The following is a 57671-nucleotide window of genomic DNA, read 5'->3' on the forward strand; positions in this document are numbered from 1 at the left end:
GCGTCACCCAGGTTCGCGAGGTCGCCTCGGCGGTCATCCAGCGCTCCAAGCGCGACGACATCGCCACCTTGCTGGTCGGTCACGTCACCAAGGACGGCACCGTCGCCGGACCCCGCGTGCTGGAGCACCTGGTCGACGTCGTCCTGCAGTTCGAGGGCGACCGCGCCTCACGGCTGCGACTGCTGCGTGCGGTCAAGAACCGCTTCGGTCCGGTCGACGAGATCGGGTGCTTCGACCTGGTCGACGACGGCATCGTCGAGGTCCCCGATCCCACCGGCCTGTTCGTGTCGCGCCACGACTCCCCCGTCACCGGAACCTGCGTCACCGTCACCATGGAGGGCCGCCGACCGCTGCTCGCCGAGGTGCAGGCCCTCAGCGTCGAGACCAAGAACCCATCGCCGCGCCGCACCTCCAGCGGGCTCGACTCCTCACGCATGGCCATGGTGCAGGCCGTGCTCACCAAGCACTGCAAGCTCGACCTGTCGCACCACGACACCTACACGGCCACCGTCGGCGGAGCGCGACTGTCCGAGCCGTCGGTCGACCTCGCGGCCGCGGTCGCCCTGGTCTCGGCGCACTCCGACCGGCTCGCACCCCCCGACCTCGTCGCCATCGGCGAGGTCGGCCTCGCCGGCGAGGTCAGACCGGTCACCCACCTCACGGCCAGGCTGCGCGAGGCCGAGCGCATCGGCTTCGCCCGGGCGCTGGTGCCGGCCGGCTCCGAGGGCCTGGAGTCGTTCACCGGCACCATCGCCGTCACCGCCGTGCGCAACGTCGCCGAGGCCATGGACGTTCTGGCTGGACCAGCACCCTTCTGAACGCCCTACACTGATCCAGCCGACCTGAGAAGAGGACCTGTCACGTGCCCGCACCCGAGCCGACTGCGGTCGACCCCGAGCAGCTGCGCCAAGCGCTCGGCTCCGTCGCGCCCGGCACCGCGTTGCGCGAGGGCCTGGAGCGGATCCTGCGTGGCCGCACCGGCGCACTGGTCGTCGTGGGGCTGGACAAGGTCGTCGAGCAGATGTCGACCGGCGGATTCGCCCTCGACGTCCCCTTCACCGCCACCGCGCTGCGCGAGCTGGCCAAGATGGACGGCGCGATCATCCTCGACCGCGATGCCACCCGCATCCTGCGTGCGGGCGTGCACCTGATGCCCGACCCCACCATCGTCACCGCCGAGACCGGCACCCGCCACCGCACCGCCGACCGGGTCGCGCGGCAGACGGGGCTCCCCGTGATGTCGGTGTCGGCCTCGATGCACATCATCGCGCTCTACCTCGGCCCCACCCGCCACGTCCTCGAGGACACCGCGGCCGTGCTCGGCCGCGCCAACCAGGCGCTGCAGACCCTCGAGCGCTACCGCAGCCGGCTCGACGAGGTCTCCGACGCTCTGTCGGCGCTGGAGATCGAGGACCTCGTCACGGTGCGCGACGTCGCCGCCGTCGCGCAGCGCCTCGAGATGGTCAGCCGGATCGCCGGCGAGATCAACTCCTACGTGCTCGAGCTCGGCACCGACGGGCGCCTGCTGTCGCTGCAGCTCGACGAGCTCATCGGTGGCGTCGACGCCGAACGCCAGCTGATCGTGCGCGACTACATGCCCACCGGCCGACGGGCCCGCCCGACCGAGCAGGTCCTCGAGGAGATCGGCACGCTCGACTCCCCCGCGCTGGTCGACCTCGGCCAGGTGGCCGCGGCGCTGCGCATCGGTTCGGCCGACGCGCTCGACAGTCCCCTCACTCCCCGCGGCTACCGGTTGCTGGCTCGCGTCCCGCGGCTGCCGCTCAGCGTGATCGAGCGTCTGGTGGAGCACTTCGGGTCGCTGCAGAAGCTGCTCGCGGCCAGCGTCGAGGACCTGCAGGCGGTCGACGGCGTCGGCGACCTGCGGGCCCGGGGCGTGCGCGAGGGCCTCTCGCGCCTGGCCGAGTCCAGCATCCTCGAGCGCTACGTCTAGGGCTTCTTCGTCGGTGACGGACTCGCACTCGGCGAGGGCGTGGCGCTCGGCGAGGGCGTCGGTCGCGGCTTCAGGTCGAAGGTCGCCTTGCCCGGCTCACCGCCGAGGGTCCCGACCTGCAGCGTGTAGCGCCCCGGCGTCGCGAAGTCCTCGGAGGCGGCGCACGACTTCCCTGAGCCACGACCCGTCCACGACGTCGGGGTGAGCGTCGACCATCCACCCCCGGCCAGCTGCACCGGGCCGGTCAACAGCGACGTCGCGCACAGCGTGGAGTCCCAGATCGGGGTGCCGTTGGCGCTGATGACGGCGATCAGGTCGGCGTCGTCGGGCTGCAAGGTGCACGGCGCCTTCTCCGTGGTGCTGACGATCAGGTTGATGGTGACGGCCGAACCGGCCGCCTGGCCGACCGGAACCGTGGGCGTGACCCGCACCCGCTGCGGGTCGCACGCGGCGGGCGCCGCCGCGAGCGCCACCTCGAAGGCGCCGTTGGCGGGCACGACGGCCGGTGGCGGGGTGGGCGATGCCGTGGCCGCCGGAACCGATGGGGAGTCGTCACCGCCCAGCAGCCGGGTGGCCACCCAGACCAGGCCGATGAGCACCGCCACCAGCACCAGGCGACGACGCCAGTAGATGGCAGCGGGTACCGGTGCTGGGCTCACACCGCCACGCTAACCGCGCGTCGCGGCGTGCGAAGATCGACGCGCCATGACGTCCGTGCCGATCGCCGACCGCGCCGTGCTGCACGAACGTCTGCTCGCGTGGTTCGACGCAAACGCCCGCGAGCTGCCCTGGCGGACGCGACCCGAGCCGTGGGCCGTGATGGTCTCGGAGTTCATGCTCCAACAGACGCCGGTCGTGCGGGTGCTGCCGGTGTTCGAGGCATGGATGGCGCGCTGGCCGACGCCGGCCGCGCTGGCCGACGACTCCACCGGAGAGGCCGTGCGCATGTGGGGCCGCCTGGGCTATCCGCGGCGGGCCCTGCGACTGCACGCGGCGGCCACGGCCATCGTGCAGCGGCACGACGGCGAGGTTCCCGCAGAACGCGAGTCGCTGCTCGCGCTGCCCGGCGTGGGCGACTACACCGCCGGCGCGATCGCCTCGTTCGCGTTCGGCGACCGACAGGTGGTGCTGGACACCAACGTGCGCCGGGTGTTCGCGCGGCTGGTCCGCGGGGTGCAGTTCCCGGCGGCAGCGGTCACCGCCGCAGAGCGGTCGCTGGCGCAGGACCTGCTGCCGGTCACCGACGCCCACCGGTGGGCCGCCGCCACGATGGAGCTGGGCGCACTCGTGTGCACCGCGCGGTCACCACGCTGTGCCGAGTGCCCCGTCGCCGACCTGTGCGCCTGGCGTGCCGCCGGCCACCCCGAGCACGACGGTCCTCCGCGGCGCGGTCAGGCGTGGACGGGCACCGACCGGCAGTGTCGCGGACGACTCATGGCCGTGCTGCGCGACAGCCCGAGCCCGGTGCCCAAGAGCGCCCTCGACGCCGCGTGGGCCGACGACGTCCAACGCGAGCGATGCCTCGACGGTCTCCTCCACGACGGTCTGGTGCACCTGAGCCCGGACGGGGCGTTCGGCCTCTGACACGACGAAGCCCCCGCAGCGACGTTGCGGGGGCTTCGATCGGTCTGCTGACGCTACTCGGCGCTGGTGCTTCCGGCGCCGGCCTCGACGGCCGCCGTGGCCACCTCCTCGAGCTCGAGGGTGGCCTTGTCGCGACCTTCGAAGGTGAACGTCGCGTCGGCGCCCTCACCCTCGACCCCGACCAGCACCAGCTGGCCGGCGCGAAGCTTCTCCGTAGAGCAGCTTCTCGGCCATGACGTCCTCGATCTCGCGCTGCACCGTGCGACGCAGGGGACGCGCACCGAGCACCGGGTCGAAGCCACGCTTGGACAACAGGTCCTTGGCCTCCATGGTGAGCTCGATGTTCATGTCCTTCTCGGCCAGACGCTTCTCCAGCGAGGCGATCATCATGTCGACCATCTGCAGGATCTCGTCCTGAGTCAAGGGCGGGAACACGATGACCTCGTCGACGCGGTTGAGGAACTCGGGCCGGAAGTGCTGCTTGAGCTCGATCGACACGCGCTCCTTCATCTTGTTGTACGACCCCGCGGTGTCACCGGACTGGCTGAAGCCCAGGTTGACGCCCTTGGAGATCTCACGCGCACCGAGGTTGGTGGTCATGATGATCACGGCGTTCTTGAAGTTGACGACGCGACCCTGACCGTCGGTGAGGTGACCCTCCTCGAGGATCTGCAGCAACGAGTTGAAGATGTCCGGGTGGGCCTTCTCGATCTCGTCGAACAGGACCACGCTGAACGGCTTGCGGCGCACCTTCTCGGTGAGCTGGCCGCCCTCTTCGTACCCGACGTAGCCGGGAGGCGAGCCGAACAGGCGCGAGACGGTGTGCTTCTCGCTGTACTCGCTCATGTCGAGCTGGATCAGCGCGTCGTCGTCACCGAACAGGAAGTTCGCCAGCGCCTTGGACAGCCACGTCTTGCCGACTCCCGAGGGCCCGGCGAAGATGAACGATCCGCCCGGACGCTTGGGGTCCTTCAGACCTGCACGGGTGCGTCGGATGGCACGGGACAGCGCCTTGATGGCCTCGTCCTGACCGATGACACGCTCGTGCAGCTCGGCCTCCATGTTGAGCAGGCGGCTGGACTCCTCCTCGCTGAGCTGACCGACCGGGATGCCGGTGGCCTTGGCGAGGACCTCGGCGATCAGGTGCTCGTCGACGACCGCGACGGTGTCGAGGTCGCCGGACTTCCACGCCTTCTCGCGCTCGCCCTTGGCGTTGATGAGCTTCTTCTCCTCGTCACGCAGGGAGGCCGCGGCCTCGAAGTCCTGCGCGTCGATGGCGCCCTCCTTGCGCATGCGGACGTCGGAGATCTTCTCGTCGAACTCCTTGAGCTCCGGCGGCGCGGCCATGCGGCGGATGCGCAGTCGGGCGCCGGCCTCGTCGATCAGGTCGATCGCCTTGTCCGGCAGGAAGCGGTCCGAGATGTAGCGGTCGCCCATCGTGGCGGCGGCCGACAGGGCGTCGTCGGTGATCGAGACCCGGTGGTGCGCCTCGTACCGGTCGCGCAGGCCCTTGAGGATCTCGACGGTGTCGACCACCGAGGGCTCGTCGACCAGGATCGGCTGGAAGCGACGGTTCAGGGCCGCGTCCTTCTCGAAGTGCTTGCGGTACTCGTCGAGGGTCGTGGCGCCGATGGTCTGCAGCTCGCCGCGGGCCAGCATGGGCTTGAGGATGCTGGCGGCGTCGATGGCGCCCTCGGCGGCACCCGCACCCACGAGGGTGTGGATCTCGTCGATGAACAAGATGATGTCGCCGCGCGTGCGGATCTCCTTGAGCACCTTCTTCAGGCGCTCCTCGAAGTCACCGCGGTAGCGCGAGCCGGCCACCAGCGCGCCGAGGTCGAGCGTGTAGATGTGCTTGTCCTTGAGCGTCTCGGGCACGTCGCCGCGGACGATGTCCTGGGCGAGGCTCTCCACGACGGCGGTCTTGCCGACGCCGGGCTCACCCACGAGCACCGGGTTGTTCTTGGTGCGGCGCGACAGCGTCTGCATGACGCGCTCGGCCTCGTCGTCGCGACCGATGACCGGGTCGAGCTTGTTCTCCCGGGCGGCCTGCGTGAGGTTGCGACCGAACTGGTCGAGCACGGCCGAGGAGCCGGTGGGGCCCTCGCTGGCGCTGGAGCTGGCAGCCTCGGACTCCTTGCCCTGGAAGCCGCTGACCAGCGTGATGACCTGCTGGCGCACGCGGTTCAGGTCGGCGCCGAGCTTGACCAGCACCTGGGCGGCGACGCCCTCACCCTCGCGGATCAGCCCGAGCAGGATGTGCTCGGTGCCGATGTAGTTGTGACCGAGCTGCAGCGCCTCGCGCAGGCTCAGCTCGAGCACCTTCTTGGCACGCGGCGTGAACGGGATGTGCCCGCTCGGTGCCTGCTGACCCTGGCCGATGATGTCCTCGACCTGGCCGCGGACGGCCTCCAGCGAGATGTCGAGGCTCTCGAGCGCCTTGGCGGCTACGCCTTCGCCCTCGTGGATCAGCCCGAGCAGGATGTGCTCGGTGCCGATGTAGTTGTGGCTGAGCATGCGCGCCTCTTCCTGGGCGAGCACGACGACACGACGGGCGCGGTCAGTAAATCTTTCGAACATTCGTCCCCCTCAGCGGGTCTGTTCTCTTCAGTCTAGGTGTGCTGGGAAATCCGCGAGACGGATGTCCGCATGTGTAACCCAACCGTCACCCGGACCGGACTGTTCCGCCGTTCGCTGTGGGCAGAACAGCGGAGCCGACAGCGCTTCTACTCCGCGCGCTGCGTCGGGAAGAGGATGGCCTCGCGGATGCCGATGCCCTGCAGGAGCATGACCAGGCGATCGACGCCCAGACCCAGGCCACCGGCCGGGGGCATGCCGAACTCCAGGGCCCGCAGGAAGTCCTCGTCGACGTCGTTGGCCTCGGGATTTCCGGCCGCGGCCTGGCGGGCCTGCTCCTCGAGGCGCTCACGCTGGATGACGGGGTCGTTGAGCTCGGAGTACGCCGGGGCGAAGCTCGACGCCGTTGATGATCAGGTCCCACGCCTCGACGAGCCCCGGCTTGCTGCGGTGCTTCTTGGCCAGCGGCCGCACCGACTCGGGGTAGTCGCGCACGAACGTCGGCTGGATCAGCGTGTGCTCGACCAGCTTCTCGTACAGCTCGAGCACGATCTCGCCGGCGTCCCACCCCTCGCGCAGCTCGACCTCGTGACGGGCCGCGAGGGCCACCAGGTCCTCGACCGACGTCTCGGTGTCGACCGGCTGCCCGACCGCGTCGCTGACGAGGTCGTGCACCGTGGCGTGACGCCATTCGGCCTCGAGGTCGATGGCGGTGCCGTCGCGTCCTGTGACGACGGTGCGGCCGACCGCGCGGGCGGCGTCGAGCACCAGCTCACGCGTCAGTGCGGCCATCGTGTCGTAGGAGCCGTAGGCCTCGTACACCTCGAGCATCAGGAACTCGACGTTGTGCGTGTTGTCGACGCCCTCGTTGCGGAAGGTCTTGGCCATCTCGTAGACCTTGTCGATGCCGCCGACCAGGGCCCGCTTGAGGTGCAGCTCCAGCGCGATGCGCAGCAGGACGGGCTCGTCGAAGGCGTTGAGATGGGTGCGGAACGGGCGGGCCGCTGCGCCGCCGTTGGTGTGCTGCAGCACCGGGGTCTCGATCTCGACGAAGCCGGCCCGATCGAGCGTGCTGCGCAACGACTGCATGACCTTGGCCTTGACGCGCACGTTCTCGCGGGCCTCGGGCCGCACGATCAGGTCGACGTACCGCAGGCGCGCCCGGGCCTCGTCCGACAACGGCGTGTGCTCGTTGGGCAGCGGCCGCATGGTCTTGGCCGCCAGGGACCAGGAGGTGGCCTGCACGCTGAGCTCGCCGCGCCGCGACGTGATGACCTCGCCGGTGACCTGGAGGTGGTCCCCGATGTCGACCAGCTGCTTGTAGGCCGCCAGCCGATCCTCGCCCACCAGGTCCAGCGACAGCATGGCCTGCAGCTCGGTGCCATCGCCCTCCCGCAGCCGCGCGAAGCACAGCTTGCCGGTGTTGCGCTGGAAGATGACTCGGCCGGTGATCGAGACGACGTCGCCGGTCATGGTGTCGGCGCCCAGCTGTTCGGCGTCGTAGCTCTCGACGATCTGGCGCAGCGTGTGCGTGCGGTCGACGACCACGGGGTAGGGCTCGACGCCCGTGTCGATCAGCTGCTGGCGCTTGTCGCGGCGCACCCGCATCTGTTCGGGGAGGTCGTCCTCGGACTCGGCTGGCTGCGTGGCGTCGTTCACGAGGGTCAAGCCTAGTCCGGCGATCAGCCGGTCCGTGCAGCGACGGGGACTGTGCTGCGGGCCCGATCGATCGCCTTGTCGATCACCGGCCCCAGGTACGGGGTCAGGGTGCGCGCGTACGTGGCGGTCAGGTGCGAGCCGTCGAAGTACGTGATGACTCCGCCGTTGACGCCGTCGCACGTGGTCGCGGAGCAGAAGTGGTCGTTGAGGTCGACGACGGCGATGCCGGAGATCCCCTTGGCCGCCTCGACCAGCGGATCGGGCGTGACCCAGGCGTCGCGGTCGCCCGAGCACACCGTCTGGTCCTTGGGGTGCTCGACGACGCACTCGGGGATGTTGGCGACGGTGGCGGCGGGATACGGGGTGTCCCGGATGATCAGCACCGGCGTGTCGGTGCTGGCCCACGCGTCGAGGAAGCGCCGCATGCCGTCGACCAGCGGCCGGAAGGTGGTCTTCTCGGTGTAGCCCTGCACCGGGTGGACGCTGCGCTGCGAGGTGATGACCAGGTCGAAGGCGTCGCCGGACGTGGCGGCGAGGGTGGCGTCGCGCCAGCGCTCGCACCCCTCGGTGCGCTCCGGCTTGGCGTAGTCGAGCGGCTCGTCGGTGGTGGTGCAGGCCGTGACCAGGAAGGTGGTGATCGTCAGGTCGTGGGTCCGGGCGAGGTCCTTGAGCGCGGGCAGCCAGTGCGCGGCGTGCGAGTTGCCCACCAGCGCCACCCGCGTGCTGCCCGTGCCGAACGTGCAGCTGCGCGGGTTGGTGTAGGGCGGGCGGGCCATGCATCCGTCGTCGAACGGCGTGGCTCGATCGGCCGATGCCGTGACCGGCGCGGGGATCACGTCGGCATCCGGCACGACGGGGCAGGAGCCCGGGTTGGACAGCGCCGCGGCGCCGTAGCAGTTGTCGGCCGTGACGTTCCCGATCCTGGCCTCGATGTTGCGCTCGGTCAGCTGAACGCCGACGATCTGGGCGGCCGCGATGACGATGACGCCGAACGCACCGACCGCTGCCATCTGGAACGGGCGCTTGGCGGGAGTGGCGGGGTGCGGGATGCGCCAGCGGTTCTCGACGTACTCCACCGTCAGCCAGGACAGCGCGAGCGTGAGCACCACGATGCCGATCTTGTCGGCCAGCAGCAGCGGCTCGCGATTCAACGCGAGCGGGGCCAGCACGAGCAACGGCCAGTGCCACAGGTACACCGAGTACGACGCGTCACCGAGCCACTGGGCGCCGCGCGTGCCGAGCACGACACCTGGTGAGAATCGCTCGCCGCAGGCCGACCAGATGAACAGCATCGACCCGGCGATCGGGAGCAGCGCAGCCGTGCCGGGCCACGCCGTGGAGGCGTTGAACGTCACCGCGGACGCACCGATCATGGCCAGGCCTCCCCAGGCGCCGACGGTGCGGGTCAACGGCATGCGCACCGGGGGGATCCAGGTCGCCAGCAGCCCGCCGGCGGCGAGCTCCCAGATGCGCGTGGTGGTCATGAAGTAGGCGCTGGACGGATCGGCCGCCGTCTGGTGGATGCTGTACGCCAGCGACAGGCCCAGGACGATCGCGATGATGGTGCGGGCCGCGGACCGCACCATCAGCCGGCGACCTGCCAGCACGGTGGCGGCGACGAGCAGCAGCGGCCAGACCAGGTAGAACTGCTCCTCCACGGCCAGCGACCAGTAGTGCTGGACGGGGGTGGGCGAGTTGACCGGCGCCAGGTAGTCGGTGGCCTGCTGGACCAGCAACCAGTTCTCGACGTAGAAGGCCGAGGCGACCGCCTCGTGTGCCGTGCGGATCCAGTCGGTCTGCGGTGCCAGGTAGCGCGAGCCGAACAGCGTCACGCCGAGGACGAGGAAGGCGGCCGGCAGCAGCCGTCGGATGCGACGGCCCCAGAAGGCCACGACGTCGGTGCGGCCTCTGGGCGGGGACGCGAGCAGGTTGCGGGTGATCAGGAATCCGGAGATCACGAAGAAGACGTCGACGCCGACGTAGCCGCCGGGCAGCTGCTCGGGCCACAGGTGATAGGCCACGACCAGGGCGACGGCGACGGCGCGCAGGCCCTGGATGTCGTCGCGACGGTCGTGCATCGGCAGCGCCCGCGAGCTGGCCGTCATGCGCCTGGCCTCGTGCGGGCGTGCCGCACTCGTCCGCACGATCGAACCGAGGCCAGCACGACGCTGATTTTAGAGGTGGGGACGGGGCGAACCTCGGATTGAGACTGCTTCAGTGGTTCTTGTCGTGGACCAGCCGCAGCCCGGTCAGGGTCAGCCACGGGTCTCGCACGGTGATGCGGGTGCACTGGTCGACCACCGCCTCCGGGAACGACCCCGTGACGATCACCGAGACGTGCTCCGGATCGGCGCCGATCGAGTCGACGATGCGGGCGACCATGCCGTCGACCAGACCGGCGAACCCGAACACCGCCCCGGACTGGATCGCCTCGACGGTGTTCTTGCCGACGACGTCACGGGGGGTGGCCAGCTCGACGCTCCGCAGCTGGGCGCCGCGGCGCGACAGCGACTCCAGGGACAGCTCGACGCCGGGGGCGATGGCGCCGCCGACGTAGCGGTTCTGCTCGTCGACGACGTCGAAGATCGTGGCCGTGCCGTTGAGGTCGACCACGATCGCCGGGCCGCCGTAGAGCTCGGCGGCAGCGAGCGCGTTGACGATGCGATCGGCACCGACCTCGCGGGGGTTGTCGGTGTGGATCGGCACGCCGGTGCGCACACCCGGTCCGACGATGGAGACGGGCACGTCGTCGAGGTAGCGGTCCTGCATGGCCCGCAGCTCGATCAGCACCGAGGGGACGGTGCAGCAGACCGCGGCGGCCTCGACACCGCGCAGACCTGACTGGCGCACCAGTCCGGTCAGCAGCAGCCACCACTCGTCGGCCGTGCGTCGGGCGTCGGTGGACACCTGCCAGTGGTCGACCAGCCGATCGCCCACGAACGCCCCGATCGTGGTGTGACTGTTGCTGACGTCGAGGGCGAGCAGGACCCGGTCGGTCACGACCGGGAGACCATGGGGTTCTGCGTGACGTCACCGCGCGTGAGGCCCGAGCCGGGCAGCGCCTCCGCCGGATCGGAGCCGGTGCCGATGATGTGGTTCTCCGAGTCGACGAACACGACGTGCGGCTTGAACGAGCGCGCTTCGGCATCGTCCATCTGGCCGTAGGCGATCAGGATGACCAGGTCACCGGGATGCACCAGCCGGGCGGCCGCGCCGTTGATGCCGATGACACCGGAACCGCGCTCGCCGGCGATCGTGTAGGTCTGGATGCGGGCACCGTTGTCGATGTCGACGATGTGCACGAGCTCGCCGGCCAGCAGGTCGGCGGCGTCGAGCAGGTCCTCGTCGACCGTGACGGATCCGACGTAGTGCAGATCGGCCTGGGTGACGGTGGCTCGGTGGATCTTGGACGTCATCATCGTGCGCATCATGGTCGGGCTCCTGAGTCGGTCGGGACGGCCGCGGCGGGGGCGCCGAGGTCCACGTGGATGTTGTCGATCAGTCGTGGGGTGCCCACCCGCGCCGCCACCAGCAGGCGCGCGGCTCGGCCGGCGACGGGCTCGCCGAGGTCGCCGTCGGTGAGCGCGACGTAGTCGGGCGAGACCTGCTCGTCGTCGAGGACCTCGCGGGCGGCCGCCAGCACGGCGTCGGCTCCGTTGGGTCCGGCGGCAGCGCCGGCCTGCAGGGCGCGGTGCAGCGCCGGCGCACGGCGCCGGTCGTCCGAGCTGAGGTAGACGTTGCGCGAGCTGCGTGCGAGCCCGTCCGGCTCGCGCACCGTGGGGCACCCCACGACCTCGACGCCCATGGCCAGCTCGGCGGCCATCTGTCGGATCAGCACCAGCTGCTGGTAGTCCTTCTCGCCGAACACCGCCACGTCCGGCCGCACCAGGCCGAACAGCTTGGCCACGACCGTCAGCACGCCGCGGAAGTGGGTGGGCCGTGACGCTCCTTCGAGGATCGAGCCCAGCGGTCCCGGGTCGACCGTGACGGTCTCGACCAGGCCGTGCGGATACATCGCGTCGACCTCGGGCGCTAACACGACGTCGACCCCGGCCGCCTCGCACGCCTCGAGGTCGGCGTCGAAGGTGCGCGGGTAGGAGTCGAAGTCCTCGCCCGGCGCGAACTGCGTGGGGTTGACGAAGATCGAGGTGACCAACGTGTCGCCGAGGGGACGAGCGTGCTCCATCAGCTGTCGGTGTCCGTCGTGCAGCGCACCCATGGTGGGCACGAACGCGACGGTGTCACGCTCGGCGCCGGAGCGGCCGACGGCGTCGACCAGCTCGGCCCGGGTGCGGGCGACGGTGGGTGCGGCCATGCTCAGATGCCCGCCGCGATCTCGGCCAGGGTGTCCCAGTCGGCCTCGGCCAGCACCTGACGGATCGAGCCGGCCGACTCCGCGGAGAGGCGGCCGTCGGCAGAGGCGCGTCCGGCCGTGGCCCGCGCCAGCTCCAGGTAGGTGTCGACGGTGGCGTCGGGGACGGCCGCCTCGGCGAAGGCGTCGATGTGGGCTCGCACGGTGGTGACGTCACCCCGGACGACCGGCCCGGTCAGTGCCGCGTCGCCGTAGGCGAGCACGTTGTCGAGCGCGGCGGTGAGCAGCGGGCGCAGCACCGCGGCGGGGTTCTCGGCACCGGCGGCGCGCAGCAGGTCCATCGACTGCGCCACCAGCGTGATGAGGTGGTTGGCGCCGTGCGCCAGACCTGCGTGGTACAGCGCCCGATCGGACTCGGCGACCCACATCGGGGTACCTCCGAACGCGGCGACGAGCTGCTCGGCGAAGGCACGCTCGGACTCGGCCGCCGTGATGCCGAAGACCGGGGTGCGATCGAGGTCGACCGGCGTGCCGGTGAAGGTCATGGCCGGGTGCAGGGCGATGGGCCGAGCGCCGACGCGGGTGAGCGCGGCCAGCGCATCGAGGCCGTGTCGGCCGCTGGTGTGCAGCACGATCTGCCCTGCACGCACCGCACCGGTGGCGGCGAGCTCCTCGGCCACGCGGATCAGGCTGTCGTCGGGCACGGCGAGGAAGACCGCGTCGGCACGCTCGACGACCTGCACGGGCTCGAGCACGTCGACGCCCGGCAGCATCGTCTCGATGCGCAGCCGGGAGGCGGGCGACGCTCCGCTGACTCCGACCAGCTCGTAGCCGGACGCACTGAGCTTGGCGGCCAGGACGGCGCCGACGCGACCGGCCCCGACCACTCCGACGGAGGGGCGAGCAGGCGTGCGGGCAGCAGGCACAGACGTCATGCGATGGCCTTTCAGTTCCAGTCCCGCGAACGGGTACCAGACGTATGAGACGCCACCAGTGTAGACCGCGAGCATCTCGCCGCCAGAGGTTGTCGCTGTGCACTGAGTCACAGCCCGCAGTCGCGACATCGGGGCGTGGAACACTCATCCCATGCCGCGCTTGCTGATCCGGTCGGGCAAGGATCCCTTCACGTCGGTCTCCGCCGAGACCACGCTCACCCAGGACGTGTTCAACAGCAACAGCGGGAACTACCTGTTCCAGCACGCTGTCTGGAAGGCCCTCGCGATCGACGGCACCGAGCTGGTCTCCAACGGCACCCTGTCCGAACGTGCCGTGCCCGCGCGCGGTGACGCTGCGCGCATCAACGACGGGTTCGACCACTTCGTCGTCCCGTTGGCCAACGCCTTCCGTCCTGAGTTCATCGGTCGTCTCGACCGGCTCGGCGACCTGATCGAGCAGCTGACCATCCCGGTGACCGTGACGGGCGTCGGCGCGCAGGCGGCGCATGGTCAGGGCGTGGAGTCGCTCGCCCCGATCGCCGACCAGGTCAAGCGGTTCGTGTCGTTGGTGCTCGACCGGTCCGCGTCGATCGGCGTCCGCGGCCTGTTCACCCGCGACTACCTGGTGCAGCTGGGGTTCCCCGCGGACTCCATCGACGTCATCGGGTGCCCGTCGCTGTTCCTGCACGGCCGCGACTTCACCGTCGAGCGCCGCGTCAACGCCGTCGGGCCGGAGAGCAGGCTCGCGGTCAACCTCACTCCCGAGGTCCCCGGCATCGGCGCGTTCGCCACCGCGCACGCCCAGCGCTACCCCCTCCTGACCTACGTCCCGCAGGACGCCCACGACCTGCGGCTGATGCTGTGGGGGGTGCCGTTCCCCCACGTGCACGACCGCACCGTGCCCGTGCACCTGGACCACCCGCTGTACACCGCCGACCGGATGCGCCTGTTCCTCGACACCTGGACCTGGTACGACTTCCTCGGCGAGCACGAGTTCGCCTACGGCACCCGGTTCCACGGCAACGTCGCAGCGCTGCTGGGTGGCACGCCGGCGATGCTGCTGGCGCACGACTCCCGCACCCTCGAGCTGGCCGAGCACCACCGCATGCCGCATCGCATCATGCCCGAGCTCACCGCCGACATCACCGCCGAAGAGCTCTACGCCGCCACGGACATGACCGACTTCAACGAGGCGATGCCGGGCAACTTCGATCGCTACACCGCCTTCCTCGAGCGCAACGGGCTCGACCACATCTGGTCAGCCGGACGCAGCACCACCGAGTTCGACACCCGGCTCGCCGCGGCGACCTTCCCGCCTCCCGTCCACACCCTGGCCGGCGGGATCGGTGAGGTCGCCAGCAGGCTGCAGTGGCTGCGCGACCTGATGGTGCAGGACATCACCCGCCACCCCGGGCGCTACGAGTACCCGTTCGAGCACCCCCGGTGGAACGGCGGCGGCAGTCGGCACGCCCGGCTGCAGCGCCAGGCCGACGAGGCCCGCGAGGTCCAGAAGCGCAAGATGGACGAGGTCTACGAACGTCTGGAACGCCTGGAGAGGTTCGAGCGCACCACCACGCGAGGCCTCCTGCGCCGGGTGCTCGGCCGCGTCCGCCGCCGCCTCAGTCGTTCCTGAGCACGCCACGGTCGCGCAGAACGGCCTCCACCCGGTCGGCGATGCGTGAGGTGGCGTGCCCGTCGTCGCGGGACGCGAAGCGGGCCACGAACTCCCGGTAGCGTCCGGCCTGCTCGGCCGACAGCGCCTCGAGGTCGCCCAGGTGGTCCGCCACCTCGTCGGTGCTGACGACGACCGGACCGGGTGCGATCCGTTCCAGGTCCAGGTACATGCCGCGGGTCGAGTCCCGGTACTGGGCGAGGTCGGGCGCGAGGAAGATCATCGGCTTGCCCGTCACGCAGAAGTCGAACATCACCGACGAGTAGTCGGTCACCAGCACGTCGGCGGCCAGCATCAGGCCGGGCAGGTCCGGGTGGTCGGTGACGTCGACAGCGTGGGCCACGGCGGAGCGGCCACGCGCCGTGTTGCTGTGACCACGCAGCAGGACCACCGCGTCGTGCACGCGCGCAGCCAGACGCTCCGGGTCGAGGTGGGTGACCAATGCAGCCTGCTTCCTGGCCGTGAGCGCTTCGTCTCGCCACGTGGGGGCGTACAGGACCGCGCGCTGGTGATCGGCGATCCCGAGACTCCTGCGGATCTCGGCGCGACGGTCGGCAGCGTCAGGAGCAACGAGCGCGTCGTCGCGCGGGTAGCCCTCCACCAGCACCTCGCCCTCGAAGCCGAACGCCGCCGGGAAGACCTCGGCCGCGAACGGGTTCTGCGCGAGCAGGAGGTCCCATGCACCGGCCTCGGTGGCCATCAGCGCCCGGTACGACAGCGACAGCGCATCGCCGGGCACGTCGCGCCCGATCCGCTTCAACGGGGTGCCGTGCCAGGTCTGCACGTAGACCTGGCCGGCGCGCTTGGCGAAGTACGCCGGAAAGTGCGCGTTGTTGACCAGCAGCCGTGAACCGGCCAGCGCCTCGTGCCAGGCGCGCGAGTGGATGAGCAGGGGTTCGGCACCGGGCGGCACGGCGACGGCGTGGTCGGTGACGCCCCAGCGCAGCGGCCAGCCGAGGCGGCGGGCCAGCTCGACCGCCAGCGGCTCGACGGAGTCGCCCGCGCCGCGACCGCTGAAGCACAGCGCCAGCACGGCCGGTTCGATCGGACGGTCGCTCACGTGCACCTGCTCGACCAGCGCTCGCTGGTGCAGACGCCCGCGCTCGGCGACCGGCAGCGGCGATCGCACCACCAGCTCGACCTGGCCGTCCCGGACGCCGAGGCGCCACGCTGCCCGTGGCGTCGTTCCGTGCAGGGGCAGCCGCCCTGCGAGGTCGTCGTCGACCCCGACCGACCGGGCCGTTCCATCCGCCGTCAGCACCGCGAGGCGGTAGGTGCCGCTGTCGACCGCCCGTCCGTCGTCGGTCACCAGACCCAGCGCGGCCGCTCCCGAGCCGGTCTGGATCGGAAGACCGCCGAGGCGGCCCTCGGTGACCAGTCGGGCCTGCGGCGACAGCCCGGCCACCTGCAGCGCCACGGCGTCGCCGACACCGTCGACGGAGGTCAGCACGACCCCCGCGTCGGCCGCCACCTGATCCACGGCGACGCGCCGCCGCCGGGACACGCCGCCGGAGACGACCTCGACCTCCAGCTCGGAACCGGGCGCGGGAGCGGGGTCGACGACGACGCGAAAGCCCGACTCGGTGTACGAGCACCAGCGGTCGCCCGAGACGGTGTCGATCAGCGGGTCCGGTGTCATGACGACCTCGAGGGGGTCACGATCGTCGCCGCGGCACAGCCGGACCGACACCCGGTCCTCGCCCGCGTCGAACCGCATGCCGCGCACGAAGGCGGCCCCGCGCACGTGCAGCCGACGTCCGGTGGGCACCTGGTCGAGGGCCAGCCCGAGCACGAGGTCGCCCGGTGACGGCGTGAGCAGCCGAGCGGGGACCTCGTCGCCGAGCAGCGTCAGGTAGCCGGGGCGCGCCAGCCCGGCAGGGTCGTCGCGCACCGAACGGAACGATCTGCCGTGCCGATCGAGATCCACCAGCGCGACGACGAGGTCGTCGCGGCGGTCCTGGGTCACCAGCCACACGGCGATGCGGTCGTGCAGAGGGATCCGGAGCCAGTCGTCGTCGCTCAGTCCGCTCGCGGCGGCGGCGACGACGGTGCGGAGCGCGGCCCAGGCGGCTGCGTCCTCCCGCGGGACGGACCGGACCCGTGGCATCAGGTCCGCGACGCGGCGGACGGCGTCGGGTCGCGCCGGTCGGACGAGGCGGTACAACCGTCCGAGGAGTCGACGCACCAGCAGCAGCGTCCGACGCATGGGCCGAAAGTATCACCGTAGGCTCGGCTCCATGGATGCCGACGAGGTCAGGATGCCCACACCGATCGATCAGCTCGCCGAGGAGTGGCTCGACCAGATGGTCGAGCACGAGCCCGAGCTGCGGGTGCACCTGGGCCGGGACGGCGACCTGTCCGAGTACGCCGACCGCTCCCCCGACGGCCACGCCGCCACCGCGGCCGCAGCTCGCGACATGCTGCGACGGGTAGAGGCGACCGAGGCCACCGACCCGGTCGACCGGGTCACCCGCAGCGAGCTCGTGCGCACGCTCGGTCTGCAGATCGAGATGCACGACGCCGGCTTCTGGCAGCGCGACCTGAATGTCATCGCCTCGCCGGGCCAGGACCTGCGCGACGTCTTCGACCTGATGTCGACCGACTCACCTGACGACTGGGCCGTCGTCGCACGCCGCATGACGCACCTCCCCGCCGCCATGCGGGGCTACGTCGAGTCGCTGCGGGCCGGCATCGCCGCCGACAACGCCCCGGCCGCCCGGCAGGTGCGCGAGGTCGCGCTGCAGGCGCGCAAGCTGGCACGCGCCGACGGGTTCTTCGGCCGGCTGGCCGAGCAGGAGCAGGACCTGCCGCCGGCGATCGTCGCGGACCTGCGCGCCGGCGCCGAGCAGGCCGCGGCCGCCTACGGCGAGCTGGTCCGCTTCCTGGACGAGGACCTGCTGCCGCACGCTCCCGCTGCCGACGGGGTCGGCCGCGACCGCTACGCGCTCGCCTCGCGGTACTTCGTCGGCGCGGAGATCGATCTCGACGAGACGTATGCGTGGGGCGTGGAGGAGCTGGCCCGCATGGTCGCCGAGCAGGAACGGATCGCCGACGAGATCCTGCCGGGTGCGGGGGTGGCCGAGGCGATCGCCCACCTCGACGCCGACCCGTCCAGCAAGCTGCACGGCACGGACGCCCTGCAGGCGTGGATGCAGGAGACCAGCGATCGAGCCGTGGAGGAGCTGGGGCGCACCCACTTCGACATCCCCGAGCGGATGCGCCGGCTGGAGTGCCGGATCGCACCGACCGAGGAGGGCGGCATCTACTACACGCCCCCGAACGAGGACTTCAGCCGCGCCGGCCGCATGTGGTGGAGCGTGCCGGAGGGCATCACCGAGTTCGACACGTGGCGCGAGCTGACGACGGTGTACCACGAGGGCGTCCCCGGCCATCACCTCCAGTGCGGCCTCGCGGTGCACAACAGCGCCGAGCTGAACTCGTGGCGTCGCATGAGCTGGAACTCCGGCCACGGCGAGGGCTGGGCGCTGTACGCCGAACGGTTGATGGCCGATCTGGGCTACCTCGACGAGCCGGCCGACCGTCTCGGCATGCTCGACGGCCAGCGCATGCGCGCCGCCCGCGTGGTGCTCGACCTCGGCGTGCACCTCGGCCTTCCCAAGCCCGACGGGTCAGGTCCGTGGACCGGCGACGACGCCTACCCGTTCCTCGCCCAGCACGTGGCCATGAACGACTCGTTCATCCGCTTCGAGGCCAATCGCTACCTCGGATGGCCGGGCCAGGCACCGTCGTACAAGGTCGGCCAGCGCCTCTGGGAGCAGCTGCGCGACGACTGGGTCGCGATCAACGGCGCCGACCTGAAGCCGTTCCACACCCGCGCGCTGTCGCTCGGCGGCGTCGGCATGGGCACCCTGCGGAGCACGCTTCTCTCCGCCGGTTGAGGTGCCGGGCCACGCCGCTTCAGGCCGGCTCGCCCACGCCGTCGTCGTCATCGTCGTGCGGCACCACGCAGGCACGCTCGAGCAGCAGGGACGCCACCAGCAGGAGCACGCTGGCGAGCGCGGCCACTCCGCCGTGGATGGCACGCTCACGTCCGAGGACGGTGTCGAGGTCGTCGAGGAAGGCGACCGCGAAGCCGGTGTAGAAACCGCCGATCAGCGCCCCGACGGCCGAGCCGGACTTGGCCACCGACAGCATCGTGACGGCGTGCTGCGACGTCATGCGGGACTTGTCGCGGTGCAGGCTCTTCCAGGTGTTGTAGGCCAGCACCCCCACTCCGGCCGCCGCCGCGAACAGCAGCAGCCCGGCGGCCCACGAGATGCGGGGCACGGTGCCGTCCATGCGGACGATGACGGGGGGCGTCAGGACGCCGACGACCAGGCCGAGCGCGAACACCGCGAGAATCCACAGCGCTGAGGTGCGACGCAGGCGGTTCATCGGCGCTCCTGGTTCACGTGCAGCTCGGCGTCACAAGATGATCTCGAGGTCCTCGCGCTTGGTGACGCCCGACGTGTCGACGTCGCCGATGATGTCGGCGACGAAGCCGCGCCCGGGGATCTCGCCCTCAGGGTCGATCTCCAGCCACGGCACCAGCACGAAGCCGCGCTCGTGGGCGCGTGGGTGCGGCAGGACGAGCTGGTCGTCCTCGGCCACGCGCTCACCGACCACGATGATGTCGACGTCGAGGGTGCGGGGGCCGTTGTCCTCGCCGCGCTCGCGCCCGAAGGCGTCCTCGATGGCCAGTGCGCGGTCGAGCAGGGTGTGCACGGTCAAGGTGGTGTCGATCAGGACGACGGCGTTGAGGAAGGTGTCGGAGCCCTCGGGCGCGCCGACCGGCTCGGTCTCGTAGATCGACGAGATCGCGACGACGGTGACCTCAGGGGTGTCCTCGAGCGCCGAGACTGCGCCCTGCAGCTTGTCGAGACGGTCGCCCAGGTTGGAACCGATCGACAGCACGGCCTGGCGGATGGGACGCATCCCACCGGTCATGGTGTCGGCGTCCAGCTCGTACGGGGTGGGCGCTTCGGTCACTGCTTGCTCCGCTCTATCGTGACGGCGACGTCGGAGAACGTCACCGAGATGGGCGCTTCGGGCTTGTGCACCGTCACGCTAACCCATTGGACCGACGGCTCGGCCATCGCCAAGTCCACCATACGGAGCGCCACCGTCTCAATGAGGTCGACCGGGTCGTGCACGATCGCGTCGTGGATGCCCTGGGCCAACGCCCCGTAGTCGACGCTGAGGCTCAGATCGTGCTCCCGCGCGGCCGGACCGAGGTCCAGCCCGAGGCTCACGTCGGCGACGAACGTCTGCCCGTCGCGGCGCTCGTGCTCGAACAGGCCGTGATGCCCGACCGCGGACACGCCCCGCAGGTCGATGCGGTCCAGTCCGTCAGGAATGGCCATGTCAGCTTCTCCTCGAGGTCGTCGAAGGATCCGGAGATCGTGGGGGGAACCGGCGAGGCGTGCCGCAGCCAGAACTTCCACCCGGCCGCGTCGCGCACCAGGACGCTCGTGCTCTGTGCCGTGGCGGCACCGAACGAGGTGGCCGCCGCGATCCCGCCCGGCTGGTCGGGATCGCCGGACAGGATGTTTTCCGTGCAGGTGACCACCGCCGTCTCGGGTGATTCGGAGCCCAGCGGCAGCGTCGTCACCTCGACGTCGGTGAGGAAGAACTGGATGTACCCGATCTGGGACATCAGCACCACCCAGGACCGGACGACCTCGGAGGTGCCGCGCAGGATGGGCGCACCCGGATGGATGCAGGACGTGTCGGGGTCGTCGACCCACAGGGCCTCCATCAGGTCGGCGTCACCGCCCTCGACGGCGTCGTAGAGGGCGCGGTGCGCCTGCAGCGCTGCCTGGCTCACGGCACCTCCCGGGACACGCGGGCCACCACCCGGACGGCGTCGGCCGACGCCACCGGGTCGTGCACGCGCACGCACCACGCGCCGGCCGTGGCGCACAGCGCGGTGATGGCGGCGGTCGCGTGCTCACGGTCGTCGACGGCGCGCAGCACCCCGTCCGTGGCCAGCAGCTCGCCCAGGAACCGCTTGCGGCTGGCCGCCACGAGCACGCGGTGGCCCATGGCGGTGAAGGCGTCGAGGTGGGCGAGCACGGTCCAGTTCTGCTCGCCGGTCTTGCTGAAGCCCAGCCCCGGGTCCACCACGATCCGGTCGGGCTCGATGCCGGCGGCGACGGCCGCATCGACCTGCGCGCCGAGCTCACCCACGACGTCCGGCACGAGGTCGTCGTACCGGGTGTGCTCCTGCATGTGCTCGGAGTGCTCGCGCCAGTGCATCAGCACGACCGGCACGGCGGCGTCGGCCACGACCGGCAGCATCTGCGGATCGGCCCGGCCACCGGACACGTCGTTGACGAGCGCAGCGCCGGCGTCGATCGCCTCGGCCGCCAGGTCCGCTCGCATCGTGTCGACCGACACCGTGATGCCGGCGGCGACCAGACCCTCGATCACCGGGAGGACGCGCCGTCGCTCGGTGTCGGCGTCGACCCGCAGGGCGCCCGGACGGGTCGACTCTCCCCCGACGTCGACCAGGTCGGCACCCGCGGCCACGAGATCGATTCCGTGCTGGACGGCCGTGTCGGCGTCGAGCCACTGTCCACCGTCGGAGAACGAGTCCGGAGTCACGTTCACCACTCCCATGACCAGACATCGGTCCCCAGGCAGGTGGTCCAGGACCATCAGTTGCCCATCAGCGCGCTGTGATGAGGCCCATGGCCTCGGCTCGGGTGGCGGGGTCCCTCAGCTGGCCGCGCACGGCACTGGTGACGGTCTTCGCGCCGCCCTTGCGCACGCCCCGCATCGCCATGCAGAGGTGCTCGGCCTCGATCACCACGATGACGCCGCGGGGCTTGAGGATGTCCACGATGGCCTCGGCGACCTGTGTGGTGAGCCGCTCCTGCACCTGCGGGCGGCGGGCGAACACGTCGACGACCCGGCCGAGCTTGGACAGACCGGTGACCCGGCCGCCCTCGGACGGGATGTAGCCCACGTGCGCGACGCCGAAGAACGGCACCAGGTGGTGCTCGCACATCGACCACATCTCGATGTCCTTGACCAGCACCAGCTCGGAGTGGCCGACGTCGAACTCGGCGGTGAGCACGTCCTCGGGCGTCTGGTCCAGGCCGGCGAGCAGCTCGATGTAGGACTTGGCGACCCGCTGGGGGGTGTCGAGCAGACCTTCGCGATCGGGATCCTCGCCGACGGCGAACAACAGCTCGCGGATCGCCGCCTCGGCACGAGGCAGGTCGACGGTCACGTCAGGTCGTTCCGATCGTGCACGTCCGGTCCGGCCGGTGGAGGGGCGTCCGATCCGCTGTCGGGGCCGACGACCATCGGCGTGCCGTGGCCGTTCTGGTCGCTCGAGCCACGGGAGGCGGCGGCGCCCACCACGGGCGGCACCGACGACGGGACGCGGGTGTCCGATCCGGTCCACGCGGGACGGACCTCACGGCGCCGCAGCGGCTCGAAGATCCGCGCGACCTGCGCCTTGTCGAGGGTCTCCTTGTCCATCAGCTCGAGCACCAGCGCGTCGAGGACGTCGCGGTTGTCGTGCAGGATGTCGAAGGCCTCCTGGTGGGCCGTGGAGATCAGGCGGTTGATCTCCTCGTCGACGATGGCGGCCACCGACTCCGAGTAGTTGCGCGTGTGCCCGATGTCGCGGCCGAGGAACGGCTGGCCCTCGGTCTCGCCCAGCTGCACGGCGCCGAGGCGCTCGGTCATGCCGTACTGCGTGACCATGGCTCGCGCCACGCTGGTGGCCTTCTCGATGTCGTTGCCCGCACCCGTGGTGGGGTCGTGGAACACCAGCTCCTCGGCGGCGCGGCCGCCGAGCATGTAGGCGAGCTTGTCGAGCAGCTCGGCCCGGGTCTGGCTGTACTTGTCCTCGTCGGGCAGCACCATGGTGTAGCCCAGTGCACGCCCGCGCGGCAGGATCGTGATCTTGTGCACGGGGTCGCTCTGGGGCAGCGCGGCGGCGACGAGTGCGTGTCCGCCCTCGTGGTACGCCGTGATCAGGCGTTCCTTCTCGTTCATCAGGCGGCTGCGGCGCTGCGGGCCGGACATGACGCGGTCGATCGCCTCGTCGAGGCTGGCGTCGTCGATGACCTTGGAGTTGTTGCGGGCCGTGAGCAACGCGGCCTCGTTGAGCACGTTGGCGAGGTCGGCGCCGCTGAAGCCCGGGGTCCGGCGAGCGACGGCCTCCAGGTCGACGCCCGGGCCGATGGGCTTGCCGCGCGAGTGCACCTTGAGGATCTGGGTACGGCCGGCGAGGTCGGGGGCGTCGACGCCGATCTGGCGGTCGAAGCGACCGGGGCGCAGCAGCGCCGGGTCGAGCACGTCGGGCCGGTTGGTGGCAGCGATCAGGATGACCCCGCCGCGGACGTCGAAGCCGTCCATCTCCACCAGCAGCTGGTTGAGGGTCTGCTCGCGCTCGTCGTGGCCGCCGCCCATGCCAGTGCCGCGGTGACGACCGACCGCGTCGATCTCGTCGATGAACACGATGGCCGGGGCGTTCTCCTTGGCCTGCTCGAACAGGTCGCGCACGCGGCTGGCGCCGACACCGACGAACATCTCGACGAAGTCCGAGCCGGAGATGGAGTAGAACGGCACGCCGGCCTCACCGGCCACCGCGCGGGCCAGCAGGGTCTTGCCGGTGCCGGGCGGGCCGTAGAGCAGCACACCCTTGGGGATCTTGGCCCCGACCGCCTGGAACTTGGCCGGCTCGGCCAGGAACTCCTTGATCTCGCCGAGCTCCTCGATGGCCTCGTCACACCCTGCGACGTCGGCGAACGTGGTCTTGGGGGTGTCCTTGCTCATGAGCTTCGCCTTGGACTTGGCGAACTGCATGACGCGCCCGCCACCACCCTGGGCGTTGTTCATGATCCACAGGAAGAACAGCAGGAACAGCACGAACGGCACGATCGAGAGCAGGATGCCGCCCAGGGAGGTGCCGGAGGCGACCTCGACGTTGAAGCTCTTGAGCTTCTTCTCCTGCTCCAGCGTCTCGGCGCGGCTGACCAGCGACTCACCCTGACCCAGCAGGAACTTGGACTTGACCTTGGTGTCGTCCTCGAGCGTGGCGCGGATGGCCTGGTCGCCGTCGACGAACGTGACCTCCTTGACCTTGCCGGCATCGAGATAGCCGATCATGGTCGCCGTCTTGACCTCCTTGTAGCCGTCCTGGCCCGAGGAGAAGTTGATGGCCGTGAGCACCACGATGGCGATGACGACGATCCAGAGCCAGGGGCCCTTGACGAGGCTTTTGAGGTTCATGTGCGGTGGGCGTGGAAGAGTCCACTCCTCCTTGTGCTGGTGGGAATAACGACGGTACAGGGTCGAGCATCACCCCGTGAGGGAGCGGCCCGGTCGCGCAGGCAGCGCTCAGGAGTAGACGTGGGGTGCCAACGTCGCGATGCACCGCAGGTTGCGGTACTTCTCGGCGTAGTCGAGGCCGTAGCCCACGACGAAGGCGTTGGGGATGTCGAAGCCGACGTACTTGACCTCGATGTCGGTCTGCACGGCGTCGGGCTTGCGCAGCAACGTGGCGATCTCGACCGAGGCCGGGCCGCGCGACCGCAGGTTGGTGATGAGCCACGACAGCGTCAGGCCGGTGTCGATGATGTCCTCGACGATCAGCACGTCGCGTCCCTGCAGGTCGGTGTCCAGATCCTTGAGGATCCGCACGACGCCGGACGACTTGGTGCCCGAGCCGTACGACGACACCGCCATCCAGTCCATCTCGATGTGCCGGTCGAGGCTGCGGGCGAGGTCGGCCATCACCATGACCGCGCCGCGGAGCACGCCGACCAGCAGCAGATCCTTGCCTGCGTAGTCGCGTTCGATCTCTCCGGCGATCTCCTTGAGCCGCGCGAGGATCTGCTCCTCGGTGAACAGGGTCTGGTCGAGCTCGAGGTCGCCTTCGACGTGCACGTGGTCCACAGCCTCAGCCTCCCATATCCACGCACACGCCGTGCGCTCGGAGGCCGCGCGAACCACAGCCGGGCAGCTCGCGGTGGCCCCGCCTCGGTCGCTCGTTCCTCGCTCCCGGTCCCTAGCGAAGCGTGAGCGGAGCGAAGGGCACAGTCGGCCGCAAGCGGCCTCCTTGGCGAGCAGGGTCTGTTCGCCAGGGAGCGCAGCGACCGTGAGCGCAGCGAGGCGAACCACACCCGGACGGCTCGCGGTGGCCCGGCCCGCGAGCAGGCTGTTCGCCAGGGAGCGCAGCGACCGTGAGCGCAGCGAGGCGAACCACGCCCGGACGGCTCGCGGTGGCCCGGCCCGCGAGCAGGCTGTTCGCCAGGGAGTGCAGCGACCGTGAGCGCAGCGAGGCGAACCACACCCGGACGGCTCGCGGAGGCCACGCTCGGTCACTGGAGGCGCGTCAGGGGGTGGGCGCGAAGGTGAGGCGGCCGTCGGACCGCCGGCAGGAGACACCGCCGGGCAGCTCGACGCGCTGCTGGCCGTGCCAGTCGGTGACCAGCCGGTCGAGCTCGCGCAGGTGGCCCGCGCTGAGCTCGTCGCCGCGGGCACCGGCCGCCAGCGCGAGCCGGCGCAACACCCGTGAGCGGATCGGCGGTGCCAGGTCGGCGAGGTCGGCGACCACGTCGGTGTGGGCGGCCGCGGCCAGACCGTCCAGGTGGTCGACGTCGGCGCGCAGCTGCTCGGCCGTGCGCGCCAGGGCGTCGGCCACTCCCCCGCCGAGCACGTCCTCCAGCAACGGCAGGACGTCGCGCCGCAGGCGGACCCGACGAAAGGCCGGGTCGACGTTGTGCGGGTCGTCCCACCAGGTGAGTCCGTGCGCCCGGCAGATCTGCTCGGTGACATCTCGACCCAGCCCGAGGAAGGGTCTGCGGAAGACCCCCGAACGTGGCGCCATCCCGGCGATCGACCGTGGCCCCGATCCCCGCCCCAGCCCGAGCAGCACCGTCTCGGCCTGGTCGTCGCGGGTGTGGGCCAGGAGCACCGCGTCGACCGGCTCGCGGGTCAGCACGGCCAGCCGTGCCGACCGGGCAGCCGCCTCCGGGCCACCGCGCCCGGTGACGTCGACCGCCTCGACGCGAGCCCGCACTCCCAGGCCCGTCAGCTGCTCGACCGCGCGCCGCGCGACCTCGGCGGAGCCGTCCTGCAGACGGTGGTCCACGACGATCGCCGACAGGTCGAGACCGGCCGCTCCGGTGACGAACGACGCCACGGCGGCGAGCGCCAGGGAGTCCGCGCCGCCCGACACCCCGACCACCACGCGACTGCCGGGCGCGAGGTCGGCGAGCGCGGTGCGCACGGCGATGCGTGCGGTCGCGACCGCCGGGTCCAACGCTCCGCCCATGGTCAGTGATCCCGTCGGTCAGACCCGAGGCTCAGGCATGGACGCGCGCCACCCAGCTGGCGGGGTCGAGGATCTCGGTGCGGGTCGGCAGGTGCTCGGGCCCCGACCACACGGCGTTGAACCCCTCCATGCCCACGGTGTCGATCGCGTGCCGCACGAACACCGCACCGTCCCGGTACTGGCGCATCTTCGCCTCGAGGCCGAGCAGCCGGCGGATCAGGCGGTCGACCCCGCCGGAGCCCTTGCGTCGTTGCGTGAACTTGCGCCGGATCTGCGCCACGGTGGGGATCACCTCGGGCCCGACGTCGTCCATCACCACGTCGGCGTGGCCCTCGAGCAACGACATGACACCGGTCATCTGGTCGACGATCGCGCTCTGCCGCTCGTTCTGGAACATCGAGGCCAGCGAGGCGTCCTGATCACCCTTGGCGATCTTGACCCCCTCGGCGAGAGCGTGCTGCACCATCGAGGAGAGCGCCTGCGGATCGAGGTCGGTGGCGTCGACGAACTCCTCCATCAACCCCCGCAGATGCGACCGCAGCCACGGCACTCCGGTGAACTGCACCCGGTGCGTCTCCTCGTGCAGGCAGACCCAGAGCCGGAAGTCGTGCGGGTCGACGTCCAGCTGGCGCTCGACCGTGACGATGTTCGGAGCGACGAGCAGCAACCGGCCGCCCTCGCCGCGAGGTCCGGTCCAGAAGGGGTCGAACTGACCCAGCACCTTCGACGACATGAACGACATCAGCGCGCCGAGCTCGGCACCGCTGACCTTCTCGCCGAGCCGCCTGGACCGCCCGGTGGGCATCTTCGAGCTCGCGGCGAGCTTGGCGTTGATGGGCTCCATCACCAGCTGGAAGGTGGACAGGTTGGCCTCGACCCAGCGGGGCCGGTCGACCACCAGCACCGGCGAGGGTGCGCCCAGCGCGTGGGTGGTGTGCAGACCGGTGAACTCGCGCACCGGCGCCTCGGACCTGGCCGCTCCGGCGCGCAGCTCCGCCACGGCGTCGGCGATCTCACCCGGTGACATCTCGGGCCCCGGGCGTGCCAGCCGCGTGGCCGTGGCCTGCGCGAGCTTCCAGTCGATCATGCGACCACGGTACGGCCCCGTGCCGCGGTCAGCCGCAGGTGCAACCGGCGATCGCGGAGGCGACGGCGTCCACGGCGTCCTGTGCGGCCAGCGCCCTGGTCCGGTCCGAGTCGTCGACCATCACGGCGAACACGACCGGGCGCCCGTCGGCGTCGAGCGCGTAGCCGGCCAGCGAGTGGACGCCCGTGAGGGTGCCGGTCTTGGCCCGCACCAGGCCGCGCGCAGCGCGATCGAACCGCAGCGCCAGGGTTCCGCTGAAGCCGCTGACCGGCAGGTCGTCGACGAGCGCAGCGCCCTTCGGCGTGGTCAGTGCCGTGCGGACGACCTCCACGAGCGTCGTCGGGGTGATCCGGTTGCGCCGCGACAGTCCGCTGCCGTCGAACAGGGTCAGCCCCTCGGTGTCGACCCCGGCAGCCTGCAGCGCCGTGATGACGGCAGCCGTGCCGCCCTCGAAGGTCGCCGGGGCGCCGGTCGCGACGGCCAGCTGGCGCAGCATGACCTCGGCTGCCTGGTTGTCGCTGGTGCGGATCAACGTCTCGACGATCTGCGCGACCGTGGCGCTGCGCACGGTGGCCAGCGTGGGACCGTCGGCCGGAGCCTTGGTGCTGGCGGGTTCGCCGGTCACGGTGATGCCGGACTTCTTCAGCAGCGCGACGAAGCGATCGGCGGCAGCGCGTGCGGGGTCGCGCGCGCGGATGCCGCTGGTGACGCCCTGGTCGACCCACAGGGCGCTGACGGGGGTCACGACGTTGTCGGGGACGTAGGAGTCCTCCCAGCCCGGGCTGATCGACGGCCCGGTGAAGAGGCTGGCGTCGTAGCCCAGGCGTACGGTCGTGCGACCGGCCGCCTTCAACGTCTCGGCGGTCCGTTCGGCGAGCGTGGACAGCTCGGCCCGCTCGACCCGGTCCGAGCCCTTGCCGCGCGTGGCGGTCAGGTACGGGTCTCCGCCGCCGACCAGGACGACCTGGCCACCGGCGTCGACCACCGTGGTCGAGAACCGGGTCTGCGGGTCGATCGTGGTGAGGGCGGCCAACCCGGTCAGGAGCTTGGTGGTCGACGCGGGGACGAACGTGCCGGTCCCGACCGCACGGACCGGGCCGTCCGCCGCGGGTGCAGACGCGGCGAACCCGATGTGCGGGCCGAGGACCGAGTCGGTGAGGGGCACGTCCACGGCGGACAGCACGGCGTCGAGGTCGACTGGCGAGGAGGTGGGCGTGGGGTCCGGCGCCACCGCCGGGACGTCGGCGGCCATCAGCCCCTCGGGCGCGATGACGTTGTCCGGACCGCAGTCGCCTCCACAGATGACGGAGTTCAACCGCCCGTCCTGCCACGCCGTGCGGCCACCGACCGCGACAGCGCCCAGGAGCGCCACGATCACCAGCACCGCGAGCACACGGGTGCCGCGACGACCTCGTCGGTCGGGCACCCTGCTGGCCCTCGCACCTGCCACGTGCGCCAGACTATAGACACCCGAACCATTGGCACCGCTGCCCGTCTTGGCGGACGCGGCGTGCACTCGAGCCCGAGGAGGCCCCGTGATCTTTGACGTCACCGTCGAGATTCCCAAGGGCGAACGCAACAAGTACGAGGTCGACCACGCCACGCACCGCATCCGCCTCGACCGCACGCTGTTCACCTCGACCCAGTACCCCGCCGACTACGGGTTCATCGACGACAGCCTCGGCCTCGACAGCGACCCGCTCGACGCCCTCGTGCTGCTTCCCTCGCCCACGTTCCCCGGCTGTGTCATCACCTGCCGCGCCATCGGCATGTTCCGCATGACCGACGAGGCCGGTGGAGACGACAAGGTGCTGTGCGTGCCCGCCACGGATCCGCGTCAGGAGCACCTGCGCGACATCCACCACGTCCCCGAGTTCGACCGACTCGAGATCGAGCACTTCTTCACGGTCTACAAGGACCTCGAGCCCGGCAAGTCGGTCGAGGGTTCGGTGTGGACGGGCCGCGTCGAGGCCGAGGCCGAGATCGAGGCCAGCTTCGCCCGCTTCAAGGCCAACGGCGGCTACTGAGATCAGTGCGGCACCAGGCTCCGGGAGCGCGGCGGTTGCCGCGCCGACCGGCGTCACCCGCGCGCTCTCCGCAGTGCGCACCACCCGGTACGGGCTGGTCGGCATGGCGCTGGCCGTCGGCGCCGGCGCCGGCCTCGGAGCGATCGCCTTCCGCTGGCTGATCGAGCACATGACCCTGCTGTTCACGGGTCGCAAGGACTACGCCGGCCTGGGCCGCGTCGCCCATCCAGACCTGCCGGCTCTCGGTCCGTACTTCGTGGTCCTGGCACCTGTCGTGGCCGGCCTTCTCTACGGCCCGCTGGTGTACCGCTTCGCCCGAGAGGCCCGGGGACACGGAGTCCCCGAGGTCATGTACGCGGTCGCACGCCGCGGCGGACGCATCCAGCCGCGGGTCGCCGTGGTCAAGGCGCTGGCGTCCGCCCTGTGCATCGGCGGCGGCGGGTCGGTCGGGCGCGAGGGCCCGATCGTCCAGATCGGCTCGGCCCTCGGCTCGACGCTCGGGGCGGTCGTCAAGGTCGACGAGGCCCGCATGAAGCTGCTGGTCGCCTGCGGCGCTGCCGGCGGCATCGCGGCCACGTTCAACGCACCTCTGGCGGGCGTGTTCTTCGCGATGGAGCTGATCTTGCTCAACTTCGCTGCCGAGTCGTTCGGGATGGTGGTCATCTCGGCCGTCACCGCCAGCGTCATCGGGCGGGCGGCGCTGGGCGACGATCCGTTCCTGTCGTTGCCGACCTTCACGGTCGATCACGTCCAGCAGTACGGCCTGTTCGCCGCCCTCGGGCTGATCGCGGGACTGGCGGGCGTGGTCTTCACCCGGGTGCTGTACGCCATCGAGGACGCCTGCGACTGGGCGTGGCGCGGGCCCGAGTGGCTGCGGCCGGCCGTCGGAGGCCTGCTCCTGGGTGGCCTGCTGCTCGCGCTTCCGGAAATGTACGGAGTCGGGTATCCCGTGCTGTCCGACGGCGTCGCCGGCCAGTACTCGATCCTTTTCCTCCTGGTCTTGCTCGTGGGCAAGATGGTGGCGTCGAGCCTCACGATCGGCATCGGCGGGTCCGGCGGGGTGTTCGCTCCGAGCCTGTTCATCGGCGCGATGCTGGGCGCCGCATTCGGACAGACCGCCGGCCACCTGCTGCCGTCGATCGCCGGACCGGCCGGCACCTATGCACTGCTGGGCATGGGAGCGGTGTTCGCGGGTGCGGCTCGAGCACCGATCACGGCCGTGGTGATCATGTTCGAGCTCACCGGCGAGTACACGATCATCCTGCCGCTGATGCTGGCGATCGCGCTGGCCACCGGCGTCAGCCACCTGGTCTCGCGCGAGACCATCTACACGCTCAAGCTGAGCCGACGAGGCGTCGACCTCTCCGCCGATCCGGTCGCCTCAGCGCTGGTGGGGCTGACGGTCGCCGACGTCGCGACCCCCATCGGACCGACGGTCGTCGGCACGGTCACCGCACTGGAGGCCAGCCGCACCTGGCCCGCCGACAGTCCGTCGCAGCGCGTCGTCGTCGACGAGGACGGCACCTACCTCGGGGTCATCTCGATTCGCGCGCTGGTCGAGGCACGCTCGGACGGCGAGCACGATGCGGTCGAGATCGCGCGCCTGTGCGACCACCCCGAGCCGGTGAGCACCGACGACCGGCTCGCCGACGCCGTCGCCGTGCTCGACGCCTCCGACCGTCCGCTCCCCGTCGTCGACGCCGATCGCGCCGTGGTGGGCTGGCTGAGTCACCGAGCGGTGCTCGGCGCGATGCGCAGCTCGGAGTCAGCTCGACCACACGAGCGTCGAGCAGCCGCGACCCATGGGCACCGAGCGGTGCTCGGCGCGATGCGACCGACGCCCTGAGCACAGGAACCAAGCGCGGCTCGGGCCATCGCTGGGCGTGCTGGGCAACTTCGTCGATTGTGGTACGCGAGGGGCCAGTGTGATCGTAGGATTCGCTCATGCTCCGACGCCTCCTGCTCGCCACCGTGGCCGCGTTCGCCCTCGTGACCACGTCGTTGGCGCTGCCGGCCGCGGCCAAGCCGGCGGGGGTGTCGCCGCCGTGGGTGAAGATCTCGACGCCCACGTCGATCACGCTCGACTGGTATGCGGCCAAGGGCGCGAAGCGCTACGAGGTGCTGTACTCGACCACCTACGCCGGCGCGATGTCGTCGAAGGCGAAGAGCAAGAAGACGCCGGGTCGTCAGACCCAGCTGACGATCACCGGCCTCAAGCCGGCCACGATGTACTGCTTCACCGTGCGCGCCCTGTCCGGATCGAGCAAGGGGTCGCGGGCGGCGCGGCACTGCAAGTTCACGATGCGCAGGGCCAACAACACCGCTGCGCCACGCGCCCGGGTCGCCACGTTCAACGTCTGCTCACAGGCCGGCCCCTGCGCCGGCACCTGGCCGTCGCGGGTGGGCGCCATCGTGGAGCGGATCAAGAACACCAGCGCGGACGTCCTGGCTCTGCAGGAGGCCTCGGGCCGCATCGACGACCTCGAGGTCGCCCTCCAGCCTCTCGGGTACGCCCTGGGGTCGCGGATGTGCGGGTCCGAGGCGGTGTTCTACCGCACGTCGAGGTTCACGCGGGTCGAGGACCTGGCCGAACCCACCCAGTCGGGATGTCGGGACACCGAGCGGCGCCCGCAGACCGGGGGCGGCGGGTCGTTCTACCTCGGCAACTCCGCCGACGCGGCCTGGGTTCGCCTGACGCTGATCTCGACCGGGGTGGAGTACCTGTTCGTGAGCGCCCACCTCACGGCCGGCAGCTCGCAGAGCGAGTCGAACCTGCGCCGTGGCGAGACCCAGTCGCTGCTCAGCCAGGTCGCGACCCTGACGCCCCCGGTCACCAGGTCGCGCGTGGTGATCGCCGGCGACCTGAACAGCCATCGAGGACGTGCTGACGACTCGCCCCGCAAGATCCTCAACGCGTCCGGGTGGCACGACACCTACGACCGGTCAGCGACCTACACCTTCCCGCGCTTCAACAGCTACACCGGATGGGGGCGCACGCCGAAGACGTCCAACACCTGGGGCGATCACGTCGACCACGTCTTCGTGCAGGACGCGGTCGGGTCCACCGGGTGGCGGGTGCACCACGTGTTCACCGGGGGCGCGTACGCCTCGCCCTCGCCGTCGGACCACAGTCCGGTCGCCGTGACCCTGTACCTGCCCTGACCCGGATCCAGTCCTGGGATGCGCGGCCCGCGAACACGCCACAGACTGACACCATGGTCCACCGCTGCCGCGCTGCGCTCCTTGCCCTGACCCTCGTCGCCACGACCGCGATGGTGGCGGCTTCGCCCGCCTCCGCCGCCGAGCCCGAGCTCGAACGTCAGCGTGGTCGAGCGGGGGTTGAGCATCCCGTGGGACATCGCGTTCCTGCCCCGCGTCGAGGGCGCCCTCCCCGAGGGGTCGATGCTCTACACCCAGCGCGCCCTCAAGACGCTGACCCTGCGCCTGCCCGACGGCACCAAGCGCACGATCCTGGACGGCGACCTCGGCATGTGGTCCTCCGGCGAGACGGGCCTGATGTCGGTCGTGGTCTCCCCCGACTTCGCCACGTCGCGCGAGTTCATCACCTGCCACGGGTTCCGCTCCGGCTCCTCGCCATCGATCCGAGTGGTCCGCTGGCGCATGAACGAGGACTTCACCTCGGCTCGCTGGACACGCAACCTGGTCACCGGCCTGCCGTCGACCACGGGCCGGCACGGCGGGTGCGCCATGGTCCTCGCCAGCAACGACCGCACGCTGTTCGTCGGCACCGGCGACGCCGCGACCGGCACGAACCCCCAGAACAAGGCCAGCGGCGGCGGCAAGGTGCTGCGCATCGACGCCGTGACCGGTGACCCGTGGCCGGGCAACCCGTTCGCGTCCAGCAAGACCCGGCTGGCCCAGCAGGTCTACACCTACGGCCACCGCAACGTGCAGGGTCTGGCCCAGCGAGCCGACGGAGCGCTGTACTCCAACGAGCACGGCAGCTACCGCGACGACGAGGTCAACCGCATCGTCGGCGGCGGTGCAAACTACGGCTGGAACCCGGTCCCGCGAAAGTCCGGGGACAACCGGCTCTACAACGAGGGCTCGAACTCACCGATGACCGACCACAAGCTGCCGGGCACCCAGGTCGACGCCAAGTGGCGGTCCGGCTCGACGACGATCGCCTCGAGCGGGATCGACTTCCTCTCCGGCTCGGCCTGGGGCTCGCTGGAGGGCCAGCTGGCGGTGGGCGTGCTCAAGGGCACGCAGCTGCGCATCCTGAAATTCACCGCCACCAACAGCTACGCCGGCGCCTACGTCCCGCCCGAGCTCAACGGCACGTACGGCCGCCTGAGGGCTGCCGTGATGGGCCCGGACGGGTCGCTGTACATGACGACGTCGAACGGCACGGACGACAAGATCTTGAAGATCACGCCGCGATCGGCGACCTGAGACTCAGCGCAGCAGGGCGCGCATGGCGTCGGCGAACACGCTGACGTCGACGGTGTGGTCGATCGAGCGCAGTGCACCCAGGCCGATGCCGAGACTCAGCATCGCCGTCGCGGCCCGGTCGGCCGGCATGCGCAACGTCACGCCCGCTTCGGCGGTCACCTCGCAGATGAGCGACTCGATCGCGTCGCGGATCTCGCGGTGCCGGTCACGCAGCGCACTGGCCACGTAGGGGCTGTGCCGCGACACGGCGCCGAACTCGGACTCCAGCGCGGTGACCCGGGGCTGCCCCAGCCCCTCACGCGCCCAGTCGGCGAACGCGTCGATGCGGGCGTCGAGGTCGCCCCCTCCGGAGAAGGCAGCGACCACGCCCTCGGTCTGGCGGGCGTGGATGCGGTCCAGGACGGCCATGCACAGCTCCTCCTTGCCGGCGAAGTTGGAGTAGACGGCGCCCTTGGAGAAGCCCGCGGTCAGCGCCACCTTGTCCAGCGACGTCGCGGCGTAGCCGTCCGCCAGGAACATGTCGTGGGCCACCTCGATGAGCTTCAGGCGCGTCATCGCCTGGCGCTCCGCGCGTGTGCCGCGCGAGCTGTCGACCGTCACTGTGTCTCCCGTCATCTTGTCTTGCAGGTCCCTCGGATACCGATAGTATCTGACCGTGATCAGCACGGACGTCATCATCATCGGCACCGGGTTCTCGGGACTCGGGGCTGCCATGAAGCTGCGCGACTCGGGGCGCGACGACTTCGTCATCCTGGAGAAGGCGCACGACGTGGGAGGCACGTGGCGCGACAACACCTACCCGGGATGCGAGTGCGACGTCCCGAGCCACATGTACTCGTTCTCGTACGAGCTCAACCCCGACTGGAGCAAGAGCTTCTCGGCCCAGCCGGAGATCTACGCCTACCTGCGCAAGGTCGCCGACGACAACGACCTTCGCCCGTACATCGACTTCGGCGTCGAGGTCACCGGCGCCAGCTGGGACGAGGACCGCCAGCGGTGGACCGTCGCCACGGCGAGCGGCGAGACCTACGAGGGTCGCTTCGTGGTAGCCGGCGTCGGCGGGTTGCACATCCCCAACATTCCCGAGATCGAGGGCGCCGAATCGTTCGCCGGACCGACGTTCCACTCGGCGACCTGGGACCACTCGGTGGACCTGACCGGCAAGAAGGTCGTGGTCATCGGCACCGGCGCCAGCGCGATCCAGTTCATCCCGATCATCGCCGAGCAGGTCGGCCGGCTCACCGTCTTCCAGCGCACGCCCGCGTGGGTGCTGCCCAAGAACGACAAGCCGATCTCCGGCTGGCGCAAGAGCCTGTTCGACAAGGTGCCGGGCGTGCAGCGCGCCTACCGCAACGTCCTGTACTGGACGCTGGAGGCGCGCGCCATCGGCTTCAACGGCCACGTCAACTTCCTGCCCATCGCCGAGCGCGTCGTCAAGGCGCACATGCGCAAGGCGATCCCGGACCCGGAGCTGCGTGCCAAGCTCACGCCGAGCTATCGACTCGGGTGCAAGCGCGTCCTGCAGTCCAACACCTACTACCCGACGTTCCTGCGCGACAACGTCGAGCTGAGCACCGACGGCGTCGCCACGATCGTCAGCGACGGTGTCATCGACGGCAACGGCGTCAAGCACGAGGCCGACGTGATCATCTACGGCACGGGCTTCCACGTCATCGACGCCTTCGACTACCTCGACATCACCGGCCGCGACGGCGTCAACCTGGCCGAGCAGTTCCGCGAGCACGGCGTCGAGACCTACATGGGCATGATGGTGCACCGATTCCCGAACCTGGCGTTCATGCTCGGGCCCAACACGGCGCTCGGCCACAACTCGGTGGTGTTCATGATCGAGCAGCAGACCAAGTTCATCGTCAACCTGATCAAGCAGCTGGACGAGCGCGGCGCCGAGTCCGCCGAACCGACGCTGGAGGCGCAGACGGAGTTCAACGAGGAGATCCAGCGCCTGGTCGAGAAGGGCATCTGGACGCAGGGCGGATGCACCAGCTGGTACCTCGACAGCCACGGCAAGAACCGCACGATCTGGCCGAAGTTCACCTTCCAGTACTGGTGGGAGACCCGCGACGTCGACGCGTCCGACTTCGACTGGACCACCCGCGCGAAGCAGACGGTCGCCTGACCCGAGCCCCGAATTTTGCGGGCCCAAGCACCGTTCCGGTGGCCCGATTCGGTGCCTGAGCCCGCAAAATTTGGTGCCTAGAGGGGGCCGACGGACGTGACGGTGACGACCGGTTCGCCGGTCTCGTCACTGGCGGCGAGGTCGACGGTGGCGCTGATGCCCCAGTCGCGGTCACCGTCCGGGTCGGCGAAGGTCTGCCGCACGGTCCAGACGTCCGATCCCTCGGTGACCATGAACAGCTGGGGCCCGCGCGCGTCCGGCCCGGTACCGATGTCGTCGTACTCCTCGCGGTACGCCGCCATCGCGTCCATCCACGCGGTGGCGTCCCAGCCGTCCTCGCCGTCGAGCTCCTCCAACGCGCTCCATCGGCCGAAGGCGGCCAGCTCGACGCGACGGAACATCGCGTTGCGCACCAGGACCCGGAAGGCCCGCGGGTTGCCGGTGAGCGGTCGCGGCGGCGCTCCGGAGTCGGCCTGGGCGCGCACCTCCTCGGGATCGACACCGGGCGCGATCAGCTGCTCCCATTCGTCGAGCAGGCTGGAGTCGGTCTGGCGCACGAGCTCGCCGAGCCACTCGGTGATGTCCTCGAGCTCCTCGGTGCGCGCACCTTGGGGCACCGTGCGCCCCAAGGTCTTGTAGACGTCGGACAGGTAGCGCAGCACCAGACCCTCGGAGCGGGCCAGCTGGTAGTCCGCCACCAGCTCGCTGAACGTCATGGCGCGCTCCCACATCTCACGCACGACCGACTTGGGACGCAGCTCGTGATCGGCCACCCACGGGTGCCCGCCGCGATAGGTCTCGTAGGCGGCCTCCAGCAGGTCACGCAGCGGCTGCGGGTGCTCGACCTCCTCCAGCAGCTCCATGCGCTCGTCGTACTCGATGCCGTCCATCTTCATCTCCTGGATGGCCTCGCCGCGGGCGCGGTGCCGCTGGGCGTTGATGATGGGGCGCGGGTCGTCGAGGGTGGCCTCGACGACCGACACCATGTCCAGCGCGTAGGTCTCGGACTCGCGGTCGAGCAGGTCGAACGCCGCCACGGCGAACGGGGAGAGCGGCTGGTTGAGCGCGAAGTTGGCCTGCAGGTCGACCGTCAGGCGCAGGGTCCGACCATCGGCGTCCGGCGGATCCACCTGCTCGACGACCTCCCCGGCGATCAGGGCCTCGATGATCGCGTCGACCTCGGCGAGCAGCCGGTCCTGGCTCTCCTCGGTCTCGCCGCTCTCGCGCAGCAGCCGGGTCAGTGCCGCGCGCGCGTCACCGGGGCGTTGCAGCACGTCGAGCACCATGGCGTGGCTGACCCGCATGCGCGAGACGAGCTGCTCGGGCGTGCCGGTGGTGAGCTTGTCGAAGGTGCCCTGACCCCATGACACGAAGCCCTCGGGCGGCTTCTTGCGCTGGATCTTCTTGAGCTTCTTGGGGTCGTCGCCGGCCTTGCGCACCAGGCGAGCGTTCTCGATCTCGTGCTCGGGCGCCTCGACGACGACGTGACCGATCGTGTCGTAGCCCGCGCGCCCCGCCCGCCCGGCGATCTGCTGGAACTCGCGCACCTGCAGCTGTCGCTGACGCGTGCCGTCGTACTTGGACAGTCCGCTGAACAGCACAGTGCGGATGGGCACGTTGATGCCCACGCCCAGAGTGTCGGTGCCGCACACCACCTTGAGCAGACCCTGCTGGGCCAGGGTCTCGACGAGTCGGCGGTAGCGGGGCAGCATGCCGGCGTGGTGCACCCCGATGCCGGCGCGCACGAGACGCGACAGCGTCTTGCCGAACGCCGAGCTGAACCGGAAGTCACCGAGGTGATCGGCGATGACGTCGCGCTCCTCGCGGGTCGCGATCTTCAGGCTGGTCAGCGCCTGCGCCCGCTCCAGCGCGGACGCCTGGGTGAAGTGCACGACGTACACCGGCGTCTGCCGGGTCTCGATCAGCTGCTCCAGCGTCTCGTGCACCGGCGTGCTGACGTACTCGTTCACCAGCGGCACCGGACGCTCGGTCGAGGCGACCTCGACGCTCTCGCGTCCCGTGCGGCGCTCGAGGTCGGCGATCAACCGCGTGGTGTCGCCGAGCGTGGCCGACATCAGCAGGAACTGAGCCCGGGGGAGCTCGATCAGCGGCACCTGCCAAGCCCAGCCGCGCTGCGGATCGGCGTAGTAGTGGAACTCGTCCATGACGACCAGGCCGATGTCGGCGGCCGCCCCCTCGCGCAGCGCCATGTTGGCGAGGATCTCGGCCGTCGCGGCGATGATCGGGGCATCGGCGTTGACCGCGGCGTCACCGGTGACCATGCCGACGTTGTCGGCACCGAAGATCTCGCACAGGTCGAAGAACTTCTCGCTGACCAGCGCCTTGATGGGAGCGGTGTAGACGCTGCACTCGCCGCGCGCGAGCGCAGCCGCCATGGCGGCGGTGGCCACGAGGCTCTTGCCCGACCCCGTGGGCGTCGCCAGCACGACATTGGATCCGGCGACGCACTCCAGGATCGCCTCGTCCTGGGCCGGGTACAGCGTCAGCCCGCGCGACTCGACCCAGGTGGTGATCGCCTCGTGGACGGCGTCCTCGGTCGCTTCGGCTCCCTCGGGTGGGAGCAGGTCGACCAGTCGCATCAGTCCAGTGTCCCTTGTCGCGCAGCGCGGGCGTCGGTGCGGTCAGTCCGGGATGCGGCTGCGCAGCGCCAGCATCGACACGGCGGTGATGCCGGCGCCGAGCAGCCATCCCACCAGCACGTCGCTCAACCAGTGCCCACCGAGGTAGACCATCGCCACTCCGACCACCACGCACCCGATCACTCCCGCGACCATCGCGGTGCGGCGCAGCACCGGGGACGTCCACCAGGGCGCCATCAGGACCGCCACCGTGATGGCGGAGGTGAAGATCGCGTGCGAGGACGGCATCGCCGGCCCCGAGACCAGGGTGATCGACAGGTCCGCCGGCGGACGAGGGCGATTGATCCAGGGCTTCAGCGGACTGGTCAACGAGAACGCCACCAGCAGCGACACGAGCACCCGGGGCAGCCCCGACCAACGGTGGGCGATCCACACCACCGCGAGACCGGCCACCGCCACACCGCCGAGGAACAGCCACGAGGTGCCGAGGTCCTCCATCAGCGAAAAGACGTGCGTCAGCACGGGCGTGCGGTGCTCCGCGACCCAGCGCGCCACCGCCTCGTCCACCGGCTCAGCCCCCGGCCTGCAGGCGAAGCCCCGCGAGCATCAGGTCGAGGCCGGCCACGAACTGCAGGTGGTCGTCGTGGTTCGCGAAGACGTCGACGATGGCGTGCAGGAACGGCCACTCGTCGGGGTCGAGGTCGTTCCACTCCGCGACGGTCTGGGCGAAGAACTCCTCGCGGGTGGCGGCACCGGACACCACCTCCTCCGGTGGCTGCTGGCCGAGGTCCGCAGCGATCCCGATGACGTAGCCGACCACCGCCGAGGCGGCGTGGAAGGTCTCCAGCGGAGGCATGCCGAGCCGCAGCACCTGCGCGCCGATGCGCTCGAAGTAGCGCAGGGAGTTGGGTTGGTGGCCGGTGTTGCGCATGAAGTAGGCGCCGAGCCACGGCCGGTCGGCGACGGCCTCGAACAGCGCGATCGCCGTGCTCCGCAGGTCGTCGATCGGGTCACCGCCGACGGACTCGTCGATGTCGGCGATCACCTGGCCCATGACGTGGTCGGCCGCCCGGTCGAGCAGCTCCTCCTTGCCGTCGACGTACCAGTAGATGCTGGCCACGCCTCCGCCGATGCGCCCAGCCAGCGCCCGGAAGGTCAACGCCGCATCGCCTGCCTCGTCGAGGAGTCGCACCGCCTCGGTCATGACCGACTCCATCGAGTGCGTCGCGCGGCGGCGCTGCCGCAGGCGGTCGTCCGGGCCTCTCGGTGGCGGTGTCATGACTCACATCCCATCACACCTTGCATCTTATCGAACGTTGTTCGATTGTCCGGAGGTGCGCCATGAGCCCCACCCACCCCCTCCCCCACGCACCGCGCACCTACACCTCGCTGCGCGCCGCCTGGATCCCCCTCACCGCCCTCTGCCTCGCGTTCTTCGTCGAGATGGTGGACAACACCCTGCTCTCGATCGCGCTGCCGACCATCGGTCGCGACCTCGGCAGCACCACGACCTCGCTGCAGTGGGTCACCGGCGCCTACGCCCTGACCTTCGGCGGGCTGATGCTCACGGCCGGCTCGATCGCCGACCGCTTCGGACGACGGCGGGTGCTCCTGTGGGGCCTGGCCGCGTTCGGGATCATCAGCCTGGCGGTCATCTGGGTCGAGACCACCGGCGAGCTGATCGCGCTGCGCGCCGCCCTCGGCCTGTGCGCCGCCGCGATGGCACCCATCACCAACTCGCTGGTCTTCCGCCTCTTCCCCGACGAGAAGCTGCGCATGCGCGCCTTCCCGATCATGATGATCGTCGGGATGGGCGGATTCGTCCTGGGCCCCGTGCTCGGCGGCTCCGCCCTGACGCACGTGCGCTGGGAGTGGTTGCTGGTCGTCAACGCGCCGATCGCGCTGATCGCCTGGATCGGCGTGCGCGTCGGCGTCGCGGCCGACGACCCCGACGACCTGACCGGTGACGCGCTCGACCTGCCGGGCGCAGCGCTCAGCATCACCGCCATCGGCCTTGGCTGCTACGCGCTCACCAGCGGCGTCGACCGCGGCTGGCTCTCCGCCATCACGCTCGGCTGCATTCTCGGTGCGCTCGCCGCGGCAGTCGCATTCGTCCGCCACGAGCGCTCGACGGTCTCGCCGATGCTCGACCTGAAGGTGTTCGCCAACGGCACCGTGCGGGGCGCCTCGATCGCCCAGCTCGGCACCACCATCGCGATGGCCGGCGTGATGTTCTCGCTGATCCTGCACTTCCAGTACGCGTACGGATGGAGCCCGATGCGCGCCGGGCTCGCCAACCTGCCCATGATCGCCGCGATGCTGCTGTTCACCCCGCTGACCGAGGCCCTCGTCAAGAGCCTCGGCCACCGGGTCGCCTGCCTGATCGGCGCCGCACTGATGGCGACGTCGCTCGCCTGGCTGGCCTTCGCCGTCGAGCACGGCTACGTCGCGATCGCCGTCGGCATGGTCGTGATGACCGCTGGCCTCCGCACCGTGATGATGACCTGCGCGATCGCGCTCATCGGCGGCATGCCGGCCAACCGCACCTCGCTCGGAGCCGCACTCAACGACACGGCCCAGGAGGTCGGGACCAGCATCGGCACCGCGGTCGTCGGCACGCTCATCGCAGCGCTGGTCACCACGACCCTGCCGGTCGGCACGTGGAGCAACGCGCTGGTGCAGTCGTTCTTCCACGGCGAACGCGTCACGTTCGCGACGCTGGCCGTCGTCGTGGGAGTCGTGACCGCCTGGGGTGCGCACATGCTGACCGACTCGCGCGTGGCCGACGAAGCGGCACTGGCCGAGGGCTAAGCAAGCGCTCACCTTCGCGGTAGGGTCACCGGCATGAGAGCAGTGCAGATCACGACCCTGGACGGACCCGAGGCCATCGAGGTGGTCGAGATCGACGCGCCGACCGCGCACGACGGGCAGGTGCTCATCGCGGTCAAGGCCGCCGGCGTCGCCTTCCCCGAGGTGCTGCAGTCGCGCGGCGAGTACCAGATGAAGCCCGACCTGCCCTTCACGCCGGGTGCGGAGATCGCGGGTGAGGTCATCAGCGCACCCGAAGGGTCCGGGTTGCAGGCCGGCGACCGCGTGGCCGCGCTGTGCCTCCTCGGTGGCTTCGCCGAGCAGGCCGTCGCCCCTGTCGACACCACCTTCAGGCTGCCCGACGCCATCTCCTACGAGCAGGGTGCGTCGATCATCTTCAACTACGGCACCGCCTACTTCGCCCTGATCGAGCGCGGCCACATGCAGCCCGGCGAGTCCGTGCTCGTTCACGGCGCGGCCGGCGGCATCGGCACCGCCGCCATCCAGGTGGCCAAGGCGTTCGGCGCGGGCCGTGTGGTGGCCGTGACCTCGACCGAGGAGAAGGGCCGGATCGCGGTCGATGCCGGTGCCGACGAGTTCGTGCTCGTCGACTCCGACCAGGGGGGCTTCAAGGACGCCGTGACCGCAGGCGGCAAGGTCGACCTCGTGGTCGACCCCGTGGGCGGCGACCGCTTCACCGACTCGCTGCGCTGCCTCGCCGAGGACGGACGCCTGCTGGTCATCGGCTTCACGGCGGGCGACATCCCCACGGTCAAGGTGAACCGCCTGCTGCTCAACAACGTGTCGGTCGTCGGCGTCGGCTGGGGCGCCTACGTCCTCACCAAGCCGGGCCACATCGCCACCGAGTGGGCCGCGATGGAGCCGCACCTGGCCAGCGGCGCGCTGCAGCCGGTCGTCGGCCCGAGCTTCCCGCTCGAGGAGGCGTCCGCCGCCCTGCTGACCCTCGACGAGCGCCGCGCGACCGGCAAGGTGCTGCTGATCCCGTGAGCGCGTTCACGGGCTTCCCGGAGGCAGCGCTCGACTTCTACGACGACCTCGAGGTCGACAACACCAAGTCGTTCTGGGAGGAGCATCGCGAGGTCTACGCCACGGCGGTCAAGGCGCCGATGACGGCGCTGACGGCTGCACTCGCCGACGAGTTCGGTCAGGCCAAGATCTTCCGCCCGTACCGCGACGTGCGGTTCAGCAAGGACAAGACGCCGTACAAGAACCACCAGGGCGCGTTCGTCGCCACCGGGCCGGCGCTGGGCTACTACGTGCAGGTCGGGGCTCCCGGCGTGCTGGTCGGCGTCGGCTTCTACGACGCGTCGCCCGGCCGGTTGGCGGCGTTCCGCGACGCGATCGTCCACGATCGCCACGGCCCCGAGCTGGAGCAGCTGGTCGCCGAGCTCGAGTCGGCCGGATGGGATCGCGGCGGCGACCGCCTCAAGACCTCGCCCCGCGGGTTCGACGCCGACCACCCACGCATCGACCTGCTGCGCCACAAGTCGCTCACCCTCGGCCGCTCGTACGGCTTCGAGCCGTTCATCCACACCGCCGACCTGCTCGACCACGTGCGAGCCGACTGGCGCGCGGGAACCCCACTGCTCGACTGGCTGGGCCTCCACACCCAGCAGGACTGAGCCCACCCCGTGACTCGTCGGCGAACCTCCGTGACTCGTCGGCAGACCTGCGTGACTCCTCAGCGGACCCCCGTGACTCGTCAGCGGACCTGCGTGACTCGTCAGCGATAGCGTGGGGAGCATGTCGACTCCGGAGTTCTGGCGCGCGGTCGAGGCCGTGCACGCGCCGGTGTACTTCAGCCAGGACACGGCCGACCGGTTGGGCGCTCTCGGGCTCAAGGGCTTCTGGATGGGGTACTTCGCGTCGCGGGCCGCGGCGATGGGCTCCCCGGGTCCCGCGCTGGTCACCGCGACCTTCCACGGGTTCGCGCCCGCCAAGGTGGCCCGCGCGCTGCCCGACGCCTGGGCGATCACGACTCCCGCCGACGCACTGGCCGCCCGTCTCGACGGGGCGCGCCACGCGCTGACCCCGGCCGTCACCGACCTCGACCTCGCACCACTGGTCGGCCACCTGGAGGAGGTGGTCCGCCGGGCCGACTTCTCGGGCCGACCGCTGGCCGCCGCCCACAGCACCGTGGAGGCCGCACCGGACCCGCTCGGCCGCCTCTGGCAGCTGGCCACCGTGCTGCGCGAGTACCACGGCGACGCGCACGTGGCCGTGCTCACGGCCTCGGGCATCAACGGCGCGACGGCGAACGCGCTGGCCGTCGCCACCGGCCTGGTGCCCGAGGGTCAGCAGCAGTCGCGCGGCTGGGACGACCAGGCGTGGGACGACGCCTACGAACAGCTGCACATGCGCGGGTGGGTCGACGAGTGGCGCGTGATCACCGAGGCGGGCCGGGCAGCGCGAGCGCGCATCGAGGAGACGACCCACCGCGTGGCCAACGCCGGGATCGGGGACCGTGAAGCCACGGCTCGCACCATCGGCGCCACACCGACGCTGGTGAGGATCGCCCGCGCGATCGAGGCGTCACAGGTCGTCCCGTACCCCAACCCGACGGCCGTCCCGCAGCCCTAGGCCCGCCTCGGATGCCACACTGGCCTCCATGAGCAGCCTGCGTCGATCCTTCTGGCGGTCCGTCGAGACCATCCACCACGTCGTGTACTTCGAGCCCGCGGGCAAGGAGCGCTACACGTCGATCGGGCTCAAGGGCTACTGGATGGGCTACTTCGCCACCCGGGCCGCGCCGATGGGCCGGGTCAGCCCCGACGTCGTCGTCGCGACGTTCCACGGGTTCTCCCCCGTCCTCGTCCACAAGGCCATCCCCGCCGCGTGGGACCTGGCCGACCACGACGACATCCTGGCGATGCGCCTGCAGCAGGGTCGCGACGTCATCCGTCCGGGCGTCGAGGCCTCGGGCGTCGACATCTCCCGTGCCGCCGCGGTGCTCACCGAGGCCCTGCCGACGCTCAACCTCACGGTGCGCCCCCTGGCCGCCGGCACGATCGGACTCACCCCGCCCGACGACGACCTCGGCAAGCTGTGGCACGCCGCCACCGCGCTGCGCGAGTACCGCGGCGACTCCCACCTGGCCGTGCTCGCCACCCACGGGCTCGGCGGCGTCGACGCCAACGTGCTCATGGTCGCTGCCGGCCTGACGTTCACCGCCCAGCAGCAGATGCGCGGCTGGACCGACGAGGAATGGGCAGCAGGCGTCGACCGCGTCCGCGCACGCGGCTGGCTGGACGCCGACGGCGCCATCACGGCCGACGGAGCAGCAGCCCGCGCCGCGATCGAGGACGAGACCGACGCCACCACGCTGGCCGGGGTGCCGGCCGCCACCCAAGAGGCGCTGGCCGGAGTCGCCGACGACCTGATGGCGATCTCCAAGGCCATCGTCGCGAGCGGCGCCGAGCCCTCGCACTGACCGGACCGACCCGGCCATGGCATACGACCAGCACCTCGCCGAGCGGGTGCGCGACGCCGTGCCCCCGGGTGCCGTCGAGAGGCCGATGTTCGGTGGACTCGGCTTCATGGTCGACGGACACCTGACCGTGTCGCTCGGCCTGGGCGCCCTCATGGTCCGGGTGGGCGTCGAGGCCGTGCCGGAGGCGCTCGCGGACCCGGCCGCCGGGCCATGCGTCATGGGCGAGCGCACCATGAAGGACTGGGTGCTCGTCGACGCGGCGGCTCTGTCGGACGACCAGCTGGCCGGGTGGGTCGAGCGCGCGACGGCCTTCGTGTCCACCCTCCCGGTGAGGTAACCGAGATGGCCGAGCACGGCGCACCCGTCGAGATCGAGGTCGACGACAAGGTCGTGCGCGTCAGCAGTCCGCGGCGCGTCTACTTCCCCGCGCACGGATGGACCAAGCTCGACCTGGTCGAGTACTACCTCGCCGTCGGCGACGGCATCGTCAACGCCCTGTTCGAGCGCCCGTGCATGCTGCACCGGTTCCCCAAGGGCATCGCCGGCCAGAAGGTGCACCAGAAGAAGGTGCCCGCCGGCGCTCCCCCGTGGCTCGAGACCGTGCCGATCCACTTCCCCCGCTACGACCGCGTCGTCGACGAGGTCTGTGTCACCGAGCTGGCGTCGGTGATCTGGGCCGTGCAGATGTCGACCGTGGAGTTCCACCCGTGGAACAGTCGGCGCGCGGACGTGGAGAGGCCCGACGAATGGCGCATCGACCTCGATCCGGGCGATGACTGCGACTTCGCCACCGTCCAGCGGGTGGCCGCCGTCGCGCACGAGGTGCTCGACGAGCTCGGGGCCACCGGGTTCCCGAAGACGTCCGGCGGATCCGGCCTGCACGTCTACGTGCGCATCACGCCCGAGCACGAGTTCGCCGACGTGCGCCGGGCTGCCCTGGCCTTCGCCCGCGAGGTGGAGCGTCGCACCGACGACGTCACGACCACGTGGTGGCGCAAGGACCGTGATCCGCACCAGGTGTTCATCGACTACAACCAGAACGCCCGCGACCACACGATCGCCGCTGCCTACTCGGTTCGGGGCGTCGCCGACGGCCGGGTGTCCACGCCGATCACCTGGGACGAGGTCCCCGACGTCGATCCGCACGACTTCACGATCGGCACCGTGCCGGCTCGGTTCGCCGACGTCGGTGACCTGCACGCGGGCATCGACGACACCTCGTTCGACCTCGCGCCGCTGCTGGAGTGGGCCGACCGCGACGGCCTGGACCCCGCCGACCAGTGAGCGCGGGCCGGACGGTCGGGCCGACTAGGCGATGGGGGCCGACGTCCAGCGTCCGCCACCGGCCAGCTTGGCCCGGTAGAGCGCGTCGTCGGCTGCCTGCATGAGGTCGCTGACGGTGCGGCGCGGCTCGGAGTCATCCATCGCCATGCCCACGCTGGTGGTCACCACCCGGTCGGCGCTGTCCGGCAACGGAACCGCGACCGAGCCGACCACGGCGTCAGCCAGCCGCTCGGCGTCGCGGATCGACCGGCAAGAGGCGAAGATGACGAACTCGTCGCCGCCGACCCTGCCGACCACCGCCGGGTCGGGAGCGGCGGCACGCAGGGCCTCGGCCACCTGGATCAGGACCTGGTCGCCGAACTGGTGTCCGTACCGGTCGTTGGCCTGCTTGAGGCCGTCCAGGTCGCAGAACATCGTGACGAGGAAGTCATCGGGGGCACAGGTCTTGGCGACGCCGAGCGCCGCATCGCGGACTCCGCGGCGGTTGAACAGCCCGGTCAGCACGTCGTGCTCGGCGTCGTGCTGGAACTGCGTGCGTGCGCGGCGCTCCGCGGTGATGTCGGCCAGGGTGCAGATGGCCCGCACCGGCGTCGAGCCGGCGTACGCGACGCCCCGCACCGTGACGTGGAACCAGGACTCGTCGCCCGGCTGTCCCAGGCTGATCACGAAGGAGCGCTCTCCGGCGGGTGCGTCGAAGCTGGAACGAATCTCCGCGCCCAGGCTGGTCGCGCCCTCGATCGCTCGGACGTGCGACTCGAGCTCACCGACGTCCACCAGATCGCCGAAGATCTCACGGAAACGACGATTGGCGCGAGCGATGCTCCCCGTCGCCTCCGCGACGCACATCGCCGAGCCGGACACCTCGAAGACGGACTCGAAGATGTGCTCGTCGAGCGCGGTGCGCGCCAACCGCCATGCGGTGTCCACCGCGGTGGACAGCTGGCGCGACAACACCTCGAGGGTCGCCATCTGGACGTGATCGGGCATCAGCCCCGATCGGGGCATGTCGACCCCGACGATCCCGAGCAGGTCGCCGGCGCGGCCGTGCATCGGCACGAACATGGCGTACTCCGGCTTCCACGGATCCCGGTCCCCGGGTTCCTGCAGGAACCGGTCGGGATCGTCGCTCATCCAGAACTGCAGATCGCGGTCGGGCCCGATGTCGCGGGTCAGGTGGACCGCACCGTACCGCTCGGCGCGGGCGAACTCCTTGTCCCAGCCGGCACGTGAGCCGACCGATCCCAGCAGCGCCTCCTCCACGCCGGGTGGACCCGAGACGGCGGACACCATGAGGTCGCCGTCGTCACCGACGAGGCTGATGGCGGCGCACTCGAAGTCGCCCACGTCGCTGATCGCCTTCACGAAGATCGACAGCATCGTCGGCAGGTCGGTGGTCTGGCTCAGGTCGCGCGACAGCGCGACCAGACCGTCCACGGTCTCGCGACCGAAGGACGAGCTCGACGAGGACTCGACGTCGCCCACAATGACCCCCTGACATGGCGACACCCTGACATGGCGTGCCTCGACCAGAATATCTGGGACCTCAGTCCCTGTCTGCTGTTTGCGACCGGGAGCGACAGGCCGTCAGCGGTCGGCGGCAGGACCGATCAGCGGCACGTCGGGCGGCCCGTCGGTCGCGATCGCCATGATGGCGTCGAGGTCCAGGTGCTCCTCGACGAGATCGCCGAGCAGGTCGAGCCGACGCTCGCGGGCAGCCGCGAACCTGACCTCGGACCGGTTCCAGGTGCGGCCCGCCGCCTGCGCGACCTCCTGCAGCAGAGCCTGTCGCAGCGAGTCGGACTCCAGACCGCCGTGCCACATGGTGCCGAACACCGCTCCGGCACGCGCACCACCCAGGAACTCCTCGACGCCGTGGCCGACCCGTACGCGGCCGTGATGGATCTCGTACCCGCTCGCGGACGCTCCCAGTGCGGTGCCGCTCGGCAGGCCGAGCACCTTGTCGGGTCCGAACACGGTGCTCGCGTCGAGCAGCCCCAGACCGTCGACGACGGCGCCGGGGCGCCCCTCGACGCCGTGGGGATCCTCGATCGACCGGCCGAGCATCTGGAAACCGCCGCAGATGCCGAGCACGGCGCGACCCGATGAGGCGTGGTCGTGGATCGCCCGGTCCAGGCCGCGGTCGCGCAACCAGGCGAGATCGGCCATCGTCGCCCGGGTGCCGGGCACCACGACGAGGTCGGCGCCGACGACGTCACGCGGCTCCGTGGCGAAGGTGACGTCGACGTCCGGCTCGATCCCGAGCGCGTCGACATCGGTGAAGTTGCTGATCCGCGGCAGCCGCACGACGGCGACCCGCAACGAGCCCCGTCCGGTCGTCCGTCGACCGTCGAGATCGAGGGCGTCCTCGGAGTCCAGCCACAGATCGGGGTGCCACGGCAGGACTCCGAGCACTCGTCGACCGGTCAGCCGGTGCAGGTCGCGCAGCGCGGGATCGAGCAGCGACTCGTCGCCGCGGAACTTGTTGATCACGAATCCGGCGACGAGACGTTGGTCGGCGGGGTCCAGCAGCGCCACGGTGCCGTAGAAGGCGGCGAACACGCCGCCGCGATCGATGTCGCCCACGACCACTGTCGGCATCGTGGCGTGCTGCGCCAGCCCCATGTTGACGTAGTCGTCGGCCCGCAGGTTGATCTCGGCGGGGCTGCCCGCCCCCTCAGCGACGATCAGGTCGTACCGGGTGGCGAGGTCGTCGAAGGCGGCGTGGGCCGCGTGCTGCAGGTGACCTCGCCCGCCGACGAAGTCGGCCGAACCGATCTCACCGGCCGGCTGGCCCATCACAACGACGTGACTGCGGCGGTCGCTGCCGGGCTTGAGCAGGACCGGGTTCATGGCGGCCTCCGGCACGGCCCTCGCGGCCAGGGACTGCACCCACTGGGCCCGGCCGATCTCGGCGAACCCGTCCGGGCCGGCGCACACCATCGAGTTGTTCGACATGTTCTGCGCCTTGAACGGTGCGACCGCGGCTCCACGACGCGCGAAGGCGCGGCACAGGCCGGTGGTGACGACGCTCTTGCCGGCGTCGGACGTGGTCCCGGCGACGAGGATCCGGGCAGCACCCATACGGCGATGCTAACCGTCTGCAGGCACGCCGCCGTGGGAAACTGAGCCGCATGACCAGTGGTCTGCGCGGTCGCCTGGCACTCGTCGCCCTGGCCACCACCTTGCTCGCCGCATGCGAGGCATCCACGGCCGAGGACCAGCTGCCCGTGGCCGCACCCACGCTGCCGCCGGCCGCGGCCGCCGCCCAGGCCTGCGCCACCAGCACGCTGGAGTCCATGGATCGCGCCGAGCGGGTCGGCCAGCTGCTCGTGGTCGGGGTCGGGGCAGACGACCCCACCCGCGCGGTGGCTTGGGTCGGCAAGTACCACCTCGGTGGCGTCCTGCTCACGGGCAGCGCGGAGACGTCGGTCACCGCAGTCCGCAAGGCGACCGACGCCCTCCACGCCGGGTCGGGCGCCGGGCCACGGCCGCTGGTGGCGGTGACCCAGGAGGGCGGAGACGCCCAGACGCTGCGCGGCACCGACTTCTTCGACATCCCCAGTGCTGCCGTCCAGGGCACCTGGGATCCGCGCGACACCGCACAACGCACCGGCGCCTGGGCCGCAGCGCTGCGCCTGGCCGGGGTCAACCTCACGGTGTCACCCGTGGCCGACACCGTGCTCACCCCCGACGTGGCCGACAACCCCGTCGTCGGGTCCAACGGGCGCGCACTGGGCACCGACCCCAAGGCGGTGGCCGTCAAGGTCGACCAGATCGTCAAGGCCATCGACGGCGAGCAGGTCATGGCCGTGGTGGGCCAGTTCCCCGGCGTCGGCCGGCTCACACAAGACCCCGTGAGCACGGCCCGGGTCGCCGACGAACGGCTCACCATCGACGACCCCCAGATCAGCCCGTTCGTCACCGGCATCGAGGCCGGCGCCGACGTCGTCGTCATCTCCACCGCGTACTACCCACGCCTCGGCGAGGACCTGCCTGCCACCTACGCCCACACCGTGGTCTCCGGGCTGCTGCGCGACGTCATCGGCTTCAACGGCGTGGCGATGTCGGACGACCTGAGCAGCTCGGAGTCAGCCGCGAAGTACCCGGTGGACGAACGCGGTGTGCGCTTCGTCCTCGCCGGTGGAGACCTGGTCGTCAGCGCCAACGCCAGCAGGTCCAAGAAGATGCTCGACGGCATGCTGGCTGCAGATCGACGTGGGGCCGGCTTCCGCAAGCTGGTCGACGATGCTGCCCTCCGGGTGCTGACCCTGAAGGCCGAGCACGGCGTCATCAGCTGTGGTTGACGCCTGACCCGCCCACCCACCGGGCCCGCCGCGACGCCCGCCGCAGCGTGGCCAGGACCGCGGGTCCGAGCAGCACGATCGCGATCGAGTTGGTGATGGCCCGGCCCGTGTCCCAGCCGGCCGTCGACGTCAGCAGCGTGTAGACGAAGAACCGGTGCAGGTTCTCGAGCACCGGATCGCCCGGCACGAACGACAGGGAGCCCTCGTGGCCCGGCACCTGGATCCCGGCCACGAAGGGCCAGCTGGACATGTTCATCAGCAGCCCGAAGACGTACGCGCAGGCGATGCCGTACAGCACCAGCATCACGATCTCGGCGCGACCCCGGACCCGGCGCGGCAGCAACCCGGCGCCCAGGCCGATCCACGCCGAGGCCATCATCTGGAACGGCAGCCACGGGCCCACGCCGGACGTCAGCAGGGCCGAGGCGAACAGCGACGTGCACCCGAGCACGTACCCGAACCCCGGGCCGAACACCCGACCGGACAGCACCAGCAGGAAGAACACCGTCTCGATGCCCGCGGTGCCGGCACCGAGGGTCCGCAGGGCGGCGTTGATGGCCGTCAGCACTCCGAGCATGGCCAGCGCCTTGGAGTCGATCCCGTCCTCGGACAGCTCCGCGACCACCACCACGACCACGAGGGGCAGCAGCGCCAGCAGGATGAACGGTGGATCGACACGGGTCGAGTCGGGCGTCGTCTGCAGCAGCAGCGGCCACAGGAACATGCCCAGCCCCAGCACCGACGCGATCGTCAGCACGATCACCGATCGAGCCCCCAGACGTCCCAGGCCCGTGGCCGGCGGCTGGGTGCTCGGCGCCGACGTCAGCCGTCCGTCGTCGACTGTCATCGCATCGCTCCTGCCACTTGGTCGACGGTCAGCCACGGCGCACCGAGCACCTTGGACACCTGGGGCGCGAAGGCCGGCGACTCGGCGAGGACGTGCTCGACCGAACCGTCGGACACGACCTCACCCTCGGCCATCACCATGGCGCGGTCGGCGACCTGCGCGACGAACTCCACGTCGTGGGTGGCCACGACCACGCCATGGCCCTCGTCGGTCAGGGTTCGCACGATCTGCGCCAGCTGCTGCTTGCCGGCGTAGTCCAGGCCTCGGGTGGGTTCGTCGAGGGCGATGACACGCGGCCGCGCCGTCAGCACGATCGCGAGCACCAGCGCCAGCCGCTGGCCCTCGGACAGATCGCGCGGGTGGCGGTCGTCGGGGACTCCGGGGGCGAGACGGTCGAGGTGGGCGCGGCACGATCCCACTTCGGCATCGGACTGCTGGTCGGCCGCGGCGCACTCGGCGGCGACGGTCTCCAGGTAGAGCAGGTCCGATGCCGTCTGCGGCACCAGCCCCACGAGGTGCCGGGCCGCCGCAGGCTTCCCCGCTGCCGGATCGGCACCGTCGACCCGCACGTCCCCGGCGGTCCGGCGGCCGGTGCCCTGCACCGCCCACAGCAGCGAGGACTTGCCCGATCCGTTGCGCCCCATCAGCGCGACGATCTGACCGGCGCGCACCGTCAGCGCGACCTCGCGCACCGCCACGGTCGAGCCGTACCGGACCGTGATGCCCGATGCCTCGAGCAGGGGGCCGCGGTCGGGGCGTACCTCGGGCGCCGGAGGGGTGAGGTCCGGCATCGACCGGGCCAGTCGCCGCGCCTCGCGCACCGACAGCGGCAGCGGGTTCCACCCGGCGAGTCGGCCCAGGTGGATCAGCGGCGGCGCGACGGGCGAGTCCAGCAGCACGTCCCGCGGCGCACCGTCGCGCACCCGTCCGTCCTCAACCACGACCAGGCGATCGGCGAACGGGACCACGCGTTCCATGCGGTGCTCGGCCACGACGACCGTCACACCGAGATCGTCGACCAGGCGGGCCAGCGTCGCCAGCACGTCCTCGGCAGCCGTCGGGTCGAGGGCGGAGGTCGGCTCGTCGAGCACGAGGACGCGGGGGTGCATCGTCAGGACCGAACCGATCGCGACCCGCTGCTGCTGACCTCCCGACAGGCTGCGCAGGGGGCGGTTGCGCAGGTCGTTGATGCCGAGCAGGTCCAGCGTCTCCTCGACGCGGCGACGCATGGTGCCGGCCGGGTGGCCGAGCTGCTCCATCCCGTACGCCAGCTCGTCCTCGACGACCTCGGTGACGAAGCCGGCCAGCGGATCCTGGCCGACGTACCCGACCAGCTCGGCGAGGTCGCGCGGCGCGCGGTCGCGGATGCTGCGACCGTCGACCAGCACGTCGCCGGCGAGCGTTCCGCCGGTGAAGTGCGGGGTGAGCCCGTTGATCGTGCCGAGCAGGGTCGACTTGCCCGATCCCGTGCGACCCGAGACGAGCACCAGCTCGCCCTCGTCGATCGACAGCGAGACGTCCCGCAGCACCGGATGGGTGGCACCGTCGTGGGTGAAGGTCAGGTCGCGGATCTCGATCATGGTGTGCTCCCGGGCTCGAGCACCGGAGGCGGGGTCAGGAAGGCCGGGGCCACCGCCACGACGACGGCCGCGAGGATCGCCGGCGACAGGCGCGGCAGCTCGTCGTAGTACGGGTAGGCGATGTCGGGGCCGACCGTCAGCAGCAGCCCGGCCGTGACGACGCCGCAGGCGACGACCAGCACCTCGGCGCCGCGCCAGCGGTCCGGCCGGTAGCGGGTGCGCTGCACCCTGCGGCCGGCGGCGGCTAGACCAGCGGCCGCGACGACGACCCCGCCCACCAGGAACGGCGCGACCAGCCATCGGGGCGCGGTGCGGTCCAGCAGCGCATAGACGCCGACGCACAGACCGATCAGGCCGCCGATCAGCAGGGCGCCGGTCAGACGACGATCCGCACGGGTGGCGGTGCCGACCCGGCCGTAGCCGCGGGCATCCATGCTGGCGGCGAGGGACATCGAGCGGTCGAGCGCGTCCTCCATCACCGGGATCACGATGCGCTTGAGGGCGCCGACTCCGCGCCCCGGATCACCGCGCAGGTGGCGTGCCCGCCGCACCCGACCGACGCTCTCGGCGAGCTGGGGGAACACCGACAGCGCCACGACCACGGCGGTGCCGAGCTCGTACAGGGCCGGCGGGAGGGTGGCGAGCAGGCGGCGTGGGTTGGCCAACGTGTTCGCTGCACCGATGCACAGCACGATCGCCGCCAGGCGCATGCCGTCGTAAAGCCCGCCGAGCAGGTCGGCCTGGGTCACCGGGCCGAGCAGCTGGATGCCCGCGGCGACGTCCGGCAGGGAGATCTCCGGGAGCCGGAACAGCACCCGCCCCTCCTCGAGGCCGCCGAACACGACCCGGAAGACGACCCGGATCGTGATGATGAGCAGTGCCAGGTACACGTACAGCCGAAACGACAACGCCCACGGCGCCTCCGTCCGGCGGGCGACGACCACGGCGACAGCGGCCATGACCACCAGCACCAGCACGAACGGATTGGCCGTGGCCGACGCCGCGGTCGCCAGACCCAGGGCCCAGATCCACCAGGCTCCCGGGTGCAGGTCCCGCGGCGTCACGACCTCACGACCGGCGTGCTCGTCTCTGCCACACGGTGACGCCCATGGCCACGACCAGCGCGAGCGCCAGCAGTCCGCCGATCCACAGCGTGGAGGTCGACGACGAGTCGGTCTGCTGCGACGTGCGCTGCACAGCCTCGTTGCGCGCCTCCGCAGACGCGCTCGGCGTGCTGGACGCCCCGGCCGAGGGCGTGGCCGACGCCCCGGAGGACGGGGTGGCCGACGCGCCGGGCGACGCAGTCGCCGACGGGCTCGACGCCGACGGCGTGGGAGTCGACGTGCTCTTCGAAGCCGAACCGCCCGAAGCGGCCGGCGGCTTCTTCGTGGGCTTCGGCTTCGGCGCGGGCGCCGGGGGTGCCGTGTACGGCTTCATCGACGGGTACGACCTGGAGTTCGAGCCCTGGAAGACGAACGCGACCCAACCGCCGGCCGGGACGGTCAGCGAGTCGACCCCGAGGCTGCTGTAGACCCATCCGCCGCCCTTGCCGTTGGACCAGAACAGACCCCAATAGGCGTCCGCCGGCGACGCGTTGACGCACGGATCGCTCGACGGCGCCCCGTCGACGCGGCAGACGAATCCGGGCTGACGACGAGCGTAGGAGAGCGAGTGGCCGGCTGCCTTGAAGTTCGACGACGCACTGCCGCCGCCGTTGCCGTCGCAGCCGACCGACGAGTTGACCACGACGGTCACACCCGTGCCGGCCGGACAGGCCGCGGCGAACGCCGCACCTGTGGACAGGACCGTCCCCCCCGAGGCGCCGACGACCAGCGCGACGAGCAGGCGGCCGATCCGTCGCCGGACCATCATCGGTCGCTGCTGGAGCGCAGGGTCTGGCGCCGACGACCGGCGACGACCGCACTCGTTCCGACGACCAGGAGCCCGGCTGCAGCCGCGAGCTGCCACGGCCCGACCAGGGAGCCGGTGTCGGGCAGGGTGCCGTTGGTGCTTGACACAGTGCCGGTCCCCGACCCACTGCCCGTCCCGGTCGAGGGCGTCGGCGTCGCCGCGAGCGGCGACACCTGGACCGTCACCGACTGGGGGGCCACGCCCGGGTACGTCGCGGTGATGGTGTGCGGCGACGCGTGGTTGAACGTCACCTTGTTGCCGTCGATCGTGTCGCTCTCGACCGATGACGTCAGGGTCACGTCACCGGACACGTCACCGACGGTGACACCGTCCGCGTCCTCGCCGATGACGGTGATCGTGATCGTGTCGCCCTGGGTCGGGTTGCTGTCGGAGACGGTCGGGGTCCTGATCGATGCCACCGGACCGGGCTCGGGGTCGGGGTCGGTGGTGCTCTGCGTCGCGAAGGCGAGGCCGAGCGCCGCCTGCGCCGTGGTGCGACGCCACTGGTCGCCCAGGGTGCCGCTCGTCCCGGCGTCGAAGGCGTTCTGGTCGTAGGCGACGGCTCCGCTGTTGGCGCCCGTCGTGACCTGCAGGCCCGCCACGAAGTCCGCGGCCTTGGTGGCGGCAGCGGCCTCGCCGTCGGCGGCCAGCGCGGTCGCCGCCAGTGCGGTGCTGTTGGAGTTGTTGGAGCCGGTGTCCAGGAAGGAACCGTCGGCGTTCTGGACATCGAGGAGGTAGTCCACAGCGTCGTCGATCGCACCGGTGGCACCACCGAAGCCCGCGTCGCGCGCGTCCATCAGGGCATTCACGGCGAACGCCGTCGTGTCGATGCTGGTGACGTCGCTGTCGTCGACAGCGCCGCAGCCGGCGTCGGACATGTTGATGCGGAAGACGCCGTTGTCGCACTGCTGCTTGATCAGGTAGTCGGCGGCGGCGCCCAGCTCGGAGCTGTCGGCGCCTGCCAGCGCACGGACGGCGAAGGACTGCCCGATGGAGTTGGAGTTGTCGCCGAAGTCCGAGATGTCACTGGCTCGGCCGGCAGCGGCTCCGTCGTCGACCACGACGTTCTCGACCTCGCTGACCAGGTCGTGGCCCGCGAAGTTGGTGGCGTCTCCACCGACCAGCTGGACCAGCGTCGCGAGCTTCGCGGTCGCGCCCGCGATCTGGCTGTCGTCGCGGTCACCGAAGCCGGAGTTGCTGGTGTACTCGGTGAACGTAGCGGGATCCGCGGCAAGGGCGTCGACGATGTCGTCCAGAGCCGCTGCCTGCGACCCGTTGCCCTGGAACGCCAGGGCGAAGTCGATGGTGAGGCCGTAGTCGGCGTAGTCGGTTCCGCCGAAGGAGACCTTGACGATGCCGTCGTCGGGAAGCTCGCCGGCGAGCCAGGCGGCCGCCGCGTCGGCCTGGGGCGTCGTGGCGGCGTGAGCGGTTGACGGGGCCAGCGCCAGGGCGGAGGCGATGGCGACGGTCGCGAGCGCGGAGCCTGCGCGACGAAGAGTGGTGTTCATGGTTCCTTCCGGCTGCACGCACGTGCGCCCGGAAGGGACGTCACGTGCTTTCCTCGACAGCGTGAGTTGGTCTGTCCTGCAGCAGGTGCTCCGGCTCGCCACCTGAGGTGGCCTACGGTTGCGGGTCAGCGCCGGACTTGGACCGGCTTCCCCTGACATGCAGGACGTGTGGAGTTGTCGCCCGGTTGGGCACGGTGAACATATCAGCGAACCGGCGCCGAGGGACAGTCCGTGACGAACCTCATGCAACGGACAGGCCCCGGCCCCCGCGGGTAGCGTGGTGACATGACGCTCAGCGACGAACTCCGCATCTCGATCGACGGCAAGTGGCGCCACATCCGTGAGCAGTCACGCAAGGAGCTGGCCGAGATGGACCTGCTCTACGACCACGACCTCACGATCGACGAGGCCCGCGCTCGCGTGCTCGAGCAGATGCACCAGCTGGTCCCCACCGGCATCCCCGCAGCCGGTTTCAGCGTGGCCGCCGGCGGCACCGGGGACCCCGGCATGGCCGTCACCGGCATCGAGATGCTGGCCCAGTTCGACCTATCGCTGATGGTCAAGGCCGGCGTGCAGTGGGGTCTGTTCGGCGGCGCGATCGAGAATCTCGGCACCCAGGCGCACCACGACGCCTACATCAAGGACCTGATCAACCTCGACCTGCTCGGCTGCTTCGCCATGACCGAGACCGGCCACGGCAGCAACGTGCAGAACCTCGAGACGACGGCCACCTACGACCCGGCCACCGAGGAGTTCGTGATCCACTCCCCGACGTTCTCGTCCCGCAAGGACTACATCGGCGGAGCCGCCGAGCACGCCACCGTGGCCGCGGTGTTCGCCCAGCTGATCACCAAGGGCGAGGGTCACGGCGTGCACTGCTTCGTGGTGCCCATCCGCGACGCGAAGGGCAACGACCTGCCCGGCGTCACCACCGACGACGACCGCCACAAGGGCGGCCTCGGCGCCGTCGACAACGGCCGCCTGACCTTCGACCAGGTGCGCATCCCGCGCGGCAACCTGCTCAACAAGTACGGCCACGTCGACGAGGGCGGCACATACTCCTCGCCGATCGACAACGTGAACCGCCGGTTCTTCACCATGCTCGGCACGCTCATCCGCGGTCGCGTGTCGGTCGGCGGATCGGCCAGCGCAGCCTGCGAGGTGGCGCTCAGCATCGCCGGGCGGTACGCCCTGAAGCGGCGCCAGTTCGGCCCCGACGACGACAACGAGATCGTGCTGATGGACTACCGCATGCACCAGCGGCGCCTGCTGCCGCTGATCGCGCGGTCGTACGCCTACCGCTTCGCGCAGAACCAGCTGGTCGCCCGCATGGACAGCCTGCAGACCGCCGAGAACCCGGATCCGCAGAAGTCGCGCGAGCTCGAGGGACGCGCCGCCGGCCTGAAGGCAGCCCAGACCTGGCACGCGACCCGGGCCATCCAGGAGGCGCGGGAGGCGTGCGGCGGCGCCGGCTACCTGGCCGAGAACCGCCTCACCACGCTCAAGGGCGACACCGACGTCTTCACCACGTTCGAGGGCGACAACCACGTCCTGTTCCAGCTGGTGGCCAAGGAGCTGCTCACCTCGTACGCGTCCGAGGTGGGCGGGCTCGACCCCGTGGGGCTGGTCAAGTTCGCTGCCTCGACGGCCACCGACGTCGTCAAGGAGCGCACCGCTGCCTCGAACCTGATCCAGCGCCTGATCGACGCCCGTCCCGGCAAG

48 protein-coding genes, 2 pseudogenes and 1 riboswitch (2 of these 51 running past the window's edge) are annotated in these 57671 nt (G+C 70.8%); of the genes and pseudogenes, 19 read left to right on the top strand and 31 right to left on the bottom strand.

Features of this window, described 5'->3' with window-relative positions:
• Both radA and disA read left to right on the top strand, forming a co-directional pair.
• Positions 1-818: the 3' portion of a DNA repair protein RadA gene (gene radA / locus AC0L5F_RS07985; RefSeq protein ID WP_473316081.1), read on the top strand. The gene continues 562 nt to the left of window position 1, outside the view; 818 of the gene's 1380 nt are visible here — the last part of the coding sequence; the start codon falls outside the window, past its left edge; it ends in the stop codon at positions 816-818.
• Positions 819-862: 44 nt separating this feature from the next.
• Entirely contained in the window at positions 863-1951 is a 1089-nt protein-coding gene (disA, locus tag AC0L5F_RS07990; protein ID WP_473316082.1) for a DNA integrity scanning diadenylate cyclase DisA, read from the top strand.
• Here the strand turns inward: disA and AC0L5F_RS07995 are convergent.
• A complete protein-coding gene (locus AC0L5F_RS07995; protein ID WP_473316083.1) occupies positions 1948-2610 on the bottom strand; it encodes a hypothetical protein in 663 nt (220 codons plus the stop codon). The two genes, disA and AC0L5F_RS07995, sit on opposite strands and share 4 nt — an antisense overlap.
• A 46-nt stretch (positions 2611-2656) precedes the next feature.
• On the opposite strand from AC0L5F_RS07995, the gene AC0L5F_RS08000 reads away from it, so the two are divergent.
• Positions 2657-3535 carry an HhH-GPD family protein gene (locus tag AC0L5F_RS08000; protein WP_473316084.1) on the top strand — a complete coding sequence of 293 codons (879 nt, stop codon included), beginning with the start codon at positions 2657-2659 and terminating at the stop codon, positions 3533-3535.
• Between the two features lie 53 nt (positions 3536-3588).
• Here the strand turns inward: AC0L5F_RS08000 and AC0L5F_RS08005 are convergent.
• The 7 genes and pseudogenes from AC0L5F_RS08005 to AC0L5F_RS08035 form a co-directional block, all read right to left on the bottom strand.
• Positions 3589-6115 (bottom strand): annotated as a pseudogene (locus AC0L5F_RS08005) (ATP-dependent Clp protease ATP-binding subunit).
• Positions 6116-6261: 146 nt separating this feature from the next.
• Positions 6262-7720 (bottom strand): annotated as a pseudogene (lysS, locus tag AC0L5F_RS08010) (lysine--tRNA ligase).
• Positions 7721-7794: 74 nt separating this feature from the next.
• On the bottom strand, positions 7795-9876 hold the full coding sequence (locus AC0L5F_RS08015) for an acyltransferase family protein (protein WP_473316085.1): 2082 nt from the start codon (positions 9874-9876) through the stop codon (positions 7795-7797).
• A gap of 109 nt (positions 9877-9985) precedes the next feature.
• Entirely contained in the window at positions 9986-10771 is a 786-nt protein-coding gene (locus AC0L5F_RS08020) for a type III pantothenate kinase (protein WP_473316086.1), read from the bottom strand.
• Complete coding sequence (gene panD, locus AC0L5F_RS08025) at positions 10768-11202, bottom strand: aspartate 1-decarboxylase (protein WP_473316087.1); 435 nt, start codon at positions 11200-11202, stop codon at positions 10768-10770. Before panD ends, AC0L5F_RS08020 begins: the two co-directional genes overlap by 4 nt.
• Positions 11199-12086, bottom strand: coding sequence for a pantoate--beta-alanine ligase (gene panC, locus AC0L5F_RS08030; RefSeq protein ID WP_473316088.1), 888 nt, complete (start codon positions 12084-12086; stop codon positions 11199-11201). Before panC ends, panD begins: the two co-directional genes overlap by 4 nt.
• A 2-nt stretch (positions 12087-12088) precedes the next feature.
• Positions 12089-13018, bottom strand: coding sequence for a Rossmann-like and DUF2520 domain-containing protein (locus tag AC0L5F_RS08035; protein ID WP_473316089.1), 930 nt, complete (start codon positions 13016-13018; stop codon positions 12089-12091).
• Positions 13019-13169: 151 nt separating this feature from the next.
• Here AC0L5F_RS08035 and AC0L5F_RS08040 point away from each other — a divergent pair, with 151 nt between their 5' ends.
• A complete protein-coding gene (locus AC0L5F_RS08040) occupies positions 13170-14651 on the top strand; it encodes a polysaccharide pyruvyl transferase family protein (RefSeq protein WP_473316090.1) in 1482 nt (493 codons plus the stop codon).
• Here the strand turns inward: AC0L5F_RS08040 and AC0L5F_RS08045 are convergent.
• A complete protein-coding gene (locus AC0L5F_RS08045; protein ID WP_473316091.1) occupies positions 14638-16896 on the bottom strand; it encodes a CDP-glycerol glycerophosphotransferase family protein in 2259 nt (752 codons plus the stop codon). The genes AC0L5F_RS08040 and AC0L5F_RS08045 overlap by 14 nt on opposite strands.
• 31 nt (positions 16897-16927) lie before the next feature.
• On the opposite strand from AC0L5F_RS08045, the gene AC0L5F_RS08050 reads away from it, so the two are divergent.
• Positions 16928-18589 carry a DUF885 domain-containing protein gene (locus tag AC0L5F_RS08050; protein ID WP_473316092.1) on the top strand — a complete coding sequence of 554 codons (1662 nt, stop codon included), beginning with the start codon at positions 16928-16930 and terminating at the stop codon, positions 18587-18589.
• Positions 18590-18608: 19 nt separating this feature from the next.
• Here AC0L5F_RS08050 and AC0L5F_RS08055 read toward each other — a convergent pair whose 3' ends face one another.
• From AC0L5F_RS08055 to dacB, 11 genes are all read right to left on the bottom strand, one after another.
• Positions 18609-19085 carry a DUF3180 family protein gene (locus tag AC0L5F_RS08055; protein WP_473316093.1) on the bottom strand — a complete coding sequence of 159 codons (477 nt, stop codon included), beginning with the start codon at positions 19083-19085 and terminating at the stop codon, positions 18609-18611.
• A gap of 30 nt (positions 19086-19115) precedes the next feature.
• A complete protein-coding gene (gene folK, locus AC0L5F_RS08060; protein WP_473316094.1) occupies positions 19116-19679 on the bottom strand; it encodes a 2-amino-4-hydroxy-6-hydroxymethyldihydropteridine diphosphokinase in 564 nt (187 codons plus the stop codon).
• Complete coding sequence (gene folB, locus AC0L5F_RS08065; RefSeq protein WP_473316095.1) at positions 19676-20053, bottom strand: dihydroneopterin aldolase; 378 nt, start codon at positions 20051-20053, stop codon at positions 19676-19678. Before folB ends, folK begins: the two co-directional genes overlap by 4 nt.
• Positions 19939-20517, bottom strand: a complete 579-nt coding sequence (locus AC0L5F_RS08070; RefSeq protein WP_473316096.1) for a nuclear transport factor 2 family protein — start codon at positions 20515-20517, stop codon at positions 19939-19941. The genes folB and AC0L5F_RS08070 overlap by 115 nt, the downstream gene beginning before the upstream one ends.
• Positions 20514-21350 (bottom strand): dihydropteroate synthase, encoded by an 837-nt coding sequence (folP, locus tag AC0L5F_RS08075; protein WP_473316097.1) that lies wholly within the window; start codon positions 21348-21350, stop codon positions 20514-20516. Before folP ends, AC0L5F_RS08070 begins: the two co-directional genes overlap by 4 nt.
• A gap of 10 nt (positions 21351-21360) precedes the next feature.
• Positions 21361-21927, bottom strand: coding sequence for a GTP cyclohydrolase I FolE (gene folE / locus AC0L5F_RS08080; RefSeq protein WP_473316098.1), 567 nt, complete (start codon positions 21925-21927; stop codon positions 21361-21363).
• Positions 21924-23942 carry an ATP-dependent zinc metalloprotease FtsH gene (ftsH, locus tag AC0L5F_RS08085; protein WP_473316099.1) on the bottom strand — a complete coding sequence of 673 codons (2019 nt, stop codon included), beginning with the start codon at positions 23940-23942 and terminating at the stop codon, positions 21924-21926. The genes folE and ftsH overlap by 4 nt, the downstream gene beginning before the upstream one ends.
• Before the next feature lie 108 nt (positions 23943-24050).
• Complete coding sequence (gene hpt, locus AC0L5F_RS08090; protein ID WP_473316100.1) at positions 24051-24608, bottom strand: hypoxanthine phosphoribosyltransferase; 558 nt, start codon at positions 24606-24608, stop codon at positions 24051-24053.
• 439 nt (positions 24609-25047) lie between these two features.
• Complete coding sequence (tilS, locus tag AC0L5F_RS08095; protein WP_473316101.1) at positions 25048-25989, bottom strand: tRNA lysidine(34) synthetase TilS; 942 nt, start codon at positions 25987-25989, stop codon at positions 25048-25050.
• A 31-nt stretch (positions 25990-26020) separates the two neighbouring features.
• Positions 26021-27076 (bottom strand): zinc-dependent metalloprotease, encoded by a 1056-nt coding sequence (locus tag AC0L5F_RS08100; protein ID WP_473316102.1) that lies wholly within the window; start codon positions 27074-27076, stop codon positions 26021-26023.
• 28 nt (positions 27077-27104) lie between these two features.
• A complete protein-coding gene (dacB, locus tag AC0L5F_RS08105) occupies positions 27105-28526 on the bottom strand; it encodes a D-alanyl-D-alanine carboxypeptidase/D-alanyl-D-alanine endopeptidase (protein WP_473316103.1) in 1422 nt (473 codons plus the stop codon).
• An 85-nt stretch (positions 28527-28611) separates the two neighbouring features.
• Here dacB and AC0L5F_RS08110 point away from each other — a divergent pair, with 85 nt between their 5' ends.
• The 4 genes from AC0L5F_RS08110 (at position 28612) to AC0L5F_RS08125 (ending at position 33519) form a co-directional block, all read left to right on the top strand.
• The gene (locus tag AC0L5F_RS08110; RefSeq protein ID WP_473316104.1) at positions 28612-29103 is read left to right on the top strand and encodes an inorganic diphosphatase; all 492 of its coding nucleotides are present in this window, start codon (positions 28612-28614) and stop codon (positions 29101-29103) included.
• Positions 29104-29176: 73 nt separating this feature from the next.
• On the top strand, positions 29177-30949 hold the full coding sequence (locus tag AC0L5F_RS08115; RefSeq protein ID WP_473316105.1) for a chloride channel protein: 1773 nt from the start codon (positions 29177-29179) through the stop codon (positions 30947-30949).
• A 98-nt stretch (positions 30950-31047) separates the two neighbouring features.
• Positions 31048-32265: an endonuclease/exonuclease/phosphatase family protein gene (locus AC0L5F_RS08120; protein ID WP_473316106.1), complete on the top strand. Its 1218-nt coding sequence runs from the start codon at positions 31048-31050 to the stop codon at positions 32263-32265.
• Positions 32266-32427: 162 nt separating this feature from the next.
• Positions 32428-33519 (top strand): PQQ-dependent sugar dehydrogenase, encoded by a 1092-nt coding sequence (locus tag AC0L5F_RS08125; protein ID WP_473316107.1) that lies wholly within the window; start codon positions 32428-32430, stop codon positions 33517-33519.
• Between the two features lie 3 nt (positions 33520-33522).
• Here the strand turns inward: AC0L5F_RS08125 and AC0L5F_RS08130 are convergent, their stop codons facing one another.
• On the bottom strand, positions 33523-34074 hold the full coding sequence (locus AC0L5F_RS08130) for a TetR/AcrR family transcriptional regulator (protein WP_473316108.1): 552 nt from the start codon (positions 34072-34074) through the stop codon (positions 33523-33525).
• Positions 34075-34174: 100 nt separating this feature from the next.
• On the opposite strand from AC0L5F_RS08130, the gene AC0L5F_RS08135 reads away from it, so the two are divergent.
• Positions 34175-35656 carry a flavin-containing monooxygenase gene (locus AC0L5F_RS08135; RefSeq protein WP_473316109.1) on the top strand — a complete coding sequence of 494 codons (1482 nt, stop codon included), beginning with the start codon at positions 34175-34177 and terminating at the stop codon, positions 35654-35656.
• 77 nt (positions 35657-35733) lie between these two features.
• Here AC0L5F_RS08135 and AC0L5F_RS08140 read toward each other — a convergent pair whose 3' ends face one another.
• The 3 genes from AC0L5F_RS08140 to AC0L5F_RS08150 are packed head-to-tail and all read right to left on the bottom strand — an operon-like array spanning position 35734 to position 39535.
• Positions 35734-38256 (bottom strand): DEAD/DEAH box helicase, encoded by a 2523-nt coding sequence (locus tag AC0L5F_RS08140; protein WP_473316110.1) that lies wholly within the window; start codon positions 38254-38256, stop codon positions 35734-35736.
• 42 nt (positions 38257-38298) lie between these two features.
• Positions 38299-38823, bottom strand: coding sequence for a phosphatase PAP2 family protein (locus tag AC0L5F_RS08145; protein WP_473316111.1), 525 nt, complete (start codon positions 38821-38823; stop codon positions 38299-38301).
• A 4-nt stretch (positions 38824-38827) separates the two neighbouring features.
• Positions 38828-39535 carry a TetR/AcrR family transcriptional regulator gene (locus AC0L5F_RS08150; protein WP_473316112.1) on the bottom strand — a complete coding sequence of 236 codons (708 nt, stop codon included), beginning with the start codon at positions 39533-39535 and terminating at the stop codon, positions 38828-38830.
• A 62-nt stretch (positions 39536-39597) separates the two neighbouring features.
• Here AC0L5F_RS08150 and AC0L5F_RS08155 point away from each other — a divergent pair, with 62 nt between their 5' ends.
• From AC0L5F_RS08155 to ligD, 7 genes are all read left to right on the top strand, one after another.
• Positions 39598-41067, top strand: a complete 1470-nt coding sequence (locus tag AC0L5F_RS08155; protein WP_473316113.1) for an MFS transporter — start codon at positions 39598-39600, stop codon at positions 41065-41067.
• Positions 41068-41100: 33 nt separating this feature from the next.
• The gene (locus tag AC0L5F_RS08160) at positions 41101-42072 is read left to right on the top strand and encodes an NADPH:quinone oxidoreductase family protein (RefSeq protein ID WP_473316114.1); all 972 of its coding nucleotides are present in this window, start codon (positions 41101-41103) and stop codon (positions 42070-42072) included.
• Positions 42069-42707, top strand: a complete 639-nt coding sequence (locus AC0L5F_RS08165; RefSeq protein ID WP_473316115.1) for a DUF2461 domain-containing protein — start codon at positions 42069-42071, stop codon at positions 42705-42707. The genes AC0L5F_RS08160 and AC0L5F_RS08165 overlap by 4 nt, the downstream gene beginning before the upstream one ends.
• A 121-nt stretch (positions 42708-42828) precedes the next feature.
• Positions 42829-43665 (top strand): SCO6745 family protein, encoded by an 837-nt coding sequence (locus AC0L5F_RS08170; RefSeq protein ID WP_473316116.1) that lies wholly within the window; start codon positions 42829-42831, stop codon positions 43663-43665.
• A gap of 28 nt (positions 43666-43693) precedes the next feature.
• Positions 43694-44515 (top strand): SCO6745 family protein, encoded by an 822-nt coding sequence (locus AC0L5F_RS08175; RefSeq protein ID WP_473316117.1) that lies wholly within the window; start codon positions 43694-43696, stop codon positions 44513-44515.
• Positions 44516-44531: 16 nt separating this feature from the next.
• Positions 44532-44852 carry a TfoX/Sxy family protein gene (locus AC0L5F_RS08180; protein ID WP_473316118.1) on the top strand — a complete coding sequence of 107 codons (321 nt, stop codon included), beginning with the start codon at positions 44532-44534 and terminating at the stop codon, positions 44850-44852.
• Between the two features lie 5 nt (positions 44853-44857).
• Entirely contained in the window at positions 44858-45799 is a 942-nt protein-coding gene (gene ligD / locus AC0L5F_RS08185) for a non-homologous end-joining DNA ligase (RefSeq protein WP_473316119.1), read from the top strand.
• A gap of 24 nt (positions 45800-45823) precedes the next feature.
• Here ligD and AC0L5F_RS08190 read toward each other — a convergent pair whose 3' ends face one another.
• The gene (locus AC0L5F_RS08190) at positions 45824-47281 is read right to left on the bottom strand and encodes a diguanylate cyclase domain-containing protein (protein ID WP_473316120.1); all 1458 of its coding nucleotides are present in this window, start codon (positions 47279-47281) and stop codon (positions 45824-45826) included.
• A 102-nt stretch (positions 47282-47383) separates the two neighbouring features.
• A complete protein-coding gene (locus tag AC0L5F_RS08195; protein WP_473316121.1) occupies positions 47384-48880 on the bottom strand; it encodes a cobyric acid synthase in 1497 nt (498 codons plus the stop codon).
• Positions 48881-48930: 50 nt separating this feature from the next.
• Here AC0L5F_RS08195 and AC0L5F_RS08200 point away from each other — a divergent pair, with 50 nt between their 5' ends.
• Positions 48931-50103 (top strand): glycoside hydrolase family 3 N-terminal domain-containing protein, encoded by a 1173-nt coding sequence (locus tag AC0L5F_RS08200; RefSeq protein ID WP_473312826.1) that lies wholly within the window; start codon positions 48931-48933, stop codon positions 50101-50103.
• Here AC0L5F_RS08200 and AC0L5F_RS08205 read toward each other — a convergent pair.
• The 5 genes from AC0L5F_RS08205 to AC0L5F_RS08225 form a co-directional block, all read right to left on the bottom strand.
• Positions 50090-50827: an ECF transporter S component gene (locus AC0L5F_RS08205; RefSeq protein WP_473316169.1), complete on the bottom strand. Its 738-nt coding sequence runs from the start codon at positions 50825-50827 to the stop codon at positions 50090-50092. The two genes, AC0L5F_RS08200 and AC0L5F_RS08205, sit on opposite strands and share 14 nt — an antisense overlap.
• A 119-nt stretch (positions 50828-50946) precedes the next feature.
• Positions 50947-52530 carry an ABC transporter ATP-binding protein gene (locus AC0L5F_RS08210; RefSeq protein WP_473312828.1) on the bottom strand — a complete coding sequence of 528 codons (1584 nt, stop codon included), beginning with the start codon at positions 52528-52530 and terminating at the stop codon, positions 50947-50949.
• Positions 52527-53594 carry a CbiQ family ECF transporter T component gene (locus AC0L5F_RS08215; RefSeq protein ID WP_473312829.1) on the bottom strand — a complete coding sequence of 356 codons (1068 nt, stop codon included), beginning with the start codon at positions 53592-53594 and terminating at the stop codon, positions 52527-52529. The genes AC0L5F_RS08210 and AC0L5F_RS08215 overlap by 4 nt, the downstream gene beginning before the upstream one ends.
• Positions 53595-53598: 4 nt before the next feature.
• On the bottom strand, positions 53599-54402 hold the full coding sequence (locus AC0L5F_RS08220) for a hypothetical protein (protein ID WP_473312830.1): 804 nt from the start codon (positions 54400-54402) through the stop codon (positions 53599-53601).
• Positions 54399-55949 (bottom strand): prenyltransferase/squalene oxidase repeat-containing protein, encoded by a 1551-nt coding sequence (locus AC0L5F_RS08225; protein ID WP_473312831.1) that lies wholly within the window; start codon positions 55947-55949, stop codon positions 54399-54401. The genes AC0L5F_RS08220 and AC0L5F_RS08225 overlap by 4 nt, the downstream gene beginning before the upstream one ends.
• A 63-nt stretch (positions 55950-56012) precedes the next feature.
• Positions 56013-56126: riboswitch (cobalamin riboswitch) on the bottom strand.
• A 108-nt stretch (positions 56127-56234) separates the two neighbouring features.
• Between AC0L5F_RS08225 and AC0L5F_RS08230 the strand changes: the two genes are divergently transcribed.
• Positions 56235-57671 carry the 5' portion of an acyl-CoA dehydrogenase family protein gene (locus AC0L5F_RS08230; RefSeq protein WP_473312832.1) on the top strand. Its footprint extends 474 nt past the window's final position, so the window shows 1437 of its 1911 coding nt (coding positions 1-1437); the start codon lies at positions 56235-56237; its stop codon lies beyond the right edge, outside the window.

This window comes from Aeromicrobium sp. 10G20-16, assembly GCF_055809665.1.

Coding starts and splice junctions, on each gene's coding strand:
- AC0L5F_RS08180 (WP_473316118.1), top strand. CDS start 44,532: ATGGCATACGACCAGCACCTCGCCGAGCGGGTGCGCGACGCCGTGCCC.
- ftsH (WP_473316099.1), bottom strand. CDS start 23,942: ATGAACCTCAAAAGCCTCGTCAAGGGCCCCTGGCTCTGGATCGTCGTC.
- AC0L5F_RS08205 (WP_473316169.1), bottom strand. CDS start 50,827: ATGTTCCTGTGGCCGCTGCTGCTGCAGACGACGCCCGACTCGACCCGT.
- AC0L5F_RS08000 (WP_473316084.1), top strand. CDS start 2,657: ATGACGTCCGTGCCGATCGCCGACCGCGCCGTGCTGCACGAACGTCTG.
- AC0L5F_RS08150 (WP_473316112.1), bottom strand. CDS start 39,535: ATGACACCGCCACCGAGAGGCCCGGACGACCGCCTGCGGCAGCGCCGC.
- ligD (WP_473316119.1), top strand. CDS start 44,858: ATGGCCGAGCACGGCGCACCCGTCGAGATCGAGGTCGACGACAAGGTC.
- AC0L5F_RS08140 (WP_473316110.1), bottom strand. CDS start 38,256: ATGCGACTGGTCGACCTGCTCCCACCCGAGGGAGCCGAAGCGACCGAG.
- AC0L5F_RS08045 (WP_473316091.1), bottom strand. CDS start 16,896: ATGCGTCGGACGCTGCTGCTGGTGCGTCGACTCCTCGGACGGTTGTAC.
- AC0L5F_RS08035 (WP_473316089.1), bottom strand. CDS start 13,018: ATGACGTCTGTGCCTGCTGCCCGCACGCCTGCTCGCCCCTCCGTCGGA.
- AC0L5F_RS08155 (WP_473316113.1), top strand. CDS start 39,598: ATGAGCCCCACCCACCCCCTCCCCCACGCACCGCGCACCTACACCTCG.
- AC0L5F_RS08040 (WP_473316090.1), top strand. CDS start 13,170: ATGCCGCGCTTGCTGATCCGGTCGGGCAAGGATCCCTTCACGTCGGTC.
- AC0L5F_RS08170 (WP_473316116.1), top strand. CDS start 42,829: ATGTCGACTCCGGAGTTCTGGCGCGCGGTCGAGGCCGTGCACGCGCCG.
- folB (WP_473316095.1), bottom strand. CDS start 20,053: ATGGCCATTCCTGACGGACTGGACCGCATCGACCTGCGGGGCGTGTCC.
- AC0L5F_RS08050 (WP_473316092.1), top strand. CDS start 16,928: ATGGATGCCGACGAGGTCAGGATGCCCACACCGATCGATCAGCTCGCC.
- AC0L5F_RS08210 (WP_473312828.1), bottom strand. CDS start 52,530: ATGATCGAGATCCGCGACCTGACCTTCACCCACGACGGTGCCACCCAT.
- AC0L5F_RS08195 (WP_473316121.1), bottom strand. CDS start 48,880: ATGGGTGCTGCCCGGATCCTCGTCGCCGGGACCACGTCCGACGCCGGC.
- AC0L5F_RS08055 (WP_473316093.1), bottom strand. CDS start 19,085: ATGAACCGCCTGCGTCGCACCTCAGCGCTGTGGATTCTCGCGGTGTTC.
- AC0L5F_RS08160 (WP_473316114.1), top strand. CDS start 41,101: ATGAGAGCAGTGCAGATCACGACCCTGGACGGACCCGAGGCCATCGAG.
- AC0L5F_RS08130 (WP_473316108.1), bottom strand. CDS start 34,074: ATGACGCGCCTGAAGCTCATCGAGGTGGCCCACGACATGTTCCTGGCG.
- AC0L5F_RS08100 (WP_473316102.1), bottom strand. CDS start 27,076: ATGATCGACTGGAAGCTCGCGCAGGCCACGGCCACGCGGCTGGCACGC.
- folP (WP_473316097.1), bottom strand. CDS start 21,350: ATGGTCCTGGACCACCTGCCTGGGGACCGATGTCTGGTCATGGGAGTG.
- AC0L5F_RS08015 (WP_473316085.1), bottom strand. CDS start 9,876: ATGACGGCCAGCTCGCGGGCGCTGCCGATGCACGACCGTCGCGACGAC.
- panC (WP_473316088.1), bottom strand. CDS start 12,086: ATGGCCGCACCCACCGTCGCCCGCACCCGGGCCGAGCTGGTCGACGCC.
- AC0L5F_RS08120 (WP_473316106.1), top strand. CDS start 31,048: ATGCTCCGACGCCTCCTGCTCGCCACCGTGGCCGCGTTCGCCCTCGTG.
- AC0L5F_RS08220 (WP_473312830.1), bottom strand. CDS start 54,402: ATGATGGTCCGGCGACGGATCGGCCGCCTGCTCGTCGCGCTGGTCGTC.
- panD (WP_473316087.1), bottom strand. CDS start 11,202: ATGATGCGCACGATGATGACGTCCAAGATCCACCGAGCCACCGTCACC.
- AC0L5F_RS08225 (WP_473312831.1), bottom strand. CDS start 55,949: ATGAACACCACTCTTCGTCGCGCAGGCTCCGCGCTCGCGACCGTCGCC.
- AC0L5F_RS08175 (WP_473316117.1), top strand. CDS start 43,694: ATGAGCAGCCTGCGTCGATCCTTCTGGCGGTCCGTCGAGACCATCCAC.
- AC0L5F_RS08200 (WP_473312826.1), top strand. CDS start 48,931: ATGACCAGTGGTCTGCGCGGTCGCCTGGCACTCGTCGCCCTGGCCACC.
- tilS (WP_473316101.1), bottom strand. CDS start 25,989: ATGGGCGGAGCGTTGGACCCGGCGGTCGCGACCGCACGCATCGCCGTG.